Below are 54,983 nucleotides of genomic sequence, written 5' to 3'. Positions count from 1 at the left end.
CCCGACGCGACCGCAAGAAGGGCGCCCGCGCCCGATACAACGGCCACTGCGTGGCCACCGCGGCCCCCAGCAAGGCGGCGCTCGCGGCAACCGCGATCCACTGCCCCGCCACGGCCGCCAGCACCAGCGCAGGCAAGGCCGCGGCCATCAGCCACGGCGCGAGCGCCGCCGCGACAATCACCGGCTGCCGTCGCGAGTGGACCGTCCGCGCAACCAGCCCGGTCGCTGCCACCAGCGGCAATGCGGCCGTGGCCGCGAGCATCAGGGTCGAAAGCGAATTCAGCACGCTATCGATGGTTCCGCCGCAGACTGTGTCCCGGCTGAGCGAACCCTGCGAACCGGCCCACGATCTCCGCGGGCGTTCGCGGCACCGATCGTCTGGCCGGTGGTGTAATTCGCTTTTTCAGTAATCGCTGTGACCCGCAGCAGAATTGGATTGGACCAGGCTGGGAGTAAACATTCTCCGGTGTTCGAATTCTGTCGTAGGAATATTGCGATCCGTGTGTGTCGGCCCGGTGGGAATGTGCTGAGACTTCAAGCGATTTCATCGTTTCCGGCGTGTGCCTGTTCTGAAATGAATTCGGCCTCTGAGGCCTTCGTGGGTAACAGAAAGGTAGTGACTGTAATGAGAAGGCTGGCGGGAACACTGGCGGTCGCGGCCGCCGCGGGCGCACTGCTGGTCGGCCCGGTGGTGGGTGCGGCATCGGCCGAGATCCCGGGCGGCGGCATGCCGGTCGCGCAGGACTGGGCCGGCTTCAACCATCCGGGCTGGCACGAACCGGGCGATCCGTGGAACGACGACTGGCACTGTGACCGTCAGGGCAACTGGCACAACGACGAGCACGATCAGTGGGGTCACCGCGACGGCCGCTGCCACCAGTGGTGACGCCGCACCCGATAACCCGATGACCGTCGAATAAATGCGGCCCTTGGACGGCACGGCCGTCCAAGGGCCGCATATCGGTTCGGTCGCGTATAACATGAGCGGATGACCCGTGAAACCCTCTATGACGACGGACTGATCATTCTCGACGACGAGGCAATCACATTGCGGCGCTATTATTTTCCACTCGCCACCGGTAAGCGCATACCGTATGGCCGTATCCGCGGAATCAGCGTCCGCCCGATGGGTGTGATGACCGGGAAGGGCCGCCTGTGGGGAACCTCCTCCCCGCGCTACTGGCTGCCCCTGGACGTCGGCCGCCCGCACAAGGACCGCCTGATCGTCCTCGATCTCGGCGGCCGCGTGCGCCCGGCCTTCAGTCCCGACGACCCCGATCGGGTGCTGTCCATACTCGAACAGCGTGTCGGCCACCCGATCGAACACGGGTAACCGGCTCGGGCCTACAGCACCAGGCCGACCATGGTGGCGCTGATCAGGCTGACGAGTGTCGCGCTGTAGATCAGCCGCAGGCCTTTCCGGGCGACCAGGGCGCCCTGGCCCGGGTCGAGGATGCGGACGGCGCCGGTGACGATGGCGATGGTGGTGAGGTTGGCGAAGGACACCAGGTAGGTGGAGAGGATCGCCATCGTGTGGCCCGAGAGGGGCGTCGGGCGGCTGTGGAGTTGTTGCATGGCGACGACTTCGTTGGAGACCAGCTTGGTGCCCATGAAGGTGCCGGCGGATCGGGCTTCGTCCCAAGGGATTCCGGTCAGCCAGGCCAGTGGGGCGAAGGCGTGGCCCATCACGTCCTGGAAGGAGGTGCCGTGGAAGACGGCCGCGAAGATGCCGTTCACCATGGCTAGCAGGGCGGTGAAGCCGAGCAGCATGGCGGCGACGGTGATCGCGATGCGGAAGCCCACCAGGATGTAGTCGGCGAGCATCTCGAAGAACGAGGGGCGGTCCCGCGGTTCGGTTTCCTCGGTGTGCAGCAGGACGTCGTCCTCGATGCCGGTGGTCCGGTACGGGTTGATGAGGGCGGAGACGACGAACGCGCCGAACAGGTTCAGGGTGATGGCCGCGATGACGTATCGGGGTTCGACGAGCTGCATGTACACGCCCAGAATGGCCGCCGAGACCGTAGACATGGCCGAGGTGGCCAGGGTCAGCATCCGCTGTTCCGGGATGCGGCCGAGGATGTCGCGCAGGGAGATGAACACTTCCGACTGACCGAGCAACATGGCCGCGACCGCATTGAAGGATTCGAGCTTGCCGAAGCCGCTGATCCAGGACACCACCCGCCCCACGACGCGAATTATCAACGGCAGCAAACGAATATGCTGCAGGATCCCGATCAGGGCGGATACCAGCACGATCGGGATCAGCACCGAGAAGAAGATCGCGGGCTGCGTGCCGACCGCGGGCAGGCCGCCGAACACGAACGTGGTGCCGGTGCTCGCGTAGGCGAGCAGGTGGTCGAACGTCCTGCTGATGCCGCGCACCACGGCGTCGCCCACCGACGATTTCAGCAGCAGGACGGCCAGTGCGGCCTGTACCAGCAGCAATATCGCAACCCGCCCCAATCTCCCGCCCGCCAGTCGCCGATCGCTGCTGGGCAGCCAAGCGAGGAACAGGAATCCGGCCAAACCGATACTGCCGATCACGTAGTGCACGCACGCCTCCGAGGGTTCGAGCGAGATTGACGCAAATAATCAGCTACTGACTGTTCACTCGCAACCGGGGCGCGGCTCATTCAACCCGTAATTTTGCGAAAGATATGCAGAATGTCATATTGCGTGCGGGCCGGAATGCTCATAGCCTGCGGGAAGCGGGCTCGATTCCGGAGCCTGAGCGACCCCAGATACACACCGGAGCTCCTGTCGACCCGAGGCGGTTCATGACCGACGCTCGATCGCTCTATCGAACCTGGTGGCGAGACCGGGTCGATTATCGCTGGCTGGTCGACACTCTCCAATCCCATTCGGCGCTACGGGGATTCAAGATCATGCTCGGCGCCGGCGGCATCGTCATGCTGATGATCGCGGTACTGGCCGCGGTCGCGCAGGGGGATGTGTCGGGACCCCTCGGCTGGCAGGGCGGCATCGAAGCCGCGGTGGCGGGCGCGTGGACGCTGCGCTGGTGGCTGCTGCCGTGGCCGCGGGAAATCGAATCGCTCATCTGGATCGTGCTCTTCGACCTCGACACCACCGCCAACGATCTGCTGGCCCATGACCGCGTCATCGCGGTGCTGGGCATCGTGCTGCTCATGGCCATGGGCGGATACGTGACCGTGTTCCACGGCCCGCGCATCCTGGCTTTGCACGTCGGCTGGTCCATGCTGGCGACGGTCATGCTGGGCGTGCTCATCGCCCTGGGCTACCTGCCGAACACCGGGCGCAACGAGCCCGAACTCGGCGGCCGGCAGCAGGATATCGCCCTGGGCCTGGCCATCATCCTGGTGATGGCGGTGGTGGTCGGCGTCATCCTGCCGTTCGTGCAGCTGTGCCATTGGATCGTGCGGGTCGACGCGCAGTCGGATCCATTGACCAAACTGCTCAATCGCCGTGGCCTCGACGCCAATCTCGCCACGCACGTCGGCCGCTGCCGGCGGCGATCCGCGTATGTGGCCTCGCTGGATCTGGACCGGTTCAAATCCATCAACGACACCTTCGGGCACGCGTTCGGTGACGAAGCGCTGGTGCACACCGCCCAGCGATTGCGCGAGACCGTCGAATCCGATGCCCTGGTGGCCCGTACGGGCGGTGAGGAATTCGTGGTGGTCGGCTGCCTGCGCGAGGAACCCGCCGCGGTGGGGGAGCGATTGCGCGCGGCCATCGAAACCATGTCCGAGCTGCCCGTCACCATCACGGCCAGCGTGGGCGTCGCCATGATCGACGCCTCGCAGCCGGACATCGAATACACCGAAGCCACCTTCGAACGTCTGCTGCGCCGCGCCGACTACGCCATGTACCGGGCAAAACGGCTGGGCGGCAATACCACCGTGGTCGCCGGTGACGAGGAACCGCTCCCGGAGCTGCCGCCGCGTCCCATGACCGCGCTGCCCGAATCCCCAGTGCCCGAACATGATCGCGTGGCACGCTGACTGGCATGACGAACCAGTCCACCGGGCCGGCTCCGCGGGTCCATCAGCACCCGTTCGTGCCCTATTCCCCGCCGCGCCTGGATCAGGCCGAGGGGCTGCGCCGCGCCCGTGAATTCCATGATTTTCTCGAATCCCGGCGCAGTGTCAGGTTTTTCGCTCCCGATCCGGTCCCGCGCGAGATGATCGAGCTGGCCGTGGTGGCGGCCAATACCGCCCCCTCGGGCGCCCACCATCAGCCCTGGAAATTCGTGGCCGTCGCCGATCCGGACCTCAAGCACCGCATTCGTGCGGCCGCGGAACACGAGGAACGCATCAACTACGAGGGCGGCCGGCTGCCCGAGCCTTGGCGAGATGCCCTGGCTCCCTTGGAAACCGATGCCGACAAGTCCTATCTGGACGTGGTGCCCTGGGTGGTGGTGGTCTTCGCCGAGAAGAGCACGCCGAGGCCGGACGGGACGCTGCGCAAGAACTACTACGTGAACGAGAGCGTGGGCATCGCCTGCGGCCTGTTCATCGCGGCCCTGCACACCATGGGTCTCGCCACCCTGACCCACACCCCGAACCCCATGGCCTTCCTGTCGGAGATCCTGCACCGCCCGGCGACCGAGCGTCCGTACATCCTCTTCCCGGTCGGTTACCCCGCGCCGGACTGTGAGGTGCCGGATCTCCGCCGTAAGCCGCTTCCGGAGGCCCTGGAGATTTACTAAGGCAGCTTTATAAGTTAGCTTTAGTATATGGATGATGATCTGGATCCCGGGGCGGTCGCCGCCGTCCTGCTCAGGAGCATCAGCGTGCTGCTGCGGCGGGTACGCCAGGTGCCCACCCCGGGCGAGCTCACGATGCCGGAACGAACCGCGCTCTCCCGCCTGGAACGATCCGGTCCCACCACCTCCTCGGCGCTCGCCCGCGAAGTGCAGATCACCGCGCAGGCCATGGGCGCGACCATCAACGCGCTGCAAGGCCGCGGATTGATCGAACGCAGCCCCGACCCCGCCGACGGCAGACGCATGGTGCTGACGGTCACCGACGCCGGACGGCAGGCGCTCCAGGACAAGCGCGACGCGCGGAACGAACTCATCGCCGGCGCCCTGACCAGCGGCACGTTCACCCCCGAAGAGCTGAGACAGCTCACCGCGGCGGCGCCGCTGCTCGAGCGTCTGGCACAGCACATCTGATGCAGAAGAACCTGATGGAGGCGCCCGCCGCCACTCGGCCGGCGAGCGACAGATACAAGTGGACGGCGCTGACCAACACGACCGCGGCCGTGTTCATGTCCGCGCTGGACGGTTCGATCGTGCTGATCGCGCTGCCGGCCATCTTCCGCGGCGTGCACCTGGACCCGCTGGCTCCCGGCAATATCGCCTACCTGCTGTGGATGATCATGGGATACCGGCTGGTCCAGGCCGTGCTGGTGGTCACCGTGGGGCGGCTGGGCGACATGTTCGGCCGGGTGCGGATCTACAACGCCGGCTTCGCGGTCTTCACCTTCGCGTCGATCCTGTTGTCCTTCGATCCCTTCGACGGCGGCCACGGAGCGATGTGGCTGATCGGCTGGCGGGTGCTGCAGGCCGTCGGCGGGTCGATGCTCACCGCCAACTCGGCCGCGATCCTCACCGATGCGTTCCCCGCGGAACAGCGTGGTTTCGCGCTGGGGATCAATCAGGTGGCGGGGCTCGCCGGGATGTTCATCGGCCTGGTGGCGGGTGGTCTGCTCGCGGCCTGGGATTGGCGGGCGGTTTTCTGGGTGAACGTGCCGGTCGGAATCTTCTTCACGCTGTGGGCCTACCGCACACTGCGCGACACCGGGAAGCGGGCCGGCGGCCGGATCGATTGGTGGGGGAACCTCACCTTCGCGATCGGGCTGAGCGCCATCCTGATCGCGGTCACCTTCGGGCTGCAACCCTACGGCGGACACACCATGGGGTGGACCAATCCGCTGGTCGACATGCTGATCGTCGGCGGGCTGCTCTTGCTGGCGGCGTTCGTCGTCATCGAGAACCGGGTCCCCGAACCGATGATCCAGTTGAGCCTCTTCCGCTTGCGCGCCTTCACTTTCGGCAATCTGGCGGGCCTGGCCATCTCGATCGGCCGCGGCGGCATGCAGTTCGTGTTGATCATCTGGTTACAGGGGATCTGGCTGCCACTGCACGGCTACGACTACGGCAGTACTCCCTTGTGGGCCGGTATCTTCATGCTGCCGCTCACCGCGGGCTTCCTCGCCGCGGGACCGGTATCGGGGTACCTGTCCGATCGGATCGGCTCCCGCGGCATGGCCACCGGTGGTGCGCTGCTCTTCGGTGCGAGCTTCCTCGGCCTGATGCTGCTGCCGGTCGACTTCAGCTACTGGATCTTCGCAGTGCTGATCGCGCTCAATGGAATCGCCAGCGGCATGTTCGCCTCACCCAACTCGTCCTCGATCATGGGCAGTGTGCCGAGCGAGCTGCGCGGCGTCGCCTCCGGCATGCGGGCCACCTTCCAGAACTCGGGCACCGCCGTGTCGATCGGCGTGTTCTTCTCGCTGATGATCGCGGGACTGGCGAGCAGCCTGCCGCACAGTCTCGCCAACGGCCTGCAGCAGCAAGGCGTTTCGGCTCAGGTCGCCGCTCAGGTGGGGAACCTGCCGCCGGTGTCGTCGCTGTTCGCCGCGCAGCTGGGGTTCAGCCCGATCCAGCATCTGCTGCAACCCACCGGCGCGCTGGACAACTTGACCGCCGCACAGCAACAGACGCTGACCGGACGAGAGTTCTTCCCGCACTTGATATCCGGGCCCTTCCACTCGGGCCTGGTCATCGTGTTCGCCTTCGGCGCGACCCTCGCGGTCCTCGCCGCGATCGCCTCCCTGCTGCGCGGCGGCGCCGCCGGCCCGAAACAATCCATCACCCAGGGGAAATAAGCATGTTGACAACCATCGACCCACGGTCCGCGCTCGTCGTGATCGACCTGCAGCAGGGCGTCGTCGCCCAGCACGACGACCCGAGCATCGAACAGGCGACACGACTGGCCGCCGAGTACCGGCGGCACGGACTGCCCGTCGTGCTGGTCAATGTCACCGGCCGCGCGCCGGGACGCACCGACAACGGATCATCCGGTGGCGGTACGGCATTGCCCGCCGGCTGGGCCGACCTCATCGACGAACTCGAGGTCCAGCCGACCGATCACCTGATCACCAAGCGGCGGCGCAGCGCCTTCCACGACACCGGACTCGACACGCTGCTACGGGATCTGGGCGTCACCCAGGTCGTACTCGCGGGCATCTCGACCAGCGGCGGCGTCGAATCGACCGCCCGCTCGGCCTGCGACCACGGCTACCACGTGGTGCTGGCCACCGATGCCATGAGCGATCCCGACACCGCCGCACACCGGCACTGCCTCGACCGCGTCTTCCCCAAGATCGGCGAAACCGCCACCGTCGCCGAGATCGTCGCGAAGGTCGAGTCCACCCGATGAGCGTGCTCGGACGACTGCTGCACAACCGCAGAGCGGGTGACACCCACACGGCGTGGAACCTGCCGAACCTGCACGGCCCCGAACTGCTGACCCTCACCAGCCGGCACTTCGGCCACGGCGAGGCCATGCCGAAGGCCCACTGCGGCAAGAACATCGGCGGCGACAACCTGTCCCCGCATCTCGCCTGGACCCCGCCGCCTGCCGCCACCGCGCAACTGCTGCTGGTCGTCGAGGACATCGATGTGCCGCTGACCAAGCCCGCCGTGCACTGCGTCGCACTGGTCGATCCGGCGACCGCGCACCTGGAACCCGGCGCGCTGGCCGCCCGGACGCCCGGCCCCGGAGTGCGGGTGCTGCGCTCCACCATCGGCCGCGGGTACCAAGGCCCGGGACCCATCAAAGGTCATGGGCCACACCGCTATATCTTCCAGCTGTTCGCCCTCGAAACCCCGCTGGACAGCATTCCGGACGCACCTTCCCCCGACCGGGCACGACCTCGCGCCCTGCTCCCGGCGATCACCGCACCTGTCCTCGGCCGCGGCCGCCTGACCGGTACCTACGAGCGCTGAATCCCATGTCCTCCAGAAGAACACCGCAACTCCTGCTCCTCGCGCTCAGCTCGGCCCTGGTGCTGACCGCATGCGGGCACGACAACAGCAGCGCACCGGCGACGTCGTCACCGCATCCCGCCGCGACGCCGACCAGTGCACCGGCCGACCAACCCCTCGAGATCGACCCGGCCCACACCGCACTGCTGGTGATGGACATGGAACAGGGCATCGTCTCCCAGCTGGGCAGCAACGATTCCGCTGTCACCGATATCGCCGACGCCGAGCAAGCCAGCCGAAAAGCGGGTGTGGCAGTCGATTTCGTGACAACGGCCTTCGCTCCCGGCTACCCCGAGGTGTCGGCCGGCAACCAAGCCTTCGGCACGATCATCGGCAGCGGCAAGATGCTCGAGGGCAGCCCGGAAACTCGAATCGACTCCCGGGTCGCTCCGGTGGGCGACGAACCGGTGATCACCAAACATCGGGTGGGCGCCTTCACCTCCACGGGGCTGGACCAGATCCTCCGTGCCAAACAGATCGACACCCTCGTTCTCACCGGTGTGGCCACCAGCGGAGTAATCCTGTCGACCCTCCGCGTAGCCGCCGACCTCGACTATCGGGTAATTGTCCTGTCGGATTGCGTCGCCGACCCGGACCCGGAAGTCAATACGGTGCTCCTGAACAAAGTCTTCCCCACCCAAGCCGAAGTCATCGATTCCGCCCGGTACCGAACAGCATTGGGTTCCTGAGCATCCTCCAAATGGAAGCAATCGGTTGTAGCCTGGCGCGCAGTGCATTCGCCCGATCGGGTGAGTGCTTTGCGCCGGCGCGAGCGAGGATCGCAGAGGGCCTGGCGTTCAATGACTTTGGAGGGTCGAATGACGCGGAATCGGTTCGCTGTTGTCCAGTCGCTGGTCGTGGTCGGCATATTGCTGCTCGTGCTCGGAGTCGCGGGCTTCTCGCTGCATTACCAGGGAGTGGCCGTCGCTCTCTGGAGTGTGGGCGTCGTCTCGCTGCTCGGTGCCGGAATTGCCTGGACGGCGTTGAAACCCTCGAAGTGATCGCGGCGTCCGCCGCCATCGGTGTGTGGCGGTGGACATAATGTGTGGCGAACGGAGATCGGCGTCGTTAATATGGTTGCCGCGACGCGGGGAAGTTCCTGGATCTATAGCTGGGGGCCGAGTTGAGTTCCTCCGCGTCGTCCAAACACTTTCCGAGCCTCCGATCACTGTGATCGGGGGCTTGTTTCGCATTCCGCGCCGTCAACGCGCTCTCAGCGTCCCCACAGCGGCGCGCTGGCAGCCTGACCGGCATGACACCGCTGATCGCCGAGGACCTGCTGTGGCTGCTGCATGACGACCGCACCGGTGAACCCCTCGTCACCCGCCCCATCCTCGACCGCGTGCTCGCCGGAGCCGTCCTGCTCGAACTCACCACACCCACCACAGCCGAGACCGACCCGCTGCTCACCGACGCGTCGGCCCGAATCGGCGACACCGAGCTACGCCCCGTCGAACTCACCCAGCGCCTCGGTCGCGGCCTTCGTGCCGCCCTACTGGCCCGCCTCATCGCGGCCGGGAAGGTCCGTCGCGAGAATGCGCGGGTCCTGGGCGTATTCGCCGTTCATGGCTGGCCGACCACGGATGTCCTCGGCAAACAGCAACTGCGCCTGCAATTACGGCGCGTCCTACTCGACGCCCACGCCGCCGACGCCCGAACAGAAGCGTTGATCAAACTGCTCTCACTGGTCCACGCCCTCGGCCCCCAATGCGCCGACTGGGCACCGGAATTGATCGAGCACCGCGCCGAAATCCAAGGCCACCGACAACTGTGCCCAGCCACGGTAGCCGTCGTCGAACGCGCGGTCTGTCTCACCCAGGCCGCCCGCTTCACCGGCGCCGCCTGAACCGCTCACAGCGCGCGGGAGAGCGCGATGATGGCTCGGGTATCGCCTTCCATGCCCGGTTCCCGGGGTGGGGCGATGATCGTGGGGCGGGTGGGGGCGGTGGCATCGGCGCGGCGTTCGATGGCCGCGCGGACCAGGGCCGCCTGTTCCGCCGGGGTGTGGGTGGACAGCACCGAGACGGACAGGTAGGGGCTGAGACAGACGAGCCCGTCACGGCATTCGATCACCCGCCGGTAGTAGCGCATCCGCATCCGGCGGACAGTGAACCGGTCGCGCCGTCGGCTACGGCCGGGAAGCAGTGCGATGGTGGGAAACTCGCGGTACAAGATCTCCCACAGCGGCCGGAGTTCCTGGTAACGCCGCTTGGCCTGCACCCACAGGCGGATCTTCACGACCGCGGTGCGAGCACCGGGATAACCGACGCCGAGGAAGAACAGCGCAACGCCTGCCGCGAGCAGAGCGGGTGTCCAGGTCGCTGTGGCAGGCAGGATCGGAGTGCCGATGGTGAGGCGGCCGGCCTCCGCGACCACTCGGGGTACATGGTTGCCGAGACATGCGATGACCAGCCCGACGGCCGCGACCCGAAGCCCATTTCGGGTGTGGGCGAGGGCATGTCGTGCCGCCGTCCACGCGAGGTAGGCGCCGCACGCGGTGGCGTAGGCCATGAACAGGTTGCCGACCAAGTGGAAGACCAGCACCCCGGCCGGCCCCGACGCCTCCGTGTAGTCCCCGTAGTTGGCGCTCGACCTCGACGGGTCGGTGACCACGAAGGTGATGACCAGGACGGCGCCGGCCGCGACCGCCAAACCGAGGTCGGCGAGGAAGGGGCGGAGAGAAAGGTCGAACCGGCCTCCCGTCGTGCGCAGCAAACCCAGCAGCAGCACGAAGAAGAAGTTGAGCAGGATGAACTCGATCAATACCGGCGTTTGCCGGGGAAAACGCGTGCCCGGCAGGGCGACCACCAGCTGGGCCGTGAGCGCGGCGAGCACCAGCACCGTGCACGTGGTGACGATCTGCAAGCCGCGGTCCCGGGGCATGCCGGCCAGTTGCGATCCCTTCCACGCCGCCGCGATGGCCGCCGCGCACCACATGATCCCCAGCACGATCATCGCTACAGCCATCCCTGGTGAGCGTCGAACGCGCCACCGAGCCGCCGGCCCACCGCGGTCGTGGGCCGGCTTCCGGCACCGAGCTCGTCGAGCAGGACAGCCCATTCCTTGATCACGGTGGCTACCATCTCCGCCTCGCGTTCGGCGACGACGCCGTAGCCTTCCCGGCGCAGCATGCGCTGCACCACGCCGGGGGGAATGTCGGGGAAGATCTGCCCCCACAGGTCGTCGTCGTCCTCGTCGCCACCGTGTTCGCTGATGATGTGGCCGAGCTCGTGCAGGATGATGTGCTCCTGATGCGCCGGGGTCGTATCGCGCTGGTAGAGCACGTAATCATCGGTGTGCGTGCCGATCCACAGCCCGAAGGCGCCGGGGGTCGGCAACGGGTAGGGAACGAGCTTGATCGGCCTGCCCCGATGCTCGGACAGGCGCTCGCAGAGCAAGCGCACATCCAGGGGAGCGCCGATGTCGAGTTGCCGCAGTAACTGTTTCACCCCGCGGCGCAGGTGCGCTTCGCTACGCCAGTGCCGGCGACCGGTGTTCTCGGCCCGCACCGGTCACCTCCGGACCCCGGCGAGGTTGCTGATCGCCGCCGCGGTGCTGCGCGGGTGGGTTGCGGGGGCTTCGTGGCCGCCGTCGATGCCCACGAACTCGACGCCGAGGTCCCCGGCGAGGGTGCGGGCGCAGCGGTACTCCCAGCGTTCGCTGCCGCCGGTGCCGCCGGTCAGGGTGATGGGAACCTGCGCGATGACCGGGCGCAGCCGGTCGGCGTCGACACCGCTGGTGCGCACCGCCGGAAAGTCATGGGCGAAGAACCGGGTCAGGGTGGCGTTGATATCCCCGCGCGGTCGGGTCGGCGCGGCGCCGGGTTCGAGTTCGGGCTGTGCGCCCGCGAGGCCGACCATGTGGCGGATGGCCGCGCGTACGTCGGTGCGCGCGAGTTCGGCCACGTGGTCGAGTTCGCGTTCGCGATCCGGTTCGCGCAGCACGTCCGCCAAGGGCGGTTCGTGGGCGATCAGCGTGGACACCAGCTCCGGGTGGTCGACGGCCAGTTGGAGCGCGATCACCGCGCCGATGCTGGCACCCATCACGACGGCCGGTTCCCCGGCGACTGCCGTCAGCAGCGCCGCGGCGTCGGCGGCGTGCAGGCCGATCGTGGTGGTCGCGGTGTCGTCGACGGTGGAACGGCCCAGTCCGCGGCGGTCGTAGGTGATTACGCGCGCACCGTCACCGACGAGCTGCTCGACCAACTGCTCGGTGGCGTTGGCGTCGCCGATCCCGCCCTGGATCAGCAAGACGTTCCAGCCGGTTCCCCGGACCTCGTAGTACAGCGAGCCGCCCGGTACGGGCACCGTCCCGGAATGAGAGTCGGTCACGTCGTCTTCTCCTTGTCTCGCCTGGAATCCGAACGGTGCCGGCGTCGAAGCCTGCTCGCCGAGGGATTCGAGGTATTGCGTCAAGTCGTGTAACGCGTTGTCGCCCAGGTGATCCGAACTCGGGCGCAGGGCAATGAAAGGAATTCCCTTGTCGCGCTGTATGATCAGCAGATTCAGCTGCAGGAACGTGCTGTAGTACTGCTCGGGTTCGTCGGAAAGGAAGCTCTCCGGCATATCGAAGTAGCCCGCGAGCGCACGGAGCAGGCTCTCGCCCGGCCTCTGCGCCCCGGGTCGCCGCAGGGCTTCGATATCCTCCTCGGTCACCTGGTGACCCATGGATTTCGAAAGAGCCTGAGCCACAGTCAGTGTGCTGACCTCGCCACCATTATTGTCAATGATGGTGGCGAACAGTAGGTTCACCCGCTCCTCCAACGGGACGACTCCGCTGCGTGGACTCAACCGCCTTCTCCCTCAATCAGACTGATCCGGTTCAGCTTAGACCGCCACCGCTTCGAGAAGGTGTCGGCCAGGATGGGGTCCAAGTCTGTTGCGGTGCCTGCGAGCCAGCGCCGGTACTGCTGGTTCTCCCGTTCGGCGCCCGTGGCCGTCGGTGGCGTCGCCAGCACCGCGCCGATGAGTCTCTCGATGTTCGTGGGCAGTGCGTTACCCGGACCGCCCGCCCGCTCCAGCACTTCGGTGGCCTGCGCGGCCGCGAGCCGGCCGACGGCGACTCCGAGTTGCGCCTTCACCGCTTGTGCGGCTTCCCGGGCCGCATCGGGGAGATCGGCGCGGTCGCAGAGCTGGAAACAACGATCGGCGGCGGCGATCAGCGCGTCCACGAGTTCGACGTCGAGCTCTACCACACGGAAGTCGAGCGGATCGTGTTCACCTCTACCCCGGGGCTGCGAACCGCGAGCATCCGCTACCGAGGGCTGCTCACCCAGTGTCATCGGGTCGCCGCCGTGCAGCGCTCGCGCCGCGCTGCCCTCGGTCCAGCGCAGACCGATGTCGAGCTGTCGCAGCGTCGCCGGACTCGGTGGTGCGGTATTCGATTGCGGGTTCTCGATCCGTGCCATCGTCGCGACGGAAGGTCCGCCGGCCAGGCGCACATCCGGCCGCGAGAGCCCCAGCTCCTCGCGCCTTTCGGCCACGATCCGGCCGAACCGCTCCTGCAGTTCCCACGTCACCACGGCGCAAACCCTATGCGTCCCATGCTCGATGATCTTCCTTCCCACCCTCGGATTCACAACAACGACGTCACCTACCACTCACAGATCCCTCAGCCTGAGCCGAAAACCACTCACTGTCCACTCAATTGGGACTCATGATATGTTTGCGGCACCTCAAAACAGTAGACGGTGAGTGAAGTCCGGTGCACCGTTCCGCGACGAGGTGGCCGGGGAACCAGCCCACCGGCCATCCGAGAGGGTGTCGTCCGAAGGGGGGTCGGCACCCTCCGGCTGGCCGGTGAGCGACCGGCACACGTGGAACGCAAAGAAGCCCTCGACCGAAATACTCGGTCGAGGGCTTCTGTGTGGTGCGCCATCAGGGACTTGGTCACACTTTCTCCGCCCACAGCCAGGCTGTAGGGGTTCATGTGCTAGACGGTAGCCCTCGGATCGAGGCCGGTCAAGGTAATGAAATCGGCGATTCGGTCTACGACGTGGCGCTGAACGGGAAGGACAATTTCGACATCGATCGCGCGGTACTGGATCAGGTTCGTACTGCGCCGAAAAGCTGATCCGCGCACCACGAAACGCCAGTTCATGCGCATCGGTCGACTGAACCGTGAGGTCATCGTGGTTCTAGTAGCCGCCTACCTCGACGCCATCCGATGACGATCGGTACCTCGGCAGCAGGATTCATTTGGCGGCGCCCTCATGCCCGGGACGGGACCGGGCAACCGCCCGGCGCAACGAGATTGCGAAGACAACCGCTATCAGGAGCGGAAGCAGCCACCAGGCGTTGACGCCGGAATGCGCGAGCGCCGCGGTGATGGCAAGGCCGAGAACGACTCCGGCGGCGGCGACCCAGTCGTCGCCGACGATGAAGTCGTACCAGAACGCCAGAAAAGCCTTGATGTACCTCACGACGCGACCTCCGTAGCCGGCCGCGGCGCAGCCTTCAGCTGTCGCATCAGGGCGGCCACCGCGAGCGCGCCCGCCGCGACGGCCGGTATCAGCACCAACAGGGCGGCATCGGCGTGCGGCCACCTCACCCCGGCGCCTTCCCCGGCCCAGAAGATGCCGAAGGACGTCAGCATCACGCCCACAACGAATTTCATGGTGTTCTCCGGAACCCGTGCCAGTGGCGCACGCACCGCCACGCCGACGAAGGCGACGACGAGCACGGCGAGCGTGGCCCCGAGCGCGGCGAGTGGCACGTCGTGCTGATTGGCGCCGAAGGTCACCACGATGAACACCACCTCGAGCCCTTCGAGGAACACGCCCTTGAACGACAGCGTGAAGGCGTACCAGTCGCGGACGATCCCGCGGCCGCCGGGCTGCGCCTGATCGGCTGCGGCGACCTGCTTCCGATAGGCCGCGGTCTCGTCGTGCAACGCCTTATAGCCCGAGGCGCGCAGCACCGCCTTGCGCAGCCATTGCAATCCGAAGATCAGCAACAGTGCGCCGACCACGGTCCGTAGACCGGTGAGCGGGATGAACCGCACCGCGGGGCCGAGCACGGCAACGACGATGGCCAAGGCGGCCAGCGCCGCGCCGACTCCCTGTAGAGTCGAGCGCCATTGCCGGCTCGTGCCTGCCGCCAGCACTATGGTCAATGCTTCGACGGCTTCGACGGCGCAGGCCAGGAAAACCGTGACGGCAAGGGCGAATCCGCCTCCGTTCATCGGAGACCGCCTCGTGGCGGGACGTAGTTCGGCTGGATTTCCATGCGACCTCCGGGATCGATGTCAGCGGGTGCCGAGTTCGGCGAGTTCGAACAGGGCGTGCAGGTCACGCATCGCCTCCACGCTCGCTGCCAAGGCCAGGACCGGCACGGCGATCGCCAGGACGATGGCGAGGAGATCTGCGCGGGCCGGCGTGGTGAGCATGGCCGCGACCCGCCGGGGGATCGGGCCCGCGCCGCGCAGCGAAGGCGCGGGCCCGCCGGTCATGCCGAGGGCGATCGACGGTGGTGTGGGGTCGCGGCGGCTGATGAGCGCGGCTTTACCGATGGTGCGAGCGACCAGGCGACGGTCGCCGACGGTTGCCGCCGCGTGCTCGTCGGCCCATCGTTCCGTCGTGTATCGCACGGCGTCCGCCAATGAGCGCAGGAATGGATTGGTAGCACAGGCCAAGTCGACCAGCGCTACGAACAGGTGATGCCGTCCGGTCAAATGGGCATGTTCGTGGGCCAGGAGCGCCTGCTGCTCACGGGCGTCGAGTGCGTCCAGCATTCCGGTGGACACCACGATCCGTCCCGGCCGGCCCGGCACGGCGTAGGCATCGGGGGCAGGATCGTCGACCACTGCCACTCGCGCTCCACCGGGTAGCCCTCGCGCGGCGCGTGCGGCTTCGAGCACCGCGGCCGTGCGGCGGAGCAGCATGCGCGCCGCCGCCGTCGAAGCGACCGACAACACCGCCCCCGCCACCAGCGCGACGACCAGGGAAGCGGGGTCGTCGCGGCGCAGCACGCTCGCTGACCAACGCCCGAGCGCGGCGAAGAACGGCAACTGCCCGACCGCGGTCGCGGTCAATACGCTCAGGGCAATCCCATTGGCGGCGGCCAACATTGCCGCGGCGATGGTCAGCAGCCAGGTCCCCGCCCGCGGCGAGAGTCGTGCCGACAGCCAGCGTGCCGTCAAGCTTGCCGGCGCCGGAAGCAACAACGGTAGATACACAGCGATGTGCATGCTCACCTCCTTCGTGTAACCAGTGCGTGCGACTAGCGGTCGACGCCGTTCGGCTCGATCGCGTCGAGCCCGGCCGCACCGAGAAGTCCGCGCAGCAGTCGCTCGTCACGGTCGGACAACTCGCCGACGAAACTCGCCAGCACCGCGGCCCGGTCACCTTCGGCATCGAGCACTCGGCGCATCTTTCCGGCCGCGAGACGCGCAGGATCGGTTTCGGCGCGGTAGGCGAAGGCGCGCCCGGTCCGGGAACGCTCGAGTACACCGTGTGCATGAAGTCGCGACAAGGTTGTCACGACCGTCGAGTACGCCAGCTCTCCGGCGCCCGCCGCGCCCAGCCGCTCGGATACCTCGCCCGGAGTCAGCGCGCCCGGATGGCCGCGCAGAATCTCGAGGATCAGGCCCGACAGTTCGCCCGCTCGCCGGCGCGACGGTTGCCCCTCCTCGCGCGAGTCCTCGCGGTGCGGGGGCGTCTCGCGGCTTCGCTCTCGTCTCACGGTGCCCATTGAATCATCTTCTACCCATCGTGTAGAACTTCTACGGAAGATGTAGAACCGGGGAACCGGGTCCGCCATGCACGCATCGTCCACCGATACCTACGAGGACAACTCCGGATGACCAGTACGACAGCAGGATTGGCTGAACCCATCGAGCCCGGCGACGGAAAACTCTGGCAGATAAACAGAATCGCCCGCGCCACCCCGTGGCTGCACTCCGTCATGTACGACTACGCCACCTACGGGGTGATCCTGTTCGCGGCGTTGCTGGTCGCCGGATGGTGGACAGCGCGCCGCAGCGGGGATCCCGCGCGCATGGCCGCCGCCGTATGGGCCGGGTTGGGGACCCTGCTCGCGGTGGCGATCAACCAGCCGATCGTGCAGGCCGTGCACGAAACCCGGCCGTACAACGCCGTTCCCGGCCTTCTCGTGCTCGCGGACCGTAGCAGCGACCCCTCCTTTCCCAGTGATCACGCCACCATGGCCGGCGCTGTGGCCGCCGGGCTGTTCCTCGTTCATCCCCGCCTCGGGAAGATCGCCATAGCGGCCGCCGCGTTGATCGCCTTCGCCCGCGTCTACATCGCCGCTCACTACCCCCACGACGTGCTCGCCGGACTCGTCCTCGGTGCCGTGGTCGTGCTCGCCGGTTGGTTCCTGCTGCGCGGTGCCCTCACCGGACTTGTCGCATTCGTGTCCGGCACCCGGATACGCGCGCTGGTCACCGCCGGTTCGGCTGAAATCGTGGAGCCTCGCTGAGAGTGCAGTCGGCCAGGGCGGCGCTAGGGGAATCGAACCGGCGGAGGGACTGTGCAGCTTCCTTCGGCGCGATGCACCGCCTGGGTTTCAGCGCACAGCCCGGGTGAACTCGGCGTCGAGCCGGTGATATCGGTCGGGTGCCCAGGCCCGGGACGGGGCTCAAACGAATCGAATGATCGACAGTGTGCCGGCGATGATGCAGTAGGTCGCGAACGGGAGCAGGGTGCGCGTTCGGAAGTACCGCTCCAGATAGCGCACGGCCAGCCATGAAGACGCCCCGGATATGAAGGCGCCCAGCAAGACCGGGCCACGGATCGCGGCGATCCTCGGTTCGGCCAATTCCGGTAGCTCGAACAGCCCCGCGCCCAGAATCGTCGGAGTGGCGAGCAGGAAGGCGAATTTGGCGGCGTGCTCGTTCTCCAGCCCGCGCCACAGGCCGCCGACCATGGTGAGACCGGCGCGGCTGAAGCCGGTCAGCAGCGCGCCGGCCTGCGCGATGCCGATACCGAGGGCATCCATTGTCCCCAAAGCCGCGAGTGGGCGGTCGGCCTGGCGGCGCTGCGTCGGTGATCCGGTGAGGAAGGCCCGGTGGGCTTCGCGCCGCCCGAACCGGCGGCCGTATTCCAGCAGTGAGGGCTCGTTGCGGCGGCGCAAGCCCTCGCCGACGACCAGGACCACACCGTTGACGGTCAGAAAGATGCTGGTGTCGACGGGTGTATCGAACAGTGCGTGCAGCGGGCGATCGAGCAGGGGGCCGAGGACGGCGACCGGGAGGGTCGCGAGAACTATCAGCCAGGCGAGCCGTTGCGGCACGGTGACCGCACGCCGGGTCCGCAAGGTGGATGCGAAGCCGGTGACAATGGCCAGCCAGTCCCGCCAGTAGTAGGCCAGCAAAGCCACCGCGGTGGCGACATGCAGGGCGACCACGAACGCCAGATACGTTGCGCCCCTTCCTGATCGGCCGATGGTCACCTGCTTCCAATTGCCGCCGACCCAATCGGCGACCAGCACGGAGTGCCCAAGGCTCGAGATCGGGAAAAGTTCGGTCACACCCTGCACTGCACCGATGACAATCGCTTGCGAGTAGGTGATCATCCGCCCGAGTGTGGCATGGGATTCTCGGCATCACGCTGGCACCCCCGCCGGGGTGCAGATTGCCTGAATTGTCTTTTCTGCCAAGGTCTTCCGGATCGCTGGCTTCCGTATCCAGTGAGATTCGGGTCGCGCGCACCGAATGGTCCGTAGCCGTTCGGGAACTCGGCAGCCGGGTGCGGTAGGCCCCCGATTCCGGGCCGCGGGCAGCGATTCGAATGTCGGGGACCGGGTAGCCGTCCCATGCTCTTCCCCGACAAGCGGCATCCGTGCCGTCGAGATTGGAACGACACTATGATCCGAAGGAAAGTGACGCTCTCCGGCGACGACTCGACGGTCTATGTCGAGAAGCAATCCGCGGTGTGGACGTGGCAGCTGGGAATCGTCGCGGTGTCGCTGCTGATGCTGGGCTTCGTCGGTATGGGTGCGACGATCACGGCCCTCGCCGACGGTTTCACCGGCTGGAGCTGGGTAGCCGCAGTCTTGACGCTGGCCGTATTCGGTGGCGCCGGTTGCGCGTTCGTGATCGGCAAACGACGTAACCGGCGGCCCTGCACCGAGGTTTACAGTCCCGACAATCCCGCCGCCGTACACGACCTCGACCGGGTGGACGGCGAACCGCGACGATTCCCGTGAGGTGATACCGCCCTACCCGCGCTGGGCCGGTTCGCAACCGCCGCCGGTCGAGTCCGTCACTTGCGCCGCCACCAAGGCGTTCTCGATTCGGGGGACTCGTGGCCCGGGCACCACTGAGCGGGCTCGACCGTGGCGCGGACTCGCTCGATATGAGCGCCGCATCCGGACCAGGTCGTCTTGCCGCAGGTGCGGCAGCGGGCGGGGGAGCACATCAGCGGTCCGCCTCGGGGGTGCGTCGGATGACCGGCGGCCCCTGATAAGGGCGATGCAGCGCGGCGAACCCCGGTGTGGTAGCGGCGGTGACGATCGCGGACAGCAGTCCCGAACCGCTTTTGGCGCCAGGGTTTTCGGTAAGAACCGGGCCCAGGAAGGCATGCCCGTCCACGACGACGATGGGACTGCCGCCGCGGCCGCCCAGCGCGTCCTGGCTGGCGTGATGGAGTCGAGCGACCTCGGTGTCGGTGCCGGCATCGTCGAGGCGCTGCGACAGTGCGGGGTCGAGACCGGCGTCGGTGAGCGCGGCGCCGACGGAATCGATGTCGACGGCTCGTCCCTGCTCGTGGAGCCGCGTGCCGATCGCCTGATACAGGGCCGCGAATGCGGCTGATCCGCCGCGTTCGCCGGCGGCGGCGAAGACGCGGCCGAGTCGCCGCGACCGGCTCATCATCGCCCGATGGCCCTCGTCCACGTCGTGTCCCTCGTTGAGTACGGCCAGGCTCATCTGGCGCAAACGGACTCGATGCTCGGTGCCGTCGGCGGCGGCGAGCAGCCAGTGGGAGGTCACCCATGCGAACGGGCACACCGGGTCGAGATAGAGGTCGATATCGGCCATCAACGAACTCCTCGAGGATCGGATCGGTGGTCGCCGGGACATCAGCGGCGGTGAAAGCGTGTCGCCTTACACTATACCCCCTGGGGTATAGTGTAAGGAGGTTCGAGAAAGGACGACATCCATGGTCGGCGACGAAGACGCCATCGCTCAGATCCTCAACCGACTGCGACGCGCGCACGGTCAGCTCGCCGGGGTCATCTCCATGATCGAGGACGGTCGTGACTGCAAGGACGTCGTCACTCAGCTCGCGGCGGTCTCGAAAGCCCTCGACCGTGCAGGCTTCAAGATCGTCGCCACCGGGCTGCGGGAATGTCTCACCGGCGCCACCGAACACGGAGGTGCGCCCATGACACAGGACGAACTGGAAAAACTCTTCCTCGCGCTGGCCTGACGTCTCCCGGGCGTCGGTATTCAGCCTCTCTCGGATAGGAGCTCGTTATGGATCTGGCCCTGTCGACCACCCTGCGTACCACTTTCGACGACGCGATCGAGCGCACCCGCGCGGCGTTGGCGGATCAAGGATTCGGCATCCTCACCGATATCGACGTGCGTGCCACCCTCAAAGCCAAGCTCGACCACGACATGGAGGACTACCGAATCCTCGGCGCATGCAACCCGCCGCTGGCCCACCGCGCCGTGGACATCGACCGCCAGATCGGGCTGCTGCTGCCTTGTAACGTCGTCGTCCGCCGCGACCTGGCCGACGCCGGCGCCATCATCGTCGAGGCCATGAACCCGCAGCTGATGGTCCAGGTCACCGGCGAACCGGCACTCGATCCCGTCGCTGCCGACGCCACCACCCGCTTGCGCGCGGCGATCGCCACACTGCGCTCGACGCCGAACTGACTCGTCCGCGGCAAACACTGTTGCACTGCAAGGGGATTCGGTGTCGTCGCCGGCCGTCAGCGCACGACCGCCGTGTCCTCGGCTGCGGTCTCGGCCGGTGCTTTTCGCCGCGGCCGGCACACAACGGCCAGCGCGATGCAGAACACCACCAGTGACGTCCAGTCGTTGAGCCGTAGTCCGAAGATATGGTTGGCGTGGTCGACACGCAAGGCTTCGATCCAGCCGCGACCGACGGTGTACGCGGCGACATAGGCGGCGAACAGTTTGCCGCGCGGCACCCGATAGCGGCGATCGATCCACAACAACAGCAGCCCGACGCCGAGGTCCCACAGCGACTCGTACAGGAAGGTCGGGTGGTAGAGGCCGACATAGGGGCTGTCGGCGGGCCGGTGTGCCGGGTCGATCTCCAGTGCCCACGGCAGTGTGGTCGCCGCGCCGTAGAGCTCCTGGTTGAAGTAGTTGCCCCAGCGGCCGATCGCCTGGGCGATCACCAGACCCGGAGCAAGCGCGTCCCCGAGGTCGAGGAGATTGATTCGGTGTTGCCTGCAGCCGATCCACGCACCTACCGCGCCCAGTGCGACTGCGCCCCAAATGCCCAGGCCGCCGTCCCAGATGTAGAAGGCGCGCACTGGATCCCGTCCCGCAGCGAAATACAGTTCGGGGTCGGTGATCACGTGGTACAACCGACCGCCGACTATCCCGAACGGAACAGCCCAGAGCGCGACGTCGAGGATGGCCTCGGGATCATGCCCACGCGCGGCCCAGCGGCGGCGAGTCAGCCAGATCGCGACGATGATCCCCGTCAGGATGCAAAAGGCGTACGCGCGCAACGGGAACGGCCCGATATGCCAAACTCCCTGGGCAGGGCTCGGCAAATACGCCAGCACCATTGTCGATTCCTCCTCGTCGGCCGTGCGAGTACCCCGGCTCGTGCATACCGGGTCGGTGTTGTCGGCCGACCACCGCGAGATACCCAACCACGGCGTGGGTGCGAGCGGAAATATCGGGTGCCGGATTCTCAGCGTCGTCTCAGCGGCGAAGGAAGGCTCGAGCCGTGACCGCCGCATGTCATCGATTCGGACCCGTCGTGCGAGGAACCGAGCGAACGCATCGAACGATCGCTGCACGTGGACGCGCCCAGCCGAATTGCGCTATGGTCCAGAAAAGTTCGGCAGGAGGGTGGATCCGACGCACATACCCCGACAGGCTGGACCGCCGTGCCGAACACGACCTTGCCACATGGATCGGCGCAGCCCGAGGCGGCTTCGTGGGTCGAGGCTTCTGGGCGAGTGCCCGGAGCGAACGGGTAACCGTCTCGAGATTCCGTGGGTGCGGCACGAAGCGAGAAGGCTGGTCGACATGCGCTTGACCGAGAGGAAGGGTCTTGGCGCGATCTTCGGGGTGTTCGTCGTGGCGGCGACGGTGTGCACTGCGCAGGCCGGTTACGGCGATGTGGTCCGCACGGTCGCGCATCCGGTGGTCGTCTCGGATTCGCAGTACCGGTTCCCCGTTGAATGGGCCGGGAATTTCACCTTCGACTGGAGCGGCAGCGGCGGCATCGATCTCACAACCCCCGAGGCCACCTATGTCCGTGCTTTCGCCGAGGCCGAACGGCTTTCCGATGCGGTAGGCGCTGCGCTTTCGTATCCGGGCTACGCCCATGCGACGGCGGCGGTCGAGTGGCTGCGCACTCCACCTGGCGGCGTCTACCCGCCCGGCGCGGCCGAAGGGGATTGGTCCCTGCGGTGGGCCGGCACCTTCCGGGCTCGAATACTGCGCATACAACCTGCCGGCGACGGCTTCACCGCCGCCTACTGCCTGGACTTCGGCAATGTCGCCGAATCCGAGGACGGCGGAAAGACCTACCGTTGGATCCGGGATATCGAAGCCGGAGACCCTCACCGGGGCTGGGTGGAGTGGCTCACGACCCGCGCTGAACCGGGCGGCTCTTCCTCATCGCGGAATCGTTCGGCGGCTTACTCGATACAGGAGCGCGCGCCGCGCTTCAACGCTTTCTCGAAGTGGCAGGTCACCGACGTTTGGGGTCCATCTCCGCGCACGCCCGAGGACGCGGTGACCGCGACCGAGTGCACGAACTGGATATCCGATCCGATCGCCGACGGCGCGAGAGCTCCGATCGCTCCGCCGACTCCACAGCCCGCCTATCCGGGCTGGCCGCATATCGGATAGCCCATCCGATCACCGCCGTCGTGCCCCGCCCGGTCACAGTCCGGCACCGGGCTGCGGGTTCAGGACCTGCCGGAGGTGCCGGTGTGGAGAACGGGATCCGCACGGGTATCGATAGCGCGGGCCAGCTCGTCGAGCGCGGGCATCGCCGCGCCCAGCAGGTGCTGCCAGCCGGGGTGCAGGTCGGCCAGTGCGGCGCGCAGGATGTCGGTGTTCGTCGACTGCCATGACCGCACCGCGTCTTGGCCTGAGGCGGTGAGGGTCAAAGTGACCGCGCGACGATCGTCGTCCCCGGGCGCGCGGGTGATCATGTCCTGTGCGGACAGCCCGTTGACCAGTGTGGTCACCGAGTTCGGTGCCAGGCGCAACAGGCGGGCCAGCTGTCCGGGGCGGATGCCAGGATGCTCGGAAACACACGACAGCAGCTCCAATTGGGCCACCGCGAGGGTATTGGCCGGATCGGCGGCTCGAGCGGCACGGCGCATCGCCCGCCGCAGGCACGCGATTACTTCGGCGAGCGCACTTTCATCGGGCCGTGCGAGCAGCGTGGGCACCGATTCGGCAGGCGGCGTGGTCATCGACGACTCCTCGTTCTCGTGCGGTTGCCCGGACGCTGCTCTGGCGGTCAATACCGTCGTCGCAGCCGCGAGGCCCGCGAACACCAGCAGTCCCGCGAGCGCGATTCTCGGTGCGACGGAAACGTTTCCGGTCTGTCCGCCCAGGTGCAACGCCAGCGTTACCACGGCGACGCCCCCCGCCGTCCCCAGTCCGCGGCTCATGCTCACCAGCCCGCCGCTGGTTCCGGCCCGGCCCGCAGGGATGGCGCTCATGATGGCGGTGTTGTTGCTCGGGATGAACACTCCCAGGCCGAGTCCGAGCACGCCGAGCCAGAGGAACGACCACCATGGCGTCGCAGGCGAAACTGCCAGCGCCGCAAGCGCTGTCACCGCGGCGCCAACCCCGATACGCTCGCGGCGGCGGCCGTCCCAGCGGTCCGGGAGCATGCGTGCCCCCGCGACAGCGGCGACGGCGAATCCCAAGGGAAGCGCGGTCAACACGACACCCGTGCTTCCCGCACTCGCGCCGCGCAACTGCGGAAAGAGAGCCAGCGGACCGAACAGCACCAGATACGCCGCACCCGCGCCGATCAGACCGGCCCACACGGCAGGTGGTCGCAACAGACTCATATCGACCAGAGGTTCGCGGACGCGGCGCGACCACCGCGCCATGCCCACGATGCACAGCGCCGATACCACCCCCGCCGCGACCGCGGTCCACGCCGGCACCGGAAGCCCGGACAACGCGGAGACCGCGAGCAGCGCGCCGCAGGTCCCGCCTATCAGCAGAAGCAGTCCACGCCAATCGAACTCGCGGATCACGGTGCGCTGGCGGGTACGCGGGAGCAGGAAGTGACCGGCCACCAGTGCCAGGCACCCGACCGGGACGTTCACTCCGTACACCCACCGCCAGTCGGCCGACGCGACGAGCGCGCCGCCCACGGCCGGACCCAGTGCCAGACCCAGTGCTTGCGCCCCCGCCTGAATTCCGAGCGCGGCGCGCATGCGTTGTGGGGGCACGCTGGTCACCACCAGCGCGACGCTGTTGGCCTGCAGCATCGCCGCGCCGACGGCCTGCACGATCCGGAACCCGATCAGCCATCCCAGCCCGGGCGCGAGCGCGCACGCCGCTGACGCCACGGTGAAGACCGCGAAACCCTGCAGATAGACGAACTTTCGGCCGATCGCGTCGGCCACCCGCCCGACCGAGACCACCAATCCGACCAGGGTCAGCAGATATGCCAGCGATATCCACTGCACCCCGGCCAGCGGAGCCCCGAACTCCCGCTGCACAGCGGGGAAGGTCAAAGTCACGATGCTGGCATCGAGTTGACCCATGAATGCGCCCAGGCACACCGATCCCACCGCGAACCAGCCCGCCTTCGGGTGCTCACGAACGATCCGAGGCCGCGCCGACTCGACGAACACGTGAACCTCCGAGCATATCCAACGATTTAATTCTAGAACAGAATGTTCATGGGGGCCATGCCGCATCTGTTGACCTCGCCATATCGCCCTATCGCGCGTAAGTGTGTTTATTATCAGCAATTTTCATGATCGGCGTGCACCGGTCCGCGGGCTCGGATTCATGTGGAGGTGTGGCATCACTTCTTGAACAGAAGTTAATCTCGAGTTTGCCGACAGGTGTGGACCGTGTCGGGCAGGGGCATATTCCGGTCTTCGACCTGTCCGGCGCAGGGGGCGCGTCCATGGCACTCTGTCGAACATGGACAACAAGGTTGCCGAGACAATCGCCGCGCTCTCGGACGGGCGATCCGGCGCCGGCGCGACAAGATTCCCGATGTCGTTGGATACACGAATCTTCCTCGGCATCAATGACTTTGCTCGCGCCACGCCGTGGCTGCATCCGGTCGTCTCGGCGTACGCCGGCGTGGCCGCGGGAGTATTTGCAGGTCTCGCCCTGACCGGCGTATTTGCAGCCCGCCATCGCGGCGGTATCGGCACGATGGCTGCGGCGCTGTGGGTACCTGTCGCCATGGTGCTAGCGGTTCGAGTGAACCAGCCACTCGCCGCGTTCCTCGGCAAAACGCGCCCGTACGTCAGCCACGCGGGCATTCTCGTTCTTGGCAACCACGCCGGGCCGACGTTCCCGAGCCATCGAGCGGCGGCGGCGGGCGCAATCGTGGCGGGGCTGCTCTTGGTCCACCGCTACCTTGCGCTGGCCGCCGCCGCAGCGGCTCTCGCACTCGCTTTCGCCGATGTCTACACTGCCGCCCATTACCCCCAGGATGAACTCGCCGGCTTGATTCTCGGCGCCGCCGTCTGCCTCATCGGGTTCGACCTGACCCGCCATCCGCTGTGCTGGTCACTGCGATTGCTCGGCCGCACCAGATTTCGACGACTGATCACCGATACCCCTGGTCCGGACCCCGCCTCGACCGGCCGGCCGGACGGCCATGAGCCTCGCGTATTCCGATGACTATGGGTATGCGGCGGGTTTCACGGAATTCGCAATAGCGTTGAACCCAGTTCGAGGACATGGACTGTACTGCTCAGTCCTGTCGTTGGCCCGTGGCGGTGGTATAGGTCACCGGCCAGCACACAACCCCGGGTGAATGGTCATGACCGATGCCACGTTCGATGGTGGCGGGCCGCTGTCCGAGCCGAGCCAGGGCCGCCTCGAGGTTGAGACGGATCAGGGCATCGAGCGCGGCCGGTGCCATCGCCTTCGGAAGAAAGACATTCATCCGCCCCGTGCGTGATTCGGTCATCGACCGATCCTGGCCCAGGATCCGCCGCGGGGGAGGAGCTTCGCGGCAAATCGATCCAGGCGATGCCATCTTTCGTCTGGAGAAGCAGCTACCCGAAACCGTGAATGACGTTCAAATTCGGCTGGAACCGGCCCGGGCGTCCGGCCGGAGGTTCAGCTGCCGCTGCCGTCTTCGGATTTCGTCGCGGCGGCCCGGTCATGCCACGCGGCTTTCGCGCCGCTGTCGCCGATGCGATAGACCTCGACCACGGAGCCGACGGATACCGCCAAAGCCAGTACGGCCACCGCGATGAGCGCGATTGTGTTCGCACCCTTCGTTTTCGATCGCTCGGCCGGCCACGGTACCCGCCCGCGAATCTGCTCGTTGTTCAGGGCCCACCACACGGCGGAAATCAGAAAGACCGCCGCTGACCAGACCAGCAGGTCATCGCCGAGACGCGCGTGCAGTCGTGTCAACGGGTCACGGCTGGTGTGGTGTTCGAGCCACTCTCCGGCGTGTGTGGTCAGTGGTACCGCGACGAGCGTGACGAATGCGGTCAGCGGAGTGATCAGGCCGAGGCGGTGCTGCGCGGCGGGCCAGAGCACCGAAAATGCCAGCAGCAGCGCAGTCACCGGCACCATCACGACGACGATGTGCACGAGGAGAACGTGTGCGGGCAGCCCGTTGATCGTGGTCGGTCCCAAGACGGTTCGCTCCTTGAATGGCGGTGCGCGGTGGTTTGTCGAGTGCACTGTATGGGCCGGTTCTTGGAGGTTTCTGGGAGTGAGGGGGACCCTGCTCAATGACCTGCAGAGGGCAGGTGGATCGTGAAGATCGCGCCCAGCCCGGGTGCGCCGGCGACAGTGATGCTGCCGTGGTGTGCGTCGACGATCTCGCGAACCAAGGCCAACCCGATCCCGTGCGCACGGGTGCCCGCGCTGTGGCCGTCACCGTGAGCGAACCTCCGGAACAGCCGCTCGGCATCACGGGGATCGAGTCCGGTACCGGTGTCGGCGACGGTCACGCTGACCTCATCGCCGGAGCGCGCAAGGCGCACGGTGACTGTCCCGCCGGGCTTTTCGTGATTCAGTGCGTTGTCGACAAGGGCGAACACCGCGCGCCGGAGCGCCGGGCGGACACCGTCGACGGTCAGCTCTCCGGTCGGTGTCTCGTTAATCGTCTCGACGGTAATACTTCGGGAATCGGCTTGTACGGCAAAGCTTTCGCAGACCTCACGGCACAGCTCGAGCAGATCGACTGGCTGTCGGCGTCCGGGTTCGTGCTCGGCGGACGCCATAAGGAGCAGGTCGTCGACGACCTCGGCGAGTGCGCGAGTATCGGCGACGATCCCGCCCAGTTGTCGACCCAGCTCCTCATCCAGGTCGGTCCGGCGGGCGAGCAGTTGCGCGCGGGTGTGTAACACGGTCAGCGGCGCGCGCAATTCGTGCGATGCGTCGGCGACGAAGCGGCGCTGCAGTGCCAGCGCGGCGGCCAAGGGTCGAATCGCACGGCGCGAAAGCACCACGGCCGCACCGGCAGCCGCGGCCAGACCAGCCAGTTCGGCGGCCAGCAACGCGACCACCAGCCGCTGCCGCCCCTGTTGCCAGGGCTCCAGATCCAACAGCACCGCGACGCGCCGACCGGACTGGTCGGCCACCAGCGCTCGGTACTCCATCCCGCTCGTATGCACGTCCCGGTAGCCCGCCGGACCGGTCACGACGGTGGCGGCAGGTGCAGGCGCGTGTGCGCTGAGGGAGATCCGGCCGTGCTCGGCAATGGCGATCGCCATCCCCGGGGGCGGATCTTCGACATCGTTGACGGTGCTGACCACCTGCGACAGTTGATCGTCGATCTGGCGTCGCTGGATGTGCACGTCGGCGCCGTACAGCACCGCTCCGACCACCACCAGCACCGCCGCGAGCGCGAGCGCCGACTGCGCCGCAGCCGTCCGGGCAGTGCGCCGCAGCACGGTCAACTCGGTCGGTATCGCGGCCGTGCGGATGCGTCGATGAACCCTCACCGGTTGCCGAGCCGATAGCCCAGTCCCCGAATCGTGTCGACCGCATCACGGCCGAGTTTGCGGCGCAGGTAGTGCACGTACGTATCGACGGTGCCGAGGGTGTCCGCTCGGTCGAAGACCATTGCGAGCAACTGAGATCGGGTGAACACCTGCCGCGGTGACCGAGCCAGCACCGCGAGCAGCGCGGACTCGCGCTCGGACAACGACACCTCGCTCTGCGTACCGCGCGGATCGATCACAGTCCGGGTTGCCGGCACCAAGCGGCGCGGGCCGACCGGAAGCGACTCCGAAGCCGCGAGGTGCCGGCGATGCAGGGCCCGGATCCTTGCCAGCAGTTCCGGAATTTCGAACGGTTTGACCAAGTAGTCCTCGGCACCGGCGTCGAGGCCCTCCACCCGATCCAGCACCGCGCCCCGCGCGGTGAGCACCAGCGCCGGGGTCACGACCGCTCGCTCGCGCAACGCCCGCAGCAGGTCCAATCCCTCCAGCACCGGCAACCCCCGGTCGATGATCAGTACCTCGAATTCCTCGGTCAACCCCCGATGTAAACCCTGCTGCCCATCGCTGGCCGTCTCGACCCGGTATCCCTCCTCGACGAGCAGCATCGACACCATCGCGGCGAGCCGGCGGTCGTCCTCGACCAGCAACACCCGGGGTCCATCGACATCGGAAACGAGCATGCTGCCAGCCTGCCACTGAAAGTCGTGGCGCGTTCTGCTCGCAGCCGTCGCCACGCGAATTCTCAGAACGTTCCAAGAGTAGGTGCGCACCATGTTGTTCAGCGCTCCCATCCGTGCGGACGTGCGCGCTCACCAACCGACCGAAGAGGCTAACCATGGTGTCATCGCAGCAGGGTCGCAGGGCCGGACGCACCGCTACCGAAGTAGTGCTGGCCCTCGGCGTGGTGGGCACCATCGGTGCCTCGGCGATGGCCTACACCGACACCCACGTCGCCCCCGCGCCGACACCGGCCACCGACACCGGCTCGTCGGATTCACCCGGCTCCGACGGAATACCTGGCGGCACAGTGCCACAGCTCGGAACCGGTTCGGGTCCCTCGCACGCACGATCGAGCGGATCGTGATGACCACTCACTTTCCGGCCACCATCGCGCCTGCCCGAACGGTCGCGGCCGTCGAGTGGCCGGTGTGGAGCACCACCGCCCGACTGGTCGTCACCGAACCCGGTGCGCTCGAGCCGGCCTGCCGACTGGTCTGCGAATATCTGGACGCAGTCGATCACGCCTGCAGCCGGTTTCGCCGTGACTCCGAGATCGTCGGGCTCGCTGCCCATGGCGGCCGACCCGTTCGGATCAGCGCCCTACTGGCCGAATATCTCCACGCCGCACTCAGGATCGCGAAGGCCACCGACGGCGCCGTCGACCCGACCGTGGGGGCGGTGCTGGTCGATCTGGGCTACGACCGCGACTACCCACTGCTCGCCGATACCACTGTCACAGACCCCGCGGTGTCGGTGACAGGTATCCGCCACGCCGATTGGTCGATGATCGCTCTCGACGATCGCACGGTGACTGTGCCGGAGGGGATACTGCTCGACCTCGGTGCTACCGCCAAGGCGGCCGCCGCCGACCGCTGCGCAACCCTGGTCCGAGACCGGGTCGGTTGCGGAGTGCTGGTTGGTCTCGGCGGTGACCTCGCCACTGCCGGACCGGCACCGGCCAACGGGTGGCAGATCGAGGTCAGTGACGGGCCCGGGGAACCGGGCTGCCGAATCCGGCTGCCGGCCGAGGCGGCCTTGGCCACTTCCAGCACCCTGCGACGACGATGGTCCCACGGTGGCCGGCGCGTGCACCACATCATCGATCCACGCACCGGGGCCTCGGCCGACCCGGTCTGGCGCACGGTCTCGGTTGCCGCTCAATCGTGTTTGGCTGCCAATGCGGCCAGCACCGCCGGTATCGTGCGAGGCCGGGGCGCTGTCGCAGACCTGCGCCGGTCCGGACTTCCCGCCCGGCTGGTCGATCGTGATCGCGGAATCCACACTGTGGGCCATTGGCCCGCCGAGCGACACGGAGCGTGAGCCCGATGGGACAGACGGGCCTGGACCAGGCGTTGTGGGCGTTCGGTAGGGGCAGCGGCATCACCGCGCTGGCCATGCTCACCCTGGCGGTGATAGTCGGAATCATCGCCCGCTCCGGGCGGATGCTGCTGCTGCCGCGGGTGGCCCTCGCCGAATTGCATCGCGGCGTCGCACTGATCGCGACCACGTTGGTCGCCCTGCATGTGATCAGCCTCCTCGCCGACCCGCACTCACAGCTGCGGCTGCTCGATGCCCTGATTCCGTTCGCGGGACGCTACCGTCCGCTGTGGGTGGGGCTCGGTACCGTCGCTGTCGATCTGCTCGCAGCCATCGTCATCTCTGCCCTGCTGCGCCGTCGACTGGGCCCCCGGGTGTTTCGCGTAATCCATTGGGCCACTTACGTTCTATGGCCGACGGCGCTGATACACGCACTCGGCGCGGGCACCGATGTCACGCACCCGTGGATGCTCGCCTTCACCGCCGCGTGCGTCCTCGGCGTGACCGCCGCCGTGGCCTGGCGGATCAGCCGCGACTTCGTCGAATTCGGGCAAGCGCGAGCGCGGAGTATCCGATGAATGCCCACGGCCTGAATGCCCACGCCCGTCTGACGACCCGCGACCCGATCAGCGACCCGCCGCGCGGCGCACGCCGACTGCTGGCGGCCGCAGGCCCGGATCTGGCCGCGCATACCGATCGCTACGGCCCGCTGCCCGCGCTCACGAATCCGCCCGCACTCATCGATATGGTGGCCGCCGCCGGCCTGCGCGGGCACGGCGGGGCCGGATTCCCCACGGCGCGCAAGATGACCGCAGCGGCCGCTGGCCACCGGCCGATCGTCATCGCCAACGGCGCCGAGGGGGAACCCGAAAGCAGCAAGGACGCAATACTTCTCACTCGTGCCCCGCACTTGGTGCTCGACGGCCTCATACTCGTCGCGGATGCGATCGGCGCACACGAATGCCACCTCTACGCCCCCGAACCGACGCTTGCCTCGGTACGCCGGGCGCTGTCCGAACGTCGTGCCGCTGGAGCATACGGACACCGCATCCAGCTCACCGCCGCTCCCGACACCTTTCTCTCCGGTGAGAAATCCGCCGTCATCAACGCCGTCGCCGGGCGCTCGGCTCTGCCGAGTGACAAACCGGTGAGCATGTCGCACAAGGGATTACGTGGACGGCCGACGCTGGTGCACAACGTCGAGACGCTCGCGCACGCAGCCTTGATCGCCCGCTACGGACCCGGCTGGTTCCGCACGGTCGGCACCCGCGACGAACCCGGCACGATGCTCGTCACCCTCACCGGCACCGCGGTGACCGGAGTGGTCGAAGTCCCTTTCGGCACCACACTGTCCGATCTGCTCACCCGCACGGGCAAAACCGACCCCGCCACGGTACGGTCGGTGCTGATCGGCGGATACCACGGCGCCTGGATCCCGGCCGGCGCACTGCGGCAGGCGGCGCTGTCGACCGCCGCGCTACGGTCGCTGCACGCCACACCGGGCGCCGGGCTCATCCGGGCACTGCCGCTGACCCACTGCGGACTTCGCGCGAGCGCCGACATCACCACCTACCTCGCTGCGCAGAACGCGGGTCAATGCGGGCCGTGCCGCAACGGTCTTCCCCAACTCGCCGACGCCATGGCCGCCCTGGCATACGGATACGCCGGCGATCCCAGCGAGATCGTGTGGCTGGCCCACCTGGTCGACGGCCGCGGAGCCTGCCACCATCCCGACGGCACCGCACGCTTCGTCCGCTCGGCCCTCGCCGTGTTCGCCGAGGACGTAGCGCTTCATCTTCGCGGTACCTGCCAAGTGATCCACACGCCGGCCGGAACTCGGAATACTCGATGACCGAAGCCGAACCACAGAGCCGCACTTGGCAATTGCGTTTCGACTGGACTCGATGCGACGGACGCGGACTGTGCAGCGAACTGCTACCGGAAGTCCTCGATCGTGACGAATGGGGTTACCCCCTCGCCCGCAACCACCCCGACGGACCCACCATCACCCCTCGACAGCTCACCGCCGCCCGCGAAGCCGTCACACTCTGTCCACGCCTTGCCCTCACCCTGATGTCTGTCCCGCGCCGGTGACGCAGCCCGGCCGCGCCTGGCGGTAATCGCAGCCGAACCGGCACGTGTGCAGCGCGAGAATTTCCGGCTCACCCGCGACCCAGAGGTCAGGGCATGACAACACGGGCGGACAGTACTTCGCGCGACTCGCACAGTCGAATCACGCTGGAGCGCAACCGGTCTCTCTTCTCGCCCCCGCTGCGGCGATCCACCCTTGTGGAAGGGGTGGCGGGCGTCGAGTGCTCGGCTCCTGCTGGAACCACCAATTTTTGATGCTGCGCGATCACTGCGGTCGCCGCTAGCGTGATTACACGAATCCAAGCCACGGCGGTACCTGAATCCGCTGAATCGCGTCTTCGGGTATTGACATCGGAGCCGTTCGTGACTGCGGTGCTGTGGGCGCGAATTACCATGCCGGGCAATATGGTTCGACTTCCGGTGGAACACCATCCGGTCGGTATGTGCACGGTTGGACATCGTGCGCCTCGGCATTGCCCGAACAGAGAAGGTAACAGGTGACGTCAAAGGACGGGCTACAACGCCTCTACAGAATCGGGTTGGTCGAAGATGAATTACCGGTATTGAGCGAGGGATTGAGAGGTTTCTTCGCCCCGCACTCCGAGCTCGAGTTGGTGGCCGCAGCCTCCACTGTGCCCGAACTGCTGGCCCTCACTGCGGATCTGGACTTGGCGATCCTCGATCTACACGGCCTGCCGGATAAGTCGCGACCGAGGAACAACATTCGCGCCCTTCACGAGGCCGGAATCGAAAACATCCTCGTCTACACCACAGGCGAGAGGCGTTCACTGGTGCAGGAGGCCGCCCATGCCGGGGTGCGGGGGGTGATCACGAAGATGGACCGAGCCGATGTCGTGGTCTGGGCGGTCGGGCTCGCCGCCAGGGGTGAGAACGCGCCGACGCCGGAGTGGGCAACCGCTCTGGACTCCGATCCGAAGCTCATTCCGGAATTGACCGGCCGCGAGCTCGAGGTATTGCGGCTGTACGCGTTCGGGGACACAGCCGTGGACATCGCTGCCGAATTATTCCTGTCGGTGAACTACATCCGATACATCATCCAGACAATCAAGACAAGATATGAGGCTCTCGGGTTCGACGCGAGCAAGAAGACCGCGCTCCGCGATATCGCCCGGGAGCAGGGTTTGATCGACTGAACGATGGTGACGTGATGAGGATTCGGAAGCCGTTCACGACTGCTCAGGCGAGTGATCGCGATCAGCTGATACGGATGTTCGCGATCTTCATCGGCACCGGGTATCTGATCTATTTCCTATTGCTGTATTGGCAGTTCCGGTCCGAGGCGCGCCATCTCGATTCGTGGTGGACACCGGTCGCCTTGGTGCTGGTGTTCGGCCCGGCGGTCGGCATGCTGGTGGCGGCCTTCCTTGCCGAATTGCGTGTGCTGGAGAGGATGTCGGCAGTCACGGCACTCGGCTACTTCCTCGCAGTGAACAGTTGGCTGCCGGCGTGGACGGGATCCCGGCTCGAGCAGTCACCGTGGCTGTCCAATATGCCGGGGCTGCCCGCCATGGCGATCGCCTTGTACTGCTCGCCCAAGGTGACCATCGGCTACACCTTCGTGGTGGTGACCGAAGTCCAGCTCCTCGGACAAGCACGGAAATCCGATGTGGTGGAACCGTTCCTGCCGAGTTGGACGTTCGCGACGAGCTTCTGTCTGGTCTTCGTCGCGGCCACTCTCGTGGCGGTCCGGACGGGGCGGTGGCTCGACTCCGCTCGTGCCGCGGCCGCCCGCATCGGCGCTCGGGTCGACGCCATGCTGGCCCGCAAGCTCGAACGCGACCGCTACGGCGACTTCATCCACAATGTCGTGCTCGCCGCCTTGCGTTCGGCGGCAGTCGGCCACGCGAGCGCCGCCGACAAAGCGGCTCGGTCGTTGGCGAATTTCGCCGCGATCGGCGACTGTGCCGACGACGAGCCGTACCGGGCCGCTGCGGTTCTCGGTTATCTGCGCGACGAGCTCGCCGCCATCGATGACCCTGAACTGCGTTCGGTCGATATCGAATTCGTCGACAGTGGAACACGATTCGATGCCGAGCTCGTCCGGACCTTCGGTGTCGGCCTGGGGCAGGCGATGGACAACAGCATGCGTCATGCCGGCTCGGGCGTGGAGCGCCGGGTGACCATCCGGATCGGGCCGGGACGACTGGTGGTCACCGTCGCCGACAACGGCAGCGGTTTCGACAAAGTGATGATCAATCGCCGATGGGGCTTACAGCGGCTGGACAGCCAGTTCGACCAGATACCCGGCGCCGTACTGGGCATCGCCACCCACCGCGGATATGGAACTACGATCGAAATGGCATGGACCGAACCATGATCGGCTCTGATGATGATCCCCGCGATGTGCGGACGCTCCTCGGAATGAACACCCTGCCTGCTGTCGTCCTGCTCGTATTCTATTGCGCGGGCATCACCGCACCCGCGGTGATTGCATTGGGAGCGACGCATTCACACCTGTGGCAGTCGATCATCGCGGTGACCGTACTCTGCACGGCTGCTGCTGCGCTGCTGGCAGTGCGCGGTGACCCATTGCCGCTGCCGACGACCTTCGCGCTGACGGCGGTCGGGCCGATGATGTGCGCGCTGGTTGTGCTGACACCGCCGCCGATCGCCTACGTGCACGAGAACTGGCCGGCGAATGTTTACACCGCCGTGCTCACCTTTGTCTGTGTGCGGGGCCGGACCTGGTACGCCTGGGTGTCGATGGCAGGGATGTTCGTGATCCTGATGGTGTGGACCACACGGATGGGGCAGGGGCCATGGCCAGGCTTTCTGGGTTCGCTCATCAATTTGGGACCGCTACTGATGTCGACCTGGTTCGCTGGGACCATCAGGCCCGCCGCTGCGCGAATCTTCCAGTTCCAGGGCAAACGCGAGGAAGAGACGCGGTTGCAGCAATCACTGATACGGCGCGAAGCCGACCGCGAAGAACGGTTGCACCAGCTCGCCGAGATCGCGTATCCGCTACTACGGCGCATCGCCGAGGGGCAGCGGCTCACCCCCGACGAAGTAAGTCAATGCGGGACGCTGGAAACCCAGTTGGCCGCCAGCCTGCGCGGCAGCGGTTTGGTCCATCCGCTGGTGAACCCCTCCGCCGACGCGGCGCGCACACGGGGCATCCTGGTCAAGATGTTCGACGAGGGGCGCCTGGACAGCGTCGATGACGCGGTGCGTGATCGGCTGATGACCGGAATAGCCGCCGAACTGGACCGGCTCGACAACGGCACCATCATCATTCGCATCGCGCCGCCGAACAATGGTCCGGTGCTGGCCACCGTGCGCGCGGCCAGCGAGACGGCAGTACGCCGGGTCAGATTCGGACTCACCGGCGAGCCCAGCGTGGCCACCACGCGGGCCCCCGCGCCGTCAGCCTGAGACCGGAGATCGCACTACCTCCGAATCGGCGAGCGCGAGAAGCTGTTGTCGCGAACGGGATTCAAGCCACGAGGCAGCCAACGCGCGCCCCCGGTCGAACAGTTCGCACGGACATTCGCCAGGAGGTCTCAACGCCGACCCGTAGGGCAGGCCCGCGAAAATGGTGCGCTCACGGACGGTGTCGTCGCGAAAGGGCCGCGGACGACGCCAGATCATCGGCAGCGCCGGGTGCACGATGGGCAAGGTGACCCCGCCGCGACTGCTGTAGGGCTTGGGACTGTACAGGTCGAGCAGCAGGGCGGGTTCAGGCAGGAACACCTCGTAGGGCACACGATGATGCAAGCCGCCGTCGAAGAGATCCTCGAGACCCGGCGCGGCGGGGAGCGCGCCGGGCACGCGCGTCGCGGCTACGAGCGCATCGGCGACCGGCATGTCGTGTAACCGCAGCCGCCACAGGTCCTGTGGGAGAAAGAGAGTGCCGTGTCTGCTCGAATACACGGAGATCATCAGCGACGAGATGATCCCCGGCTGACGCCGAGATTCGGTCGGGAGCACGAAGTCGGCGAACGTGCGATCACCGACCACCGCGTGCGCGACTTCGCGCACGCGGGCCGCCGGATAGAGCGTTCGTTCGGTCCACAAGGAACGCAGGCTCGGCCTGCCCAGCACCTGGGTATGGCGAAACTCGGCCGCGATTTCGCGCATGCGATGGGCGGGCATATCGAGCGCGGCCGCAGCGGCGGCGACCGCGCCGCCGCTCACCCCGAGCAGCACCGGCCGGACGCGGTCCGGGTGGGCTGATGCCGGTGCGAGGAAATCGACTGCCCCACTGAGCATTCCGGCCATCATCGGCAGGTAGCGGCCGGAACCGCCGGCCAGGATGCGAACGGTCCGATAAATCTGCATGCGATGTCCTACTCGGAGCCGGGCCGGGGATCGAGACGCTCGACCTCCGACTGGACGAGGGAAGTGAGCCGACTGCGAAACTGCTCGACGGTCGTGGCCGCGCTCGCGGCGGCCGCGAGCATCGACTCCGTTGACGTCGGTGTGCCGAAGGTGATCCGAACATCCTTGCCCAGCAACGGAATACGGTGAACGCTGGACAGCGGCATGATCTGCTCGAAGCCGTGCAGGTGCACCGGCACCAGGACCGGCGACTCGGCAGGCTCGGCGATCAGCCGAGCGACACCCCATTTGAACCGCAGCAACTGTTGTGTCTGGTTGATCCGGCCCTCGGAGAAGATAGTCACGACGCCGCCCTCGTCGAGCACCCGAATGGCATCGTCGATCGAAGGCTGGAAAATGCCGTCGCCGCGCACAATGGGCAGGATTTTGGCCAGCGAGCTGAGTCTCGAGGTCACCGGATTGGTGAAACACAGTTCTGCCGCGCCCAGCGTCCAGCGCATCCTCCGCGGGCGGAGCAGCACCGACCAGGGCAGGACGCCCCACATGAGCGGATCGTCGACAGGAGAACGATGATTCGCGACGACCACGACGCCACACGTCCGGGCCTCATCGGTGAGCAGATCGATCAGCCGATCACGACCGCACACAGTCGTCGAACGTGTCGCCAGGGCGAGCGCGCTCTTGCAGATCAGTCCGAGCACGCCGAAAACCAGAATGCGAGCCAAGCGAAAAGGTAGCGTTCCGCGTGCACGCGACGGCGCAGGGTACCGGTGGCGATACGCGTCGGGGGCGCTCATGCGCGTCTCCGACTCCGGCGCAGCCGTGCAAGGACCACGCCGGCCAGTGCGCCGCCGCCGCCGATCGGCATCCAGACCGACGGCAGATGCGGAAGCAGCCTCGCCGCAGCGAAGTAGAGCGCCGCGACAGTGGCGAACCCGAACGGGATCGCGATCAGCTGAGCGGTTCGACTCCACGTCCAGTGCGGGCTCGACAGCAGCCGCAATTGACGATCAAGGAAGTCTTTCCAGTCCTGTGGTGACGTGCCGGCACGTACCAGCGCCAGGCATGGGGCGTGCACGTCGTTCGTCATCACCCGGGTGCCGATGGTCGGCGGCAGGTCGATGAGCGCACCACCGAAACCGCAAGCGGCGCAATAGTCGTCGCTGGGCCGGTCCGGGGCGACCGGACGCGGGTGCTCGAAGACCACGACAACCACATCACGGTAGTCGGAGCCGAGGGCGTGTGACGCAGCAGGCATCGGTTCGTCCTTCGTAGCGGCGAAGTGCCACGCGCTTCGCCTGCGGGGAGGGCGGTCTCGGCGCACCCTGGTTCGACGGTCGAGGACTCGTCACCACGGCATCAGCTGGTAACCGCATATTTCCAACGCCAACGCTAGAAGGACGATTGCGGGGTCATAACCTCAATAGTTGGTGGTGCCAGGTGGGTTCGGTGAGCAGGTCGGGTGAGGGATCCAACTTCGGCCCACTATCGGACGTTTGACCTGTTCGGTCGGTGAAGCTGTTCGCCTCGCGTGCTTTTGGGTACAGGATGTCGGCGGAGGTGAGTCACGGCGTGAGTGTTGCCGGCAATAAGCAGGTGGTGTCCGTATACACATACAGCCGCACCGGTGCCGCTGGGTGATTCACCCGCAGGGCCCTGACCGGAAATGCTTGGTCTGGGGCCCTTTCGAGCTCCCCGATCTGGACTCGAACCAGAAACCTGCCGATTCGTGCTCCGATCCGAGGCGTCTGTGGTGCTCTCAGCGTCTTCTCAGTGATGAAAGCGCAAGCTGCTCAGTGTGGTTTCGATGTCACCGCGTGAGGGTGGTGTCGCCCGCTCTGCGCGTTCTGACGGGCTGAGTGAAGTCGAAAGTCCCACTTGTTCGGAAGTCACCATGACGGGTACCGGTGCTGGTGAGGCATGTGCCCGCGACGACGGAAGGCAGTAGATCATGAGGTACGGTACTGCGTTGCGTGAGGAGATCAACTGTAGCGGAGTCACCCCGCTGATCGGGATCTTCGACATGTATTCGGCGTCGCTGGCGGCGCAGCATTATGGCGGAATGTTCGTGTCCGGCTTCGGGTTCGCCGCATCGTATTACGGTCTTCCGGATATCGGGTTCATTGCCTGGCCGGACATGGTCGGGTTCGTGCAGCGGTTGCGTCTGGCGTTTCCGGATCAGCGTCTGCTGGTCGATATCGATGACGGCTATGTCGACGCGGAAGTGGCCTGCCATGTGGTCGGGCAGTTGGAGATGCTGGGCGCCTCCGGGGTGATCCTGGAGGATCAGCAACGTCCGCGGCGGTGCGGGCATGCGGCGGGTAAACGTATCCTGCCGCTCGAGCAGTATCTGGAGAAACTGAATCTGGTACTCGAGACGCGCATTGATCTGGTAGTGGTCGCGCGCACCGACGCGACCGACGAGCGCGAGATCCTGCGCCGTGCTGAGGCTTTGGCTGCCACGGATGCTGATGTCCTGTTGGTCGACGGCGTGCGCAGTGTCGACTGGATTCGCAAGGTGCGCGCGGTGATCGGGTCGAAACCGTTGTTGTTCAATCAGATTGCCGGTGGTCTCTCGCCGCGGTTGTCGTTGACCGAGCTCGAGGAGCTCGGAGTCGATGTGGCGATCTATTCCACGCCATGCCTGTTCGCGGCGCACGCGGCGATGACCGAGATGCTGCTGAAGCTGCGCGCTGATGATGGACGCCTCGCCGAGATCGGCGACAGTGAGGTCGGCGTGGCGTCATCGACAGCTTTGCTGGAGGCCAACATCTCCCGCCGTCAACCTCGGCGCACCGTCCCGGCGCCGCCGATTGGTACACGGCCCGGCTACCGCCGCGGCGTGGGATTCTCCTGATGCGAACCGGCAGTTCGGACGGGCTGCTGCACATCGGATTCGGTAACTGCCAGGTAGGTGACCAGGGCGAGGATGAGCAGGCCGAGCAGGGTGACGACGGGACCGTCGCCGAGGCCCAGACCGCTGGTCTGCCTGGGCTTGCCGAGCCAGTCGGCGATCGAGGCGCCGAGTGGGCGGGTGAGGACGTAGGCGCTCCAGAAACACAGGATGGGATTCCAGCCGAGCCGGCGGTAGCCGGCCGCGGGGATCAGGATCAGGACGGCGAACAGCGCCGCGGAGGCGGCATAGCCCAAATGCAGTGTGTAGGCGGTGAAGTCGCCCAGCGCGGTGCCCATGGCGAAGGTTGCCATGACCGCGGCCCAGTAGAACAGTTCACGTCGCGTGGTGTCGACGGCGTGGATCGACAGGGTGCGCTCGGTGCGGTACCAGGCGATGAAGACCGCCGCCAGGGTCAACGCGTAGAAGCCGGTGGAGATCGGGTAGGGCACACCGAGAGCGACATGCATCACGTCGGCGGCCATCGTGCCGAAGACACCGACCATGACGACTGCGAGCCAGTAGGTCCACGCGTTGTAGTGACCGATGCGCAGCTGCAGCACGAGAGCAGCAGCGAACGCCAGAAAACCGAGAACCACCGCGATCTGCGGGTCGATGCTGGTGACAAGGAGGTCCGAGGTGGATTCGCCCATGGCGGTGGACAATCCCTTGACGATCCAGAACGCGGCGGTGATTTCGGGTACGCGCAGCGCGCCGACGCGAGTCAGGGCGGAGGAGGGCGAATTCGGTCTATCGGATGGGGTGCTCAACGGGTCACCTTTGCGTGGGGATGAGACGGACACGGCGGTCGATCGAGTGGAACTCGCCTGATATCGAGAGATATGGGCGGACAAGGCCTTTCGTGCGGTGTTCGGTTCGGATGGCGCACTTCCAGAGGTCGTCGGCAGCGTCACCGCGTTGGCGGGCACGGACTTGCGGCAGTATTCCGGATCGGTGCTGAGAGCGTGCTGAGAGCCTGCCCGGGCCCAGGACGCTCGCGGGGCACAGCTGGTCGCAGGCGTTCAGGCGTGTGCTCGGTGCGGACACAGCGGTAGGACGACGCTCAAACGTGCTCCGCCGAGGGGAGATCGGCCGATGGCGACCGTGCCGTGGTGGGCGGCGACGATCTCGGCGACGATGGCCAGTCCCAGTCCGGTGCCGCCGCTGCTGCGGGCACGGTCGTCCTGCAGGCGGACGAACCGGTCGAACACCCGGAGGCGATCGGCGTCGGGGATGCCTGGCCCGTCGTCCTCTATGACCACTTGTGCCGTGATGTCGTCGGCGTTGAGGGTGACGGTGACGGTGACGGTCGAGCGTGCGTGCGTGCTCGCATTGTCGATGAGGTTACGCATGACGCGGGTCAGCGCTCCCGCATCGCCGACCAGGCGGACCGGCTCCAGTCGCGCGATCACCTCCTTCGTCCCGGTACGGCGCGTCAGTGCGACGACGGTGGCGGCCACATCGTCCAGATCGATCTCGGCGGTGCGCAGTGTGAGGCCGTGATCGTCGACCGCGGCGAGGGTGAGCAGATCGTCGATGAGTTTCTGCATGCGCTCGGCTTCGGGCAGCAGCATCGACCCGATCAATGCCTCATCGACGGTATCGGGATGTAGGTGCGCCAACTCGAGTCCCGCCACCAGGGTCGCCAATGGACTGCGGAGCTCGTGGGAGGCGTCGGCGAGAAAGCGGCGCTGGGCGGTATGTCCGGCTTCGATGCGGGCGAGCATTTCATTCATGGTGGTGGCCAGCCGGGCGATTTCGTCTCGGGTGGCAGGGACCGGAACTCGTTGCGACAGTGCGGAGGTGCCGATGCCGGCGACCCTGGCCCGGATCGCTTCCACGGACGACAGCGAGTGCCCGACGAGCGCATAGGTCGCCGCCGCAGCGGCCAGGACGACGATCGGGCCACTGAGCGCCAATCCGAGAGCCACATCCTCGAGAGCGTCCTCGACCGGTTCGGCGCTGACCGCCGCCAGGACTGTGAACACCCCAGCCGCGCCGTGCACCGTGCGCGCCGTCACGCGTAGATCGGAATTGCCCTGGACGGACAAACCGGTCACCGCGCCTGCGGCGGGCACAGTTGTCAGCGGGCGCTCGGGCGCCGCGGCCGAGTACCGCACGATCATGCCTGTGGAGTCGAGGATCTGCACCGCTTCGATATGAGAGGTGGCAGTCAGCAACATCGGATTCAGTTCGTCGGGTGTCGTGGTGCGCAACTGCCCGGTGATCTCGGTGATGCGCGCGAGGGCAGCGGAGTCGACCGAGCCGTACAGGGACCGGTACAACAGCGACAGCATGACCACCGCGCCGAGCAGCACCACCACCGCGACCACAGCCCCCGCGGTGAGCGCCGAGCGGACCCGCAAACCCCACAGGGATGGGCTCCAGACGATCTCGAGGTTGCGCATGCCGATCATCCTCGGTCACAACGGAGCAGATCGCGTACTCGGTCTCAGCGTGTTCTCAGCACTGCTCTGTCAGGGTGGCGGGATGACAAGTTCCTGCGTATCCAGCGGCCGACTATGCGTCATGGTCTGCGAAATCGCTTCCGGCCGCGTTGAATACGGCACCGGGTTCGCGGTGCCGGAGGAGGCCGTGCGGTGCAACATCTGATCGTCACCTATGGTTTGATCGCCATCCTGCTGCTCATGGCCGCCGAATCGGCGTGCATACCCATCCCGTCGGAAGTGACGATGCTGCTGGGCGGTGCGCTGGCGGCCGGTGCGGTGAGCGGGCCGCACCCGAATCTGATCGCCGTCATAGCGGCCGGAACCGCCGGTAATGTGCTCGGCAGCTATCTGGCGTGGCTGGCCGGCCGCTATGGTGGCCGTCCCGCGCTGCACCGTTGGGGCCGTTACATTTTCCTGCGTGGCGAGGACATCGATCGTGCCCAGGATTGGTTCGTCCGGCGTGGCGCGGCGTCGGTGTTCTGGGCTCGGCTGCTGCCGGGCATCCGTACCTTCATCTCACTGCCGGCCGGTATCGCCGGCATGCCGGCCGGTCGATTCGGTCTCTACACCATGGCGGGGTGCCTGCCGTGGACCGCGGGGCTGGCCGTCGCGGGCTACGGCGTCGGCGCGAACTGGAATCACCTGGAAGACACTCTCCGCGGTCCGAGCTACCTCATCGCCGCAGTGGCGGCAGTGGCGATCGTCGTCGTCATCGTTGTCGTCCGGCTCCGAAGGCGGCGCGCTGTCGCGGGCACAGACTGACAGATGTGGTGGGGCGAGACGGTTTCCGGAGTGGTCGGACCCGGCTGGTGCGAGCGGAGTAATGCGTCGTGGTCGGCTGTGGACAACCCCGGGTATCAACCGCGCAAGGTGAAGAGGGCGAGGCTGCCGATGCCCGCGACGATGCAGTAGATGGCGAAGGGTGTCAGGGTCTTGGTCTCGAAGTACTCGACGAGGAACCTGACTGAAACATAGGCGAAGACGCCGGCGGCGACGCTGCCCGCCAGGGCGGGGCCGAGCGTGGCATGGTTCTGTGGCTTCAACAGTTCCGGCGTCTCGAGCACGCCTGCGGCCAGGATGACCGGGGTCGCGAGCAGGAAGGCGAAGCGAGCGGCGTCTTCGTGACGCATGCCTTTGAACAGGCCGGCCACCATGGTGCTGCCGGAGCGGCTGACCCCGGGGAAAAGCGCTGCGATCTGGGAGGATCCAACGAGCAGCGCATCCTTGACGCTGATCGTCGACAGCCTGAGATCCGAAGCGTACGCAGGCTCGATCGCGGGCATCGTCGCTGTGTCCGGCATCGACGGGTCGGCTGTGCGTTCGGTTGAGCTGAGCACCGGATCGCGTTTCTTCGCGCGGTTGCGCAGCAGTTCGGTCGCCAACAGCACTACACCGTTGAGCGCCAGGAAGATCGAGGTCGGGATCGGCGTGCCGAGGTGGTTCCGGACGGCCTTCTCGAGGGCCAGCCCGGCCAGGCCGACGGGAATTGTGGCCAGTATGAGCAAGACACCCAGTCGTGCCTCGGGTGTGCGAATCTCACGGGTGCGCACCACATGCCAGAGTCCGCCGATGATGCGCACCCAGTCGCGCCAGAAGAACACCACCAGCGCGAGGGCTGTTGCGACGTGCATGGCCACCAGGACAGCCAGGTACGGCGAATCCTTGGCGGACATGTCGAGGTCGGTAGCCCACTGTCCGCCGATCCAGGCAGGCAGCAGGATGCTGTGGCCGAGGCTGGAGACCGGGAAGAGCTCGCTCACCCCTTGCAGTGCCCCGACGACGATCGATTCCAGATAGGTGATGGCCATGCGCTTTCCTGTCAGGTGTCGGGTAGTTTCGATCGGTCGAGGCCGACCGGATCAGCCAAGTGCGGCAAGGAGATTCGTGAGCGCCTGCGTTTCGGTCGCCGGATCCGGTGTCGCGGCGCGGACTGCCTTCAGCGCCTTGTCGATCTTGCCGTCGAGCACGTCCCACCCCGGCTTGTCCATCGGCTGCAGGGTGTCCTGGTCCTGATCCCATGCCGTTTCCAGATCCTTGATCCGCGCGGTGGCCGCTGCCTGCCGTCCGGCTTGCACCTTTGTCAAAGTGTCCGAGGTGATGGAGCGGAACTTGGTGATTTCCGCAGTCGGGAAGTGCGCAGCCACTTCGCCGGGGGCCAATGTCGCGGCCGGCGGCGCGGCGGCGGGTTCGTCGCTCGCAGAGGCATGGGGCTGCGCGGACGCCCACGCCAGCAGCGCCCCGGCCAGCATCGCGACGACCGCGTAGTAGCCGAGCATGATTCGCTCGCGGCCAGGGTTTGCGGCCACCGGGGAGGGCCGGTGCTGCGGATCCTTGTCGACGATATCGCTGCGCGAAAGAGTCAGGTACACGACCACTGCGAGGATCGCGGCCAGGAAGAGGACGCTGGTGCGGGCGGTGCCCGCACCGAGGCCGTGATCGGAGGCGGGGGAGGAGAACCAGTCGCCGAGGTTCGCGCCCAGCGGGCGAGTCAGGATATAGGCCAGCCAGAACGCCAGCACGGCGTTCGCGCCCAACCGCCAACCCACGACGACGGCCAGGATCAGGCCCGCCGGCAGCAGCACCGAGGTTCCGGGACTCCAGCCGGTGAGAGCCAAGGTCCAGTCACCGGCGGCGGTGCCGAGGGCGAAGGTGACGAGAATGGCCAGCCAGTAGAACAATTCGCGCCGCAGCGTGACGATGGAGTGGATCGACAGCGTGCCCTCGCGGGAGTACCAGATCCCGAACACGATCGCGAGAATCACGGCGAAGACGCCGGTGCTCAATACGAGTGGTGTGGAGATCTTGTCGGTGAGGATATCGGTGTACAGGGTGCCGGTTACGCTGACGACGACCACGGTGAGCCAATACACGAACGGTACGTAGCGGTCGAGGCGTAGCTGCCACACCATCACCGCGATCAGCACCACCGTGAACAGCATTGCCGTGACGATCAGGCCGAAGCCCAGTGAATTGTTGATCCAATCAGCGAAGGTTTCGCCCACGGTGGTGCACAGGATCTTGATGATCCAGAACCACACCGTGACCTCGGGCACCTTGCTCAGCAGTCGCCGGGGCGTGCCGACTCCGGCTTCGGTCATCTCAGTCACGGGACAGGACCGTAATGATCACTCGCTGTGGCGACGCTGAGAAACGATCGGCCGACCTGTGCCCGACGCTCGCGGTCAGGTCTGAGTCGATGCTGATCCGCCGCCGCGTGGCAGGACGACGGTGAATGTCGCCCCTTGCCCGGGTTCGCTGGTCACGCTCACGAATCCGTTGTGCGCGACGACCGATGCCTGCACGATCGACAGGCCCAGCCCGGTTCCGCCGCTGGCACGGGTACGTGAGGCGTCGGTGCGGTAGAACCGTTCGAACACCCGTGCCGCGGCCTCGGGCGGCAGACCCGGTCCGGAATCGATCACCTCGATGTGAATCGCGGTGGCGGTGGGAGTCAGCCGGACGGTGACAGGCGTGCCGGGCGGGGTGTGGGTGACGGCATTGACGATCAGGTGCTGCAGGACCTGCCGCAGGCGGGTACCGTCGCCGATCGTTTCGAGCGTGCCGACCCCGTCGCACACCACCAGGCGCACCCGGTGCGTCGGTTCGCCGTCTTTCGCCGAGAGCGCCCGGGTGTCGTGGATGACCTCGCTGGTGATCGACAGCAGATCGACCGGTTGCCGGGCAATGGCCCGCCGGGCGTCCAGCCGGGCCAACGTCAGCAGGTCCTCGACCAGCAACGCCATCCGGCCGGCTTCGGCCTCGATTCGGGTCATGGCCGGCGCCGGATCCGGGCTCGCGCCTTGACGGTAGAGCTCGGCGAACCCGCGGATCGTCGTCAACGGGGTGCGCAGTTCGTGGCCGGCGTCGGCGACGAACTGCCGCATCTTCGTCTCCGAGCGGCGGGCGTTCTCTTCCGACGCCTCGATGGCACTGACACCGTGCTGGATTCGGCCCAGCATGACATTGAACGACCGGGCGAGGTTGTCCACCTCGGTATCGACATCGTGGACCGGTAACCGCTGGTTCAGATCGCCGGCGGCGATGGCCGCGGCGGTCTCCTCGACCCGGCGCAGCGGGCGTAGGCTCCGCCGGACCACGGCATAGCCGCCGACCGCGAGCAGTACCAGAGCCGAAGCTCCGGTAATGATTTCGAAGGCCACCAGCCGAGAGACGGTTCTCCTGTTCGCGGTGAGCGGCAGACCGATCGTCGAGGATCCGAACCGGTTCACAACGGTAAGGACCCGCCATGGAGTTGCGCCGTCGACCGAGGATATCGTTGCCGTGCCGAGGGCGGGCAGAGCCGACGGTTCGGGCGGCGACAGATTGGGCACTGTGCGATTCAGGAAGACCTGTCCCTCAGCGGATTTGCGCAACTCGAAGAAGAGGTAGGGCTGCTCGCCCGGTGAGGGTGTCGGAGTCGGCCTATCGGCGAGCGTGGAGGCCGCGCCGCCGGCATTCTTCACCGGCCGCGGCTTGGCCCACGTATCGGCTGATTCGTAGAGCTGTTCGTCGGTCCGCCGGTCCAGCGAGTTCGACAGTGCCTGCGTGACGGCGAATCCGCTGGCGAGCAGAACCAGTCCGGAAAGCGCGACCATTGCGAACGCCAACACGATCCGCAGCGGGATCGCCGAAACCCAGCGACCGGGCCGCATGAAGATACTCACCAGAGGTTCGGCTCGATGCCGAGAAGAGCAGCCGCGCCGCGGGCGACTTGCCGAATGGGGCATCGTGTTTCGCTGCTCACCCGAGCATGATCACGACGATCCCTGGCGACACACTGGAAGTGACCTGTGAATCTCCTGCGAGCTCGGCAAACTGCCGCCGGACTCGGTGTTCACTAGCCGTTCATTCGTGACAGGGCGCTCGGACAACTCTCATCCCTAGGTTCCTCGTGGGCGGCCGGACGGTCGCCTGGTGAGCAAGTTCTCCTCGAACGATCACCACAGGCCCGCTCGATCGGCGTGAGTATCGGTGCGGTGAAACGATTCTCGGAGGATCGAGTGTATTTCAAGCGTGGCAGTGCCCTGCTCGGCGTGATCGCCGCCGCGGGCGCCCTCACCCTGAGTGCGTGTGGCAGCGACAACAACACCACCACCGCGGGTGGCAGCACCGCGAAGATGGACGTGGCGTGCGGCGGTAAGAAGGCGTTGAAGGCGAGCGGCTCGTCGGCGCAGAAGAACGCGATGGATCGCTTCATAGCCGCCTACGAGCAGAACTGCGACGGTTACACGCTGGACTACACCTCGAGCGGTTCCGGCGCGGGCGTGAACGAATTCACCGGTGGCCAAACCGATTTCGGTGGCTCGGACTCGCCCCTGGACCCGAAGAAGGGTGAGCCGGACAAGGCCGCCAAGCATTGTGGCTCGCCGGCATGGGATCTGCCGACCGTGTTCGGTCCGATCGCGATCACCTATAACCTCGGTGACGTCAAGAACCTGGTGCTCGACGGCCCGACCGCGGCCAAGATCTTCAACGGCGGCATCAAGACGTGGGACGACCCGGCGATCAAGGCCCTCAACCCGGGCACGAACCTGCCCGCGGACCCGATCACCGTGATCTACCGCAGTGACGAGTCGGGCACCTCCGACAACTTCCAGCTCTACCTCGACGCCGCCTCCAACGGCGCATGGGGCAAGGGCGCGGGCAAGTCGTTCGCCGGCGGTGTCGGCGAGGGCGCCAAGGGCAATGAGGGCACCTCGGCGGCGATCAAGAGCACCAAGGGCGCGATCACCTACAACGAGTGGTCCTTCGCCAAGGCGCAGAACCTGAACATGGCCAAGATCATCACCTCGGCCGGTCCGACTCCGGTCGAACTGACCGTCGATTCGGCGCAGAAGGCCGTCGCCGGAGTGCAGGTCAAGGGTCAGGGCAATGACCTGGTGCTGGACACCAGCTCGTTCTACAAGCCGACCGCGGTGGGCGCGTACCCGATCATGCTGGCCACCTATGAGCTGGTGTGCTCGAAATACAGCGACGCCGACACCGCCAAGGCGGTCAAGGCGTTCATGACCTCCGCGATCGGCAACGGCCAGAACGGCCTCGACGGCGTCGGTTACATCCCGATCCCGGACGCGTTCAAGACCAAGCTCACCACCGCCATCAACGCCATCTCCTGACCTGCGTCATCGACGAACACCGCGCCTGCACCGAGTCTTCGGTGGAGGCGCGGCGTTCGCATCGATTGCCGACACGACATCGTGGTCATGGCCGACCGGCAGTCGCCACCGTTTCGTCAGCAGTGCGTTCCGGTGCCGTGCCCGGGTGCCTGTCCGAGAGCGAGGTGTCCGTTCCGGTCGCGAGCACTGGATCGGCCTGTGCTGGTCGGGAGTTCGGGGTGTGGGAGCGGCCGTTCTTGCGCCGCACGGCAAGACCTACGGAACCGAGGATGATCGCCGTGCCGATCACCAGGCGGGCGCTGAGCTGTTCACCCAATATCGAGACGCCGGCGGCGACACCGACGATCGGCACGAGGTAGGCGGTCAATGCGGCCGTGGTGGGTCCGAGCCGCGCGATGTTGCGATAGTTCATCAGCTCGGCTCCGGCAGTGCTGATCACCCCGAGCGCCAGCAGGCAACCGATGCGCTCCGGTGTCAGCGCCAAGCGGGTGATGTCGGTCGTTGCGGCCGCCAGCGGCAACAGCACGAGCAGTGCGCCGGCCTGAATCAGGGCAGCGATGTAGAGCGGTTTCAGGTGCGACAAGTTGCGGCGCAGATAGGTCCATCCGAATCCGTAGCAGGCCGAGGCGGTCAGCACTGCCACGCACCCATGCCATGACGTTGCCGTCAGATCCGCGGAACCGATTCCCGCGAGCACGGCGACTCCGACCAGTCCAGCGGCTACGGCCAGCAGCTGCCGAAGAGGCGGCCGGAAACCGAGCAGAACCGTGGCAAAGCCCGCTGTCCACAGCGGGATGGTCGCGTGCAGCACAGCCGAGAGCGAGGCATCGATATCTTGCTGTGCCCATGCGGTCAGGCAGAACGGTACAGCGACAGTCGTGATCGTCAGCACCGCGAGGTGGAGACCGTCCTTGCTCTTGCGAATCGGGGCATCACCGTGGCGTCGATTCCTGGACCTGAGCAACGCCGCCGTACTCAGCACCACACTCGACAGCACCACACGCATGAAGGCGATGCCGAAGGGCGGCACGCCGGGCAGAACCATTTTCATGAGGACCGATGAGAGTCCCCACATCGTTGACGCCGCCAGCACACCGACCACGATTCCTCCGAAGTCATCGACAAACCCGGTATCCACTGCACCCGATCAGCGATGACCTCCGTGTACTAGTGCGAAGCCATCCGCAGGAATCCTATCGCCCGGACCGCGGTTGTGGCGCGGACTCACCAGGTTCAACGGTTGTTCGCTGAAGCGCCGATATCGATGACCGCGTGTTCGTGGATCGCCCTGGACATGGCGCGCGTGCTCGGCCGAGGGGGCGGTGGCGAGCCGTTGCCGGTCGAGGTGCTGGGCGATCTATCGCGCCGTCGGCTACTTTCCCCGTCCGGTCCCGCTGCTGCCCGTCGACGAAGAAACGGCGTCGTACTGAAATCTGGCGGGCCACGTGCTCGGCGACCCGTATGTCGAAGGCGCGCAACGATTTCTGCCCGGTGTATGTCACCGGCTGGTCCGACCGGCACCGGCTCGACGCCCGCGAGCGTGCCCTCGGCGAGTCGCAGGGCGTGAACGGATCAAGGTCGTCGAGCGGCAGGAAACGGCGGTCCGCGTCAGCCGGCCGGTAAGCGGTCGTTATCAACTGTCCGAAACAGTCTGGTGTGTAGTGGATTACGGCTGGACGGCGCAAGCATGGCCGTGTCCGGATGGCCGCCTTTGTCGGCGTCCGCGGCGGATGCCGAACGGCCTCCGGGGATCTGGCGGTCAGGACCGGAGCAGACGCCCGAAGATCTCCACGCCGAGCCGATGGGCATCGGCGAGATCGACTATGGTTCCGCTGATTTCGCGATTCTGGTTCGCCCATATCTGTGCGGAATCGCGACCGGCGAAGAAATTGAGATAGCCGCAGCAAGTCTCGGCCGCTGTTCCGTCAGCCGCAAGCGCGCCGATGAAGACGACGATGGTGCTCGGCTTTGCCGCAGTCCTCCGGCCCACCGGCGGCCAATTCCAGCAGCTCTTCGATTTCCTCGAGGGTGAACCCCAGCTCTTGGGCCCGCTTGACGAACCGGACCACCTCGACCGCTTCGACCGGGTAACTGCGGTATCCCGCCGGTGAGCGGGGTGGGCGAGCCGGCAGTCCACGGCGCTCGTAGTACCGCAGGGTTTGCGCGTTCACCCCGGCTCGGGCGGCCAGCTCTCCGGTTCGCATGTCCGCCATTCTCGACCCTGTGCATGGGTACAAGGTCAAGGGTTTCGATGGTGCGAGACGGATGGGGGTCCGCCGCCGAGCTCGCTGACGAGTGAACGCCCTTCTCCGAGGCGGAGTCGTAACCCAGGCTCTCGGAACCGTTCGGTCGGACCAGATCGGCTCAGCCCGCCGCCCTCCCAAGTCACCCCGGCAGATTCGAGCAGCCCTCAACGTGGCAATGCAGGATGTGCACCGGTCATGTCGAGGCCCGGGCAAGATCAACAGCACATTGCTGAGGGGATTAGCCGGAATCAGCCACGGCAGAGCACTTCTCGACGCTCATACTTGGCGGAAAGCGCGTTCGAGTGGTACCTCAGCGTGAGATTTGGTGCGGCTTTTCACGCTCAGGTGCTACTCGGTCATCGGCAGGAGCGGACGCTCCGCCGGCGTCGGATCAGCACGGCCGGTTGGTCTTCCGATACCTCGCGCTGGCCGGGTCGGTCCGCGCGGTCCGCGGCAATACAGGATGCCTGCCCGTGCGGCCGGGCCATACCTCGGACCGCCAGGAAGGTTCTGGCGGTACAGCTCGGCAATCACGCTTGCGGTGTCCACGCCGAAGGCGGCTCCGGTGCGGCCTTGCTGGCATGTACCAGGAACCTGCGTTGGTTCACAACGCGCATCGGCCCTTACGACACGGCAGGCCCTTGTCCGTCTGTCTAGGTGAGAAACGCGTCGAAGCTGGTGGCGTGGCCTAGTTCCAATACACTCGGCGGGATAATCGCGAAAATCATTGCGGTCTTCTCGTCAGGCTTCTTCAGGGCTCTCGCGGAGCCAGCGGTTACCAGGGCATAGGCGCGGGCGAGCTCAACCAATGCCGCAGGTGCGTTGCCCGGCTGATCCTCGGCGAGGAGCACAGCCGATCTTCCGATAGCCGACAACAATTGATCGCGAGCAACGGTCGCGGCAGAGGGTTCGGCCTGGGGCAGCGTTTCGCTCGCCGGGTCGTGATCATTGGATGCATCCGCGTTCTCTGTCATGGTGCACTCCTCCGGCAGAGCGGTCACATACGTTGTCGCACAGGACATCTAACTCGATCAACCGTGTAAGGATGGCACGAGTCGACCTCGTACGTCCGACCATCGATCAGACCGCCACACACCGGGGCGCTATGCACTGAAATCGGCAGGAGCGCGCACTTCAGGTCACTAGGGTCAGCGACCAGGCACCGTCGGCCGCCGCGATCGACGGGGCGTGGTCTTGACGTGGCGACATTCGGTAATCGCTCGATTCAGCGCTCAGTAGCCGAGTTCGGCGCGTCGCCAACGCAGTTCGCGCTCCATTTTGTGCATGGGCGATCCTGAGAACGGCAGGGCGGCATAATCGACCGCTGAGGCCGCTCGGAGTGCGACAGTGCGCGCCGAAACTGCGGCTCGCTCGGTGAGTCCGACCTCTGCGGCGAACGCAGCCCAGTCGCGGGAGCGTAACTTGCGGGTCCGGCCGGAGATCGGCAGCGCCATCGAGTCATCTCCGTAGACCAGAGTGCACGGTATGTCGAATATCGGTGCGATACCCCATTTCCCAGTGGGCCCCTCTACTACACCGACGTTCTTCGCGTGTAGGTCACCGTTTCCGGTGAGCCAGGCAAAGAGAAACTGCAAGTAGAGGTTTCGACGGGCCACTGCGGGAGCCTCGGCAATCTGCGCGAGTGCGTCGACCACAGTGGCCGCATCGGTCTGGTACTTCGACGCCGGAGGTAGGCCCAGCACCTGTGTCGCATCCTCGAACGCCAAGCGTCGCCACGACCGGCCCTCGGGCACCCGATCGAACCGCCGCACCAGCAGGCCGGTGTCGCCAATGCGGTCAGTTACCAGATTCGCCTCGGCTACAGGGATTTTCATCAACCTCGCCGCTTTCAGATGCACCGCTTCGTTCTCAACCAGACGGGGATACTCCGGTTGCGAGAGCTTGAGAATGAACCGCCCATACCGAGCCGAGAACGGCACGCTGATCATCGACGCACTGGCTTTACGCTGCACTCCCGGCAGCGCATGAGTATCGATTTCGTCGACGAATCGCGCGAATTCGAGTTCCGCGGGCGTGTCTCCCTCAGCCAATGACGGAATGTCGGTGAGCAGCTGATCAGCAGGGACGATCTGCACATCCCCGGGCGCATCACTCCCCACCGCCAGCAGCAGGCTCAATTCATCGTTGATACTGGTTTTGACCGCACGCTGCAACACTGTGAGCCGATGCCCCTCGGGCAGAAGGCCTTCGAAGAAGGGCGGCACCGCACCGGCGATGCCACGCACCGGATCCGGGTCGAGCGGGAGCGTCGTGGCCACCGGCGTACCATGGTTGGCGAGATAATCCTTCTGGTAGCGAAATTCGGTCCCGCCCTCCGCTGTCCGCTCCAGAACAGCGGCGCGCCGACCGGCCTTGTATACATCCGCTCGGGCAACCCGCCGAAGCTCCTCGAGATCCTTCAACCTACGACACTCAGGGTGAGTCCGACCACGTCGGCCACGGCGGCGACAGTGGCGATACTGGTCGAGCCGCTGCCGTGCTCGATCTCGCGTACCGTGCGAGTGGAGGTGCCCGCCAACTCCGCCAACTGCTCCTGCGTCAGCCGATGACGGCGGCGTGCCGCGTGAATGGCATCCCCGATGCTCGATACCACCGTCATCGAACCACCTCCATAGAACGGCAGTATTCTGCCGATACCGTGCAGATTCAATCAGGCTACCTGAATTAATACCAAAATCGGCAAAATACTGCTGATTTTGCAAGTGTCAGTCACGCTCGGTGTTGCACAGGAGAAAACCGGCAGAATATAGCCGATGGAGGGCCGGTGCGGAAGTCTGTTCGGCGGGGCGCGACGGTGCGGGAACCTGGAGCCTGTGGGCGAACCGGGTCATGGCAGGTGCTACCTCCTCGCACTGACCTCTGTGCGCCGAGGGTGTCGAGCGGGCGCCGGACTCATTTGCGGTGATGGAGTGGGGGTTTGGCGGGGTTGCCGACCTGGTGGTGCTGAATTCTTGGGGTTTCTTTGAAAATCACCTGGCGGGACAGGTAGAACGAATATGGCCCTTGACCAGGATGCCTGGTCAAGGGCCATATTGTGGTGCGCCATCAGGGACTTTGACACACTTTCCCTACTCACAGCCAGGCTGTGAGTGTTCATGCGCTAGACGCTAGCCCTCGGATCAGGGCCGGTCAAGGCACTGAAAATTCGGCAATTCGACCGGTGCTAGATGATCTCAAGTGGTTGCCATCTCGATGTCGATACGCCGATCAAACCGACCCTTGTAAGCGTTGGTAGCCCATCTGGTCAGGGCCTACAGGCTCAGCACTACCGTGGCGCCTTCCAACGCCGCCCTTCGTTGAAGCTGGTGGGCCACGGTCTCCGAACTACATCCTTGACCGAGGCATGGGTGTGGGCCGAAGTCATCACCGGCTGCGGCAGACGTTCGCGGGCCTTCGAGCACTGAGCGGAGCGTTGGTTGGATCTAACGTCTAGGCCGACCGGGGATCGGCCGAAGGCTCGTGGTGTGCAAACGGTGCGGGTGATCACGAACCGCGATCTCCAACTGCGAAGTCACCCATTGCATTAGATTGCTTGAAGGATATGCGGCTAGCAGTTGGGGTGATGCTGGCCGCTGCATGTGGAGTGTGAGGGAGGGCGACCGACATGGATCCAGTGACCATTATCGCTACTGCCGTGGCCGTCGGCGCCGCGGCCGGTCTGACCGACAGCGCCAAACAATCGGTGGTAGACGCCTACACCGGGCTGAAGTCTCTGATCGCTCGGCGGTACCACGATGTGGATATCAAGCAGGTGGAAGGTAAGCCTGAATCGCTCGCGAAACGAGAGTCCCTGGCGGAGGATCTCGCCGATCAAGGTGCCGGGGACGATTCAGAATTGCTTGAGGCGGCAGTGGAGGTGATCCGGGTCGTCCGCGGTGCAACGCTGGGTGAAGCCGGAGTCGTAGGCATCGATCTGGAGTCCGTCGAGGCCGCGGCGTTGCGTATCAAGAATGTGCGGTCAGGTGGGCCTGGAGTCAAGGTCAAACGGAGCCGGTTCAATGGTGACATCGATATTCAGCATGTCGACGCCGGGTTCGGGGAGCCGCCAAACCCCCTCTGAGCGCGGCGGGCCGATTCGGACCGGCCGCGCTTGAGGGTCCCGTCGCTCCAGTCGCTCACAAGCGTCTCGCAGGTGACGAAATCTATCTGGCGTCCGTAGGTTTCGCGGATGTCCGTGCTGGTCGTGACATCAATATCGCGTTCGCGAACACCATAGCGCCTCCTGAAAGGCCGATTCTCGTAGGCGAAGTACCTGCGGTGCCGGTGTCCTTCATACGTCGAGATGCTCTGGATCAGGTGAGCGAGGTTCTGGCGAGACCGCACGGTCCCTCAGCGTGTGTGTTGACTGGCATGGCAGGGGCCGGCAAAACGCATGTCTGTCGCCTGCCAGGGTGATGGGACCACCGTTTTGCCAAGAGCATGGGACCGGGTTGCATCCGGTCGCGGGGCCGTGTCGATCGTGACCGATGAC

62 protein-coding genes (1 of these 62 running past the window's edge) are annotated in these 54,983 nt (G+C 66.2%); 29 read left to right on the top strand and 33 right to left on the bottom strand.

Features of this window, described 5'->3' with window-relative positions:
• A protein-coding gene (locus tag ACH438_RS45115; protein WP_397017277.1) for an endonuclease/exonuclease/phosphatase family protein crosses the window boundary here: on the bottom strand, positions 1-286 show its 5' end (the start). 482 nt of this gene lie to the left of the window's left edge; only the first 286 of its 768 coding nucleotides appear in the window; it begins with the start codon at positions 284-286; its stop codon lies off the left edge, out of view.
• Positions 287-625: 339 nt separating this feature from the next.
• Between ACH438_RS45115 and ACH438_RS45110 the strand changes: the two genes are divergently transcribed.
• Entirely contained in the window at positions 626-886 is a 261-nt protein-coding gene (locus ACH438_RS45110) for a hypothetical protein (RefSeq protein WP_397017275.1), read from the top strand.
• A 102-nt stretch (positions 887-988) separates the two neighbouring features.
• Positions 989-1,333 carry a hypothetical protein gene (locus tag ACH438_RS45105; RefSeq protein WP_397017273.1) on the top strand — a complete coding sequence of 115 codons (345 nt, stop codon included), beginning with the start codon at positions 989-991 and terminating at the stop codon, positions 1,331-1,333.
• An 11-nt stretch (positions 1,334-1,344) separates the two neighbouring features.
• Here the strand turns inward: ACH438_RS45105 and ACH438_RS45100 are convergent, their stop codons facing one another.
• The gene (locus tag ACH438_RS45100; protein WP_397017271.1) at positions 1,345-2,553 is read right to left on the bottom strand and encodes a NupC/NupG family nucleoside CNT transporter; all 1,209 of its coding nucleotides are present in this window, start codon (positions 2,551-2,553) and stop codon (positions 1,345-1,347) included.
• Positions 2,554-2,777: 224 nt separating this feature from the next.
• On the opposite strand from ACH438_RS45100, the gene ACH438_RS45095 reads away from it, so the two are divergent.
• The 9 genes from ACH438_RS45095 (at position 2,778) to ACH438_RS45055 (ending at position 9,884) form a co-directional block, all read left to right on the top strand.
• Positions 2,778-3,983, top strand: a complete 1,206-nt coding sequence (locus tag ACH438_RS45095) for a diguanylate cyclase domain-containing protein (protein ID WP_397017268.1) — start codon at positions 2,778-2,780, stop codon at positions 3,981-3,983.
• A gap of 5 nt (positions 3,984-3,988) precedes the next feature.
• Positions 3,989-4,690: a nitroreductase family protein gene (locus ACH438_RS45090; RefSeq protein WP_397017266.1), complete on the top strand. Its 702-nt coding sequence runs from the start codon at positions 3,989-3,991 to the stop codon at positions 4,688-4,690.
• A 27-nt stretch (positions 4,691-4,717) separates the two neighbouring features.
• Positions 4,718-5,158 (top strand): MarR family winged helix-turn-helix transcriptional regulator, encoded by a 441-nt coding sequence (locus ACH438_RS45085; RefSeq protein ID WP_397017264.1) that lies wholly within the window; start codon positions 4,718-4,720, stop codon positions 5,156-5,158.
• Positions 5,158-6,876, top strand: coding sequence for an MFS transporter (locus ACH438_RS45080; RefSeq protein WP_397017262.1), 1,719 nt, complete (start codon positions 5,158-5,160; stop codon positions 6,874-6,876). Before ACH438_RS45085 ends, ACH438_RS45080 begins: the two co-directional genes overlap by 1 nt.
• Positions 6,877-6,878: 2 nt before the next feature.
• On the top strand, positions 6,879-7,430 hold the full coding sequence (locus ACH438_RS45075) for a cysteine hydrolase family protein (protein ID WP_397017260.1): 552 nt from the start codon (positions 6,879-6,881) through the stop codon (positions 7,428-7,430).
• Positions 7,427-7,999 carry a YbhB/YbcL family Raf kinase inhibitor-like protein gene (locus ACH438_RS45070; RefSeq protein WP_397017258.1) on the top strand — a complete coding sequence of 191 codons (573 nt, stop codon included), beginning with the start codon at positions 7,427-7,429 and terminating at the stop codon, positions 7,997-7,999. Before ACH438_RS45075 ends, ACH438_RS45070 begins: the two co-directional genes overlap by 4 nt.
• 5 nt (positions 8,000-8,004) lie before the next feature.
• A complete protein-coding gene (locus ACH438_RS45065) occupies positions 8,005-8,727 on the top strand; it encodes a cysteine hydrolase (protein WP_397017256.1) in 723 nt (240 codons plus the stop codon).
• Positions 8,728-8,856: 129 nt separating this feature from the next.
• Entirely contained in the window at positions 8,857-9,039 is a 183-nt protein-coding gene (locus ACH438_RS45060) for a hypothetical protein (RefSeq protein WP_397017254.1), read from the top strand.
• 251 nt (positions 9,040-9,290) lie between these two features.
• Positions 9,291-9,884 carry a GPP34 family phosphoprotein gene (locus ACH438_RS45055; RefSeq protein WP_397017252.1) on the top strand — a complete coding sequence of 198 codons (594 nt, stop codon included), beginning with the start codon at positions 9,291-9,293 and terminating at the stop codon, positions 9,882-9,884.
• Positions 9,885-9,889: 5 nt separating this feature from the next.
• Here the strand turns inward: ACH438_RS45055 and ACH438_RS45050 are convergent, their stop codons facing one another.
• The 9 genes from ACH438_RS45050 to ACH438_RS45010 form a co-directional block, all read right to left on the bottom strand.
• The gene (locus ACH438_RS45050; protein WP_397017250.1) at positions 9,890-11,005 is read right to left on the bottom strand and encodes an MAB_1171c family putative transporter; all 1,116 of its coding nucleotides are present in this window, start codon (positions 11,003-11,005) and stop codon (positions 9,890-9,892) included.
• Complete coding sequence (locus ACH438_RS45045; RefSeq protein ID WP_397017248.1) at positions 10,996-11,547, bottom strand: hypothetical protein; 552 nt, start codon at positions 11,545-11,547, stop codon at positions 10,996-10,998. The genes ACH438_RS45050 and ACH438_RS45045 overlap by 10 nt, the downstream gene beginning before the upstream one ends.
• A 3-nt stretch (positions 11,548-11,550) precedes the next feature.
• A complete protein-coding gene (locus ACH438_RS45040; protein WP_397017246.1) occupies positions 11,551-12,828 on the bottom strand; it encodes an alpha/beta fold hydrolase in 1,278 nt (425 codons plus the stop codon).
• The gene (locus ACH438_RS45035; protein WP_397017244.1) at positions 12,825-13,559 is read right to left on the bottom strand and encodes a multiprotein-bridging factor 1 family protein; all 735 of its coding nucleotides are present in this window, start codon (positions 13,557-13,559) and stop codon (positions 12,825-12,827) included. Before ACH438_RS45035 ends, ACH438_RS45040 begins: the two co-directional genes overlap by 4 nt.
• Before the next feature lie 410 nt (positions 13,560-13,969).
• Positions 13,970-14,143, bottom strand: a complete 174-nt coding sequence (locus tag ACH438_RS45030) for a hypothetical protein (protein ID WP_397017242.1) — start codon at positions 14,141-14,143, stop codon at positions 13,970-13,972.
• Positions 14,144-14,231: 88 nt separating this feature from the next.
• Positions 14,232-14,459 (bottom strand): hypothetical protein, encoded by a 228-nt coding sequence (locus tag ACH438_RS45025; RefSeq protein WP_397017240.1) that lies wholly within the window; start codon positions 14,457-14,459, stop codon positions 14,232-14,234.
• Positions 14,456-15,220: a COG4280 domain-containing protein gene (locus tag ACH438_RS45020; protein ID WP_397017238.1), complete on the bottom strand. Its 765-nt coding sequence runs from the start codon at positions 15,218-15,220 to the stop codon at positions 14,456-14,458. The genes ACH438_RS45025 and ACH438_RS45020 overlap by 4 nt, the downstream gene beginning before the upstream one ends.
• A gap of 63 nt (positions 15,221-15,283) precedes the next feature.
• The gene (locus tag ACH438_RS45015; protein WP_397017236.1) at positions 15,284-16,225 is read right to left on the bottom strand and encodes a M56 family metallopeptidase; all 942 of its coding nucleotides are present in this window, start codon (positions 16,223-16,225) and stop codon (positions 15,284-15,286) included.
• A gap of 32 nt (positions 16,226-16,257) precedes the next feature.
• Entirely contained in the window at positions 16,258-16,719 is a 462-nt protein-coding gene (locus ACH438_RS45010; RefSeq protein ID WP_397017234.1) for a BlaI/MecI/CopY family transcriptional regulator, read from the bottom strand.
• Between the two features lie 117 nt (positions 16,720-16,836).
• On the opposite strand from ACH438_RS45010, the gene ACH438_RS45005 reads away from it, so the two are divergent.
• Positions 16,837-17,475, top strand: coding sequence for a phosphatase PAP2 family protein (locus ACH438_RS45005; protein WP_397017232.1), 639 nt, complete (start codon positions 16,837-16,839; stop codon positions 17,473-17,475).
• A 159-nt stretch (positions 17,476-17,634) separates the two neighbouring features.
• Here ACH438_RS45005 and ACH438_RS45000 read toward each other — a convergent pair whose 3' ends face one another.
• The gene (locus ACH438_RS45000; RefSeq protein WP_397017230.1) at positions 17,635-18,570 is read right to left on the bottom strand and encodes an undecaprenyl-diphosphate phosphatase; all 936 of its coding nucleotides are present in this window, start codon (positions 18,568-18,570) and stop codon (positions 17,635-17,637) included.
• A 306-nt stretch (positions 18,571-18,876) separates the two neighbouring features.
• Here ACH438_RS45000 and ACH438_RS44995 point away from each other — a divergent pair, with 306 nt between their 5' ends.
• Entirely contained in the window at positions 18,877-19,203 is a 327-nt protein-coding gene (locus ACH438_RS44995; protein WP_397017228.1) for a hypothetical protein, read from the top strand.
• 211 nt (positions 19,204-19,414) lie between these two features.
• Here the strand turns inward: ACH438_RS44995 and ACH438_RS44990 are convergent, their stop codons facing one another.
• Entirely contained in the window at positions 19,415-20,035 is a 621-nt protein-coding gene (locus ACH438_RS44990) for a DsbA family protein (protein WP_397017226.1), read from the bottom strand.
• Between the two features lie 121 nt (positions 20,036-20,156).
• On the opposite strand from ACH438_RS44990, the gene ACH438_RS44985 reads away from it, so the two are divergent.
• Together ACH438_RS44985 and ACH438_RS44980 are read left to right on the top strand one after the other, a co-directional pair.
• The gene (locus ACH438_RS44985; RefSeq protein ID WP_397017224.1) at positions 20,157-20,426 is read left to right on the top strand and encodes a metal-sensitive transcriptional regulator; all 270 of its coding nucleotides are present in this window, start codon (positions 20,157-20,159) and stop codon (positions 20,424-20,426) included.
• Between the two features lie 47 nt (positions 20,427-20,473).
• A complete protein-coding gene (locus ACH438_RS44980; RefSeq protein ID WP_397017222.1) occupies positions 20,474-20,881 on the top strand; it encodes a DUF302 domain-containing protein in 408 nt (135 codons plus the stop codon).
• 56 nt (positions 20,882-20,937) lie between these two features.
• Here the strand turns inward: ACH438_RS44980 and lgt are convergent, their stop codons facing one another.
• A complete protein-coding gene (gene lgt / locus ACH438_RS44975; RefSeq protein WP_397017220.1) occupies positions 20,938-21,771 on the bottom strand; it encodes a prolipoprotein diacylglyceryl transferase in 834 nt (277 codons plus the stop codon).
• 469 nt (positions 21,772-22,240) lie between these two features.
• Here lgt and ACH438_RS44970 point away from each other — a divergent pair, with 469 nt between their 5' ends.
• Entirely contained in the window at positions 22,241-23,071 is an 831-nt protein-coding gene (locus ACH438_RS44970; RefSeq protein ID WP_397017218.1) for a hypothetical protein, read from the top strand.
• A gap of 59 nt (positions 23,072-23,130) precedes the next feature.
• On the opposite strand, the gene ACH438_RS44965 is transcribed toward ACH438_RS44970, so the two are convergent.
• The gene (locus tag ACH438_RS44965; protein WP_397017216.1) at positions 23,131-25,053 is read right to left on the bottom strand and encodes an MFS transporter; all 1,923 of its coding nucleotides are present in this window, start codon (positions 25,051-25,053) and stop codon (positions 23,131-23,133) included.
• A gap of 298 nt (positions 25,054-25,351) precedes the next feature.
• Between ACH438_RS44965 and ACH438_RS44960 the strand changes: the two genes are divergently transcribed.
• Positions 25,352-26,065, top strand: coding sequence for a phosphatase PAP2 family protein (locus tag ACH438_RS44960; RefSeq protein ID WP_397017214.1), 714 nt, complete (start codon positions 25,352-25,354; stop codon positions 26,063-26,065).
• Between the two features lie 73 nt (positions 26,066-26,138).
• Here the strand turns inward: ACH438_RS44960 and ACH438_RS44955 are convergent, their stop codons facing one another.
• The 4 genes from ACH438_RS44955 to ACH438_RS44940 form a co-directional block, all read right to left on the bottom strand.
• Entirely contained in the window at positions 26,139-26,357 is a 219-nt protein-coding gene (locus ACH438_RS44955; RefSeq protein WP_397017212.1) for a hypothetical protein, read from the bottom strand.
• 152 nt (positions 26,358-26,509) lie between these two features.
• Positions 26,510-27,040: a hypothetical protein gene (locus ACH438_RS44950; protein ID WP_397017210.1), complete on the bottom strand. Its 531-nt coding sequence runs from the start codon at positions 27,038-27,040 to the stop codon at positions 26,510-26,512.
• Between the two features lie 95 nt (positions 27,041-27,135).
• Positions 27,136-28,248 (bottom strand): sensor histidine kinase, encoded by a 1,113-nt coding sequence (locus ACH438_RS44945; protein WP_397017208.1) that lies wholly within the window; start codon positions 28,246-28,248, stop codon positions 27,136-27,138.
• A gap of 104 nt (positions 28,249-28,352) precedes the next feature.
• Positions 28,353-29,036, bottom strand: a complete 684-nt coding sequence (locus tag ACH438_RS44940) for a response regulator transcription factor (protein ID WP_397017206.1) — start codon at positions 29,034-29,036, stop codon at positions 28,353-28,355.
• 155 nt (positions 29,037-29,191) lie between these two features.
• On the opposite strand from ACH438_RS44940, the gene ACH438_RS44935 reads away from it, so the two are divergent.
• The 8 genes from ACH438_RS44935 to ACH438_RS44900 all read left to right on the top strand — a co-directional run bounded on the left by ACH438_RS44935 (position 29,192) and on the right by ACH438_RS44900 (position 35,880).
• The gene (locus tag ACH438_RS44935; protein WP_397017204.1) at positions 29,192-29,440 is read left to right on the top strand and encodes a hypothetical protein; all 249 of its coding nucleotides are present in this window, start codon (positions 29,192-29,194) and stop codon (positions 29,438-29,440) included.
• Positions 29,440-30,396, top strand: coding sequence for an FAD:protein FMN transferase (locus tag ACH438_RS44930; RefSeq protein WP_397017202.1), 957 nt, complete (start codon positions 29,440-29,442; stop codon positions 30,394-30,396). Before ACH438_RS44935 ends, ACH438_RS44930 begins: the two co-directional genes overlap by 1 nt.
• A 5-nt stretch (positions 30,397-30,401) precedes the next feature.
• Positions 30,402-30,971: a ferric reductase-like transmembrane domain-containing protein gene (locus ACH438_RS44925; protein ID WP_397017200.1), complete on the top strand. Its 570-nt coding sequence runs from the start codon at positions 30,402-30,404 to the stop codon at positions 30,969-30,971.
• On the top strand, positions 30,968-32,245 hold the full coding sequence (locus ACH438_RS44920; protein WP_397017198.1) for an NADH-ubiquinone oxidoreductase-F iron-sulfur binding region domain-containing protein: 1,278 nt from the start codon (positions 30,968-30,970) through the stop codon (positions 32,243-32,245). The genes ACH438_RS44925 and ACH438_RS44920 overlap by 4 nt, the downstream gene beginning before the upstream one ends.
• Entirely contained in the window at positions 32,242-32,487 is a 246-nt protein-coding gene (locus ACH438_RS44915) for a ferredoxin (protein ID WP_397017196.1), read from the top strand. Before ACH438_RS44920 ends, ACH438_RS44915 begins: the two co-directional genes overlap by 4 nt.
• Positions 32,488-33,047: 560 nt before the next feature.
• Positions 33,048-33,638 (top strand): DNA-binding response regulator, encoded by a 591-nt coding sequence (locus ACH438_RS44910; protein WP_397017194.1) that lies wholly within the window; start codon positions 33,048-33,050, stop codon positions 33,636-33,638.
• 14 nt (positions 33,639-33,652) lie between these two features.
• On the top strand, positions 33,653-34,822 hold the full coding sequence (locus tag ACH438_RS44905; protein ID WP_397017192.1) for a hypothetical protein: 1,170 nt from the start codon (positions 33,653-33,655) through the stop codon (positions 34,820-34,822).
• Positions 34,819-35,880: a hypothetical protein gene (locus tag ACH438_RS44900; RefSeq protein ID WP_397017190.1), complete on the top strand. Its 1,062-nt coding sequence runs from the start codon at positions 34,819-34,821 to the stop codon at positions 35,878-35,880. The genes ACH438_RS44905 and ACH438_RS44900 overlap by 4 nt, the downstream gene beginning before the upstream one ends.
• On the opposite strand, the gene ACH438_RS44895 is transcribed toward ACH438_RS44900, so the two are convergent.
• The 3 genes from ACH438_RS44895 to ACH438_RS44885 all read right to left on the bottom strand — a co-directional run bounded on the left by ACH438_RS44895 (position 35,872) and on the right by ACH438_RS44885 (position 38,044).
• Positions 35,872-36,786: a patatin-like phospholipase family protein gene (locus ACH438_RS44895; protein WP_397017188.1), complete on the bottom strand. Its 915-nt coding sequence runs from the start codon at positions 36,784-36,786 to the stop codon at positions 35,872-35,874. The genes ACH438_RS44900 and ACH438_RS44895 overlap by 9 nt on opposite strands.
• A gap of 8 nt (positions 36,787-36,794) precedes the next feature.
• Complete coding sequence (locus tag ACH438_RS44890; RefSeq protein ID WP_397017186.1) at positions 36,795-37,511, bottom strand: lysophospholipid acyltransferase family protein; 717 nt, start codon at positions 37,509-37,511, stop codon at positions 36,795-36,797.
• 68 nt (positions 37,512-37,579) lie between these two features.
• Positions 37,580-38,044 (bottom strand): hypothetical protein, encoded by a 465-nt coding sequence (locus tag ACH438_RS44885; RefSeq protein ID WP_397017184.1) that lies wholly within the window; start codon positions 38,042-38,044, stop codon positions 37,580-37,582.
• 711 nt (positions 38,045-38,755) lie between these two features.
• On the opposite strand from ACH438_RS44885, the gene ACH438_RS44880 reads away from it, so the two are divergent.
• Positions 38,756-39,643 carry an oxaloacetate decarboxylase gene (locus tag ACH438_RS44880; RefSeq protein WP_397017182.1) on the top strand — a complete coding sequence of 296 codons (888 nt, stop codon included), beginning with the start codon at positions 38,756-38,758 and terminating at the stop codon, positions 39,641-39,643.
• On the opposite strand, the gene ACH438_RS44875 is transcribed toward ACH438_RS44880, so the two are convergent.
• Together ACH438_RS44875 and ACH438_RS44870 are read right to left on the bottom strand one after the other, a co-directional pair.
• The gene (locus ACH438_RS44875; RefSeq protein ID WP_397017180.1) at positions 39,616-40,449 is read right to left on the bottom strand and encodes a hypothetical protein; all 834 of its coding nucleotides are present in this window, start codon (positions 40,447-40,449) and stop codon (positions 39,616-39,618) included. The two genes, ACH438_RS44880 and ACH438_RS44875, sit on opposite strands and share 28 nt — an antisense overlap.
• Before the next feature lie 252 nt (positions 40,450-40,701).
• Positions 40,702-42,087, bottom strand: a complete 1,386-nt coding sequence (locus ACH438_RS44870) for a sensor histidine kinase (RefSeq protein ID WP_397017178.1) — start codon at positions 42,085-42,087, stop codon at positions 40,702-40,704.
• Positions 42,088-42,279: 192 nt separating this feature from the next.
• On the opposite strand from ACH438_RS44870, the gene ACH438_RS44865 reads away from it, so the two are divergent.
• Complete coding sequence (locus ACH438_RS44865; RefSeq protein ID WP_397017176.1) at positions 42,280-42,891, top strand: DedA family protein; 612 nt, start codon at positions 42,280-42,282, stop codon at positions 42,889-42,891.
• Between the two features lie 95 nt (positions 42,892-42,986).
• Here the strand turns inward: ACH438_RS44865 and ACH438_RS44860 are convergent, their stop codons facing one another.
• The 3 genes from ACH438_RS44860 to ACH438_RS44850 all read right to left on the bottom strand — a co-directional run bounded on the left by ACH438_RS44860 (position 42,987) and on the right by ACH438_RS44850 (position 46,781).
• Complete coding sequence (locus ACH438_RS44860; RefSeq protein ID WP_397017174.1) at positions 42,987-43,937, bottom strand: undecaprenyl-diphosphate phosphatase; 951 nt, start codon at positions 43,935-43,937, stop codon at positions 42,987-42,989.
• Between the two features lie 51 nt (positions 43,938-43,988).
• Positions 43,989-45,227, bottom strand: coding sequence for a hypothetical protein (locus ACH438_RS44855; RefSeq protein ID WP_397017315.1), 1,239 nt, complete (start codon positions 45,225-45,227; stop codon positions 43,989-43,991).
• 84 nt (positions 45,228-45,311) lie between these two features.
• Positions 45,312-46,781 carry a sensor histidine kinase gene (locus ACH438_RS44850; RefSeq protein ID WP_397017313.1) on the bottom strand — a complete coding sequence of 490 codons (1,470 nt, stop codon included), beginning with the start codon at positions 46,779-46,781 and terminating at the stop codon, positions 45,312-45,314.
• 348 nt (positions 46,782-47,129) lie between these two features.
• On the opposite strand from ACH438_RS44850, the gene pstS reads away from it, so the two are divergent.
• Positions 47,130-48,245: a phosphate ABC transporter substrate-binding protein PstS gene (pstS, locus tag ACH438_RS44845; RefSeq protein ID WP_397017172.1), complete on the top strand. Its 1,116-nt coding sequence runs from the start codon at positions 47,130-47,132 to the stop codon at positions 48,243-48,245.
• Positions 48,246-48,330: 85 nt separating this feature from the next.
• On the opposite strand, the gene ACH438_RS44840 is transcribed toward pstS, so the two are convergent.
• From ACH438_RS44840 to ACH438_RS44815, 6 genes are all read right to left on the bottom strand, one after another.
• Positions 48,331-49,338, bottom strand: coding sequence for a DMT family transporter (locus ACH438_RS44840; protein WP_397017311.1), 1,008 nt, complete (start codon positions 49,336-49,338; stop codon positions 48,331-48,333).
• 666 nt (positions 49,339-50,004) lie between these two features.
• Positions 50,005-50,235, bottom strand: coding sequence for an organomercurial lyase (merB, locus tag ACH438_RS44835; RefSeq protein WP_397017170.1), 231 nt, complete (start codon positions 50,233-50,235; stop codon positions 50,005-50,007).
• Positions 50,171-50,449: a MerR family transcriptional regulator gene (locus ACH438_RS44830; protein ID WP_397017168.1), complete on the bottom strand. Its 279-nt coding sequence runs from the start codon at positions 50,447-50,449 to the stop codon at positions 50,171-50,173. The genes merB and ACH438_RS44830 overlap by 65 nt, the downstream gene beginning before the upstream one ends.
• 695 nt (positions 50,450-51,144) lie before the next feature.
• Positions 51,145-51,465, bottom strand: coding sequence for a hypothetical protein (locus ACH438_RS44825; protein ID WP_397017166.1), 321 nt, complete (start codon positions 51,463-51,465; stop codon positions 51,145-51,147).
• A 258-nt stretch (positions 51,466-51,723) separates the two neighbouring features.
• The gene (locus tag ACH438_RS44820; RefSeq protein ID WP_397017164.1) at positions 51,724-52,914 is read right to left on the bottom strand and encodes a type II toxin-antitoxin system HipA family toxin; all 1,191 of its coding nucleotides are present in this window, start codon (positions 52,912-52,914) and stop codon (positions 51,724-51,726) included.
• On the bottom strand, positions 52,911-53,111 hold the full coding sequence (locus ACH438_RS44815; RefSeq protein WP_397017162.1) for a helix-turn-helix domain-containing protein: 201 nt from the start codon (positions 53,109-53,111) through the stop codon (positions 52,911-52,913). Before ACH438_RS44815 ends, ACH438_RS44820 begins: the two co-directional genes overlap by 4 nt.
• A 1,005-nt stretch (positions 53,112-54,116) precedes the next feature.
• Here ACH438_RS44815 and ACH438_RS44810 point away from each other — a divergent pair.
• Entirely contained in the window at positions 54,117-54,572 is a 456-nt protein-coding gene (locus tag ACH438_RS44810) for a hypothetical protein (protein WP_397017160.1), read from the top strand.
• Positions 54,573-54,983 lie beyond the last annotated feature (411 nt).

Origin of the sequence: Nocardia sp. NPDC020380, assembly GCF_044386975.1 — a bacterium.
Lineage (GTDB): Bacteria > Actinomycetota > Actinomycetes > Mycobacteriales > Mycobacteriaceae > Nocardia.
The sequence above is the reverse complement of the archived record's forward strand: the minus strand, read 5'-3'. Positions and strand labels throughout refer to the sequence as shown.

Excerpts from the sequence above, each read along its gene's own strand:
- ACH438_RS45110 (WP_397017275.1), top strand. The coding sequence starts at position 626 with ATGAGAAGGCTGGCGGGAACACTGGCGGTCGCGGCCGCCGCGGGCGCA.
- ACH438_RS45105 (WP_397017273.1), top strand. The coding sequence starts at position 989 with ATGACCCGTGAAACCCTCTATGACGACGGACTGATCATTCTCGACGAC.
- ACH438_RS45095 (WP_397017268.1), top strand. The coding sequence starts at position 2,778 with ATGACCGACGCTCGATCGCTCTATCGAACCTGGTGGCGAGACCGGGTC.
- ACH438_RS45090 (WP_397017266.1), top strand. The coding sequence starts at position 3,989 with ATGACGAACCAGTCCACCGGGCCGGCTCCGCGGGTCCATCAGCACCCG.
- ACH438_RS45085 (WP_397017264.1), top strand. The coding sequence starts at position 4,718 with ATGGATGATGATCTGGATCCCGGGGCGGTCGCCGCCGTCCTGCTCAGG.
- ACH438_RS45080 (WP_397017262.1), top strand. The coding sequence starts at position 5,158 with ATGCAGAAGAACCTGATGGAGGCGCCCGCCGCCACTCGGCCGGCGAGC.
- ACH438_RS45075 (WP_397017260.1), top strand. The coding sequence starts at position 6,879 with ATGTTGACAACCATCGACCCACGGTCCGCGCTCGTCGTGATCGACCTG.
- ACH438_RS45070 (WP_397017258.1), top strand. The coding sequence starts at position 7,427 with ATGAGCGTGCTCGGACGACTGCTGCACAACCGCAGAGCGGGTGACACC.
- ACH438_RS45065 (WP_397017256.1), top strand. The coding sequence starts at position 8,005 with ATGTCCTCCAGAAGAACACCGCAACTCCTGCTCCTCGCGCTCAGCTCG.
- ACH438_RS45060 (WP_397017254.1), top strand. The coding sequence starts at position 8,857 with ATGACGCGGAATCGGTTCGCTGTTGTCCAGTCGCTGGTCGTGGTCGGC.
- ACH438_RS45055 (WP_397017252.1), top strand. The coding sequence starts at position 9,291 with ATGACACCGCTGATCGCCGAGGACCTGCTGTGGCTGCTGCATGACGAC.
- ACH438_RS45050 (WP_397017250.1), bottom strand. The coding sequence starts at position 11,005 with ATGGCTGTAGCGATGATCGTGCTGGGGATCATGTGGTGCGCGGCGGCC.
- ACH438_RS45030 (WP_397017242.1), bottom strand. The coding sequence starts at position 14,143 with ATGCGCATGAACTGGCGTTTCGTGGTGCGCGGATCAGCTTTTCGGCGC.
- ACH438_RS45020 (WP_397017238.1), bottom strand. The coding sequence starts at position 15,220 with ATGAACGGAGGCGGATTCGCCCTTGCCGTCACGGTTTTCCTGGCCTGC.
- ACH438_RS45015 (WP_397017236.1), bottom strand. The coding sequence starts at position 16,225 with ATGCACATCGCTGTGTATCTACCGTTGTTGCTTCCGGCGCCGGCAAGC.
- ACH438_RS45005 (WP_397017232.1), top strand. The coding sequence starts at position 16,837 with ATGACCAGTACGACAGCAGGATTGGCTGAACCCATCGAGCCCGGCGAC.
- ACH438_RS45000 (WP_397017230.1), bottom strand. The coding sequence starts at position 18,570 with ATGATCACCTACTCGCAAGCGATTGTCATCGGTGCAGTGCAGGGTGTG.
- ACH438_RS44990 (WP_397017226.1), bottom strand. The coding sequence starts at position 20,035 with ATGGCCGATATCGACCTCTATCTCGACCCGGTGTGCCCGTTCGCATGG.
- ACH438_RS44985 (WP_397017224.1), top strand. The coding sequence starts at position 20,157 with ATGGTCGGCGACGAAGACGCCATCGCTCAGATCCTCAACCGACTGCGA.
- ACH438_RS44980 (WP_397017222.1), top strand. The coding sequence starts at position 20,474 with ATGGATCTGGCCCTGTCGACCACCCTGCGTACCACTTTCGACGACGCG.
- lgt (WP_397017220.1), bottom strand. The coding sequence starts at position 21,771 with ATGGTGCTGGCGTATTTGCCGAGCCCTGCCCAGGGAGTTTGGCATATC.
- ACH438_RS44970 (WP_397017218.1), top strand. The coding sequence starts at position 22,241 with ATGCGCTTGACCGAGAGGAAGGGTCTTGGCGCGATCTTCGGGGTGTTC.
- ACH438_RS44960 (WP_397017214.1), top strand. The coding sequence starts at position 25,352 with ATGGACAACAAGGTTGCCGAGACAATCGCCGCGCTCTCGGACGGGCGA.
- ACH438_RS44955 (WP_397017212.1), bottom strand. The coding sequence starts at position 26,357 with ATGACCGAATCACGCACGGGGCGGATGAATGTCTTTCTTCCGAAGGCG.
- ACH438_RS44940 (WP_397017206.1), bottom strand. The coding sequence starts at position 29,036 with ATGCTCGTTTCCGATGTCGATGGACCCCGGGTGTTGCTGGTCGAGGAC.
- ACH438_RS44935 (WP_397017204.1), top strand. The coding sequence starts at position 29,192 with ATGGTGTCATCGCAGCAGGGTCGCAGGGCCGGACGCACCGCTACCGAA.
- ACH438_RS44930 (WP_397017202.1), top strand. The coding sequence starts at position 29,440 with ATGACCACTCACTTTCCGGCCACCATCGCGCCTGCCCGAACGGTCGCG.
- ACH438_RS44925 (WP_397017200.1), top strand. The coding sequence starts at position 30,402 with ATGGGACAGACGGGCCTGGACCAGGCGTTGTGGGCGTTCGGTAGGGGC.
- ACH438_RS44920 (WP_397017198.1), top strand. The coding sequence starts at position 30,968 with ATGAATGCCCACGGCCTGAATGCCCACGCCCGTCTGACGACCCGCGAC.
- ACH438_RS44915 (WP_397017196.1), top strand. The coding sequence starts at position 32,242 with ATGACCGAAGCCGAACCACAGAGCCGCACTTGGCAATTGCGTTTCGAC.
- ACH438_RS44905 (WP_397017192.1), top strand. The coding sequence starts at position 33,653 with ATGAGGATTCGGAAGCCGTTCACGACTGCTCAGGCGAGTGATCGCGAT.
- ACH438_RS44900 (WP_397017190.1), top strand. The coding sequence starts at position 34,819 with ATGATCGGCTCTGATGATGATCCCCGCGATGTGCGGACGCTCCTCGGA.
- ACH438_RS44895 (WP_397017188.1), bottom strand. The coding sequence starts at position 36,786 with ATGCAGATTTATCGGACCGTTCGCATCCTGGCCGGCGGTTCCGGCCGC.
- ACH438_RS44885 (WP_397017184.1), bottom strand. The coding sequence starts at position 38,044 with ATGCCTGCTGCGTCACACGCCCTCGGCTCCGACTACCGTGATGTGGTT.
- ACH438_RS44870 (WP_397017178.1), bottom strand. The coding sequence starts at position 42,087 with ATGCGCAACCTCGAGATCGTCTGGAGCCCATCCCTGTGGGGTTTGCGG.
- ACH438_RS44860 (WP_397017174.1), bottom strand. The coding sequence starts at position 43,937 with ATGGCCATCACCTATCTGGAATCGATCGTCGTCGGGGCACTGCAAGGG.
- ACH438_RS44855 (WP_397017315.1), bottom strand. The coding sequence starts at position 45,227 with ATGACCGAAGCCGGAGTCGGCACGCCCCGGCGACTGCTGAGCAAGGTG.
- ACH438_RS44850 (WP_397017313.1), bottom strand. The coding sequence starts at position 46,781 with ATGCGGCCCGGTCGCTGGGTTTCGGCGATCCCGCTGCGGATCGTGTTG.
- ACH438_RS44830 (WP_397017168.1), bottom strand. The coding sequence starts at position 50,449 with ATGCGAACCGGAGAGCTGGCCGCCCGAGCCGGGGTGAACGCGCAAACC.
- ACH438_RS44825 (WP_397017166.1), bottom strand. The coding sequence starts at position 51,465 with ATGACAGAGAACGCGGATGCATCCAATGATCACGACCCGGCGAGCGAA.
- ACH438_RS44815 (WP_397017162.1), bottom strand. The coding sequence starts at position 53,111 with ATGACGGTGGTATCGAGCATCGGGGATGCCATTCACGCGGCACGCCGC.
- ACH438_RS44810 (WP_397017160.1), top strand. The coding sequence starts at position 54,117 with ATGGATCCAGTGACCATTATCGCTACTGCCGTGGCCGTCGGCGCCGCG.